At 55.9% G+C, this 56,665-nt stretch carries 57 protein-coding genes and 1 other RNA gene (2 of these 58 only partly in view); 29 read left to right on the forward strand and 29 right to left on the reverse strand.

The features are described 5' to 3' along the window. Positions 1–886, forward strand: partial view of a bifunctional chorismate mutase/prephenate dehydratase gene (pheA, locus tag MC50_RS02100; protein WP_004866518.1) — the 3' portion only. 275 nt of this gene lie to the left of the window's left edge; the window shows 886 of its 1,161 coding nt (coding positions 276–1,161); its start codon lies beyond the left edge, outside the window; the stop codon is at positions 884–886. On the opposite strand, the gene MC50_RS02105 is transcribed toward pheA, so the two are convergent. The 3 genes from MC50_RS02105 to aroF form a co-directional block, all read right to left on the reverse strand. Then, on the reverse strand, positions 883–1,755 hold the full coding sequence (locus MC50_RS02105) for an SMP-30/gluconolactonase/LRE family protein (protein ID WP_047665382.1): 873 nt from the start codon (positions 1,753–1,755) through the stop codon (positions 883–885). The two genes, pheA and MC50_RS02105, sit on opposite strands and share 4 nt — an antisense overlap. Before the next feature lie 66 nt (positions 1,756–1,821). Beyond that, entirely contained in the window at positions 1,822–2,943 is a 1,122-nt protein-coding gene (tyrA, locus tag MC50_RS02110; protein ID WP_032696867.1) for a bifunctional chorismate mutase/prephenate dehydrogenase, read from the reverse strand. 9 nt (positions 2,944–2,952) lie between these two features. After that, entirely contained in the window at positions 2,953–4,023 is a 1,071-nt protein-coding gene (aroF, locus tag MC50_RS02115; protein WP_004866527.1) for a 3-deoxy-7-phosphoheptulonate synthase AroF, read from the reverse strand. A gap of 347 nt (positions 4,024–4,370) precedes the next feature. On the opposite strand from aroF, the gene MC50_RS02120 reads away from it, so the two are divergent. Genes MC50_RS02120 through MC50_RS02130 form a run of 3 tightly spaced genes read left to right on the forward strand, consistent with a single transcriptional unit; the run spans position 4,371 to position 6,590 of the window. After that, positions 4,371–4,880, forward strand: a complete 510-nt coding sequence (locus MC50_RS02120) for a YfiR family protein (protein WP_032686450.1) — start codon at positions 4,371–4,373, stop codon at positions 4,878–4,880. After that, positions 4,873–6,096, forward strand: coding sequence for a diguanylate cyclase DgcN (gene dgcN / locus MC50_RS02125; protein WP_032686449.1), 1,224 nt, complete (start codon positions 4,873–4,875; stop codon positions 6,094–6,096). Before MC50_RS02120 ends, dgcN begins: the two co-directional genes overlap by 8 nt. An 11-nt stretch (positions 6,097–6,107) precedes the next feature. Continuing rightward, on the forward strand, positions 6,108–6,590 hold the full coding sequence (locus tag MC50_RS02130; protein ID WP_032686448.1) for an OmpA family protein: 483 nt from the start codon (positions 6,108–6,110) through the stop codon (positions 6,588–6,590). Between the two features lie 4 nt (positions 6,591–6,594). Here MC50_RS02130 and MC50_RS02135 read toward each other — a convergent pair whose 3' ends face one another. From MC50_RS02135 to ffh, 7 genes are all read right to left on the reverse strand, one after another. Next, positions 6,595–7,959, reverse strand: a complete 1,365-nt coding sequence (locus tag MC50_RS02135) for a PepSY-associated TM helix domain-containing protein (RefSeq protein WP_047663388.1) — start codon at positions 7,957–7,959, stop codon at positions 6,595–6,597. A gap of 53 nt (positions 7,960–8,012) precedes the next feature. Then, complete coding sequence (locus MC50_RS02140) at positions 8,013–8,453, reverse strand: DUF2946 domain-containing protein (RefSeq protein ID WP_047663389.1); 441 nt, start codon at positions 8,451–8,453, stop codon at positions 8,013–8,015. Positions 8,454–8,574: 121 nt separating this feature from the next. Next, entirely contained in the window at positions 8,575–8,922 is a 348-nt protein-coding gene (gene rplS / locus MC50_RS02145; RefSeq protein ID WP_002914145.1) for a 50S ribosomal protein L19, read from the reverse strand. A gap of 39 nt (positions 8,923–8,961) precedes the next feature. Further along, positions 8,962–9,729 (reverse strand): tRNA (guanosine(37)-N1)-methyltransferase TrmD, encoded by a 768-nt coding sequence (gene trmD, locus MC50_RS02150; protein ID WP_004866546.1) that lies wholly within the window; start codon positions 9,727–9,729, stop codon positions 8,962–8,964. Between the two features lie 31 nt (positions 9,730–9,760). Further along, complete coding sequence (rimM, locus tag MC50_RS02155) at positions 9,761–10,309, reverse strand: ribosome maturation factor RimM (RefSeq protein WP_004866548.1); 549 nt, start codon at positions 10,307–10,309, stop codon at positions 9,761–9,763. Between the two features lie 18 nt (positions 10,310–10,327). After that, a complete protein-coding gene (rpsP, locus tag MC50_RS02160) occupies positions 10,328–10,576 on the reverse strand; it encodes a 30S ribosomal protein S16 (RefSeq protein WP_004866550.1) in 249 nt (82 codons plus the stop codon). A gap of 154 nt (positions 10,577–10,730) precedes the next feature. After that, the gene (gene ffh, locus MC50_RS02165; protein ID WP_032686445.1) at positions 10,731–12,098 is read right to left on the reverse strand and encodes a signal recognition particle protein; all 1,368 of its coding nucleotides are present in this window, start codon (positions 12,096–12,098) and stop codon (positions 10,731–10,733) included. Between the two features lie 166 nt (positions 12,099–12,264). Here ffh and MC50_RS02170 point away from each other — a divergent pair, with 166 nt between their 5' ends. Both MC50_RS02170 and MC50_RS02175 read left to right on the forward strand, forming a co-directional pair. Beyond that, complete coding sequence (locus MC50_RS02170) at positions 12,265–13,056, forward strand: cytochrome C assembly family protein (protein WP_004866556.1); 792 nt, start codon at positions 12,265–12,267, stop codon at positions 13,054–13,056. Between the two features lie 118 nt (positions 13,057–13,174). Continuing rightward, positions 13,175–14,461, forward strand: a complete 1,287-nt coding sequence (locus MC50_RS02175; RefSeq protein ID WP_032686444.1) for an HlyC/CorC family transporter — start codon at positions 13,175–13,177, stop codon at positions 14,459–14,461. A 124-nt stretch (positions 14,462–14,585) separates the two neighbouring features. On the opposite strand, the gene grpE is transcribed toward MC50_RS02175, so the two are convergent. Beyond that, positions 14,586–15,176 carry a nucleotide exchange factor GrpE gene (gene grpE, locus MC50_RS02180; RefSeq protein ID WP_004866563.1) on the reverse strand — a complete coding sequence of 197 codons (591 nt, stop codon included), beginning with the start codon at positions 15,174–15,176 and terminating at the stop codon, positions 14,586–14,588. Positions 15,177–15,300: 124 nt separating this feature from the next. On the opposite strand from grpE, the gene nadK reads away from it, so the two are divergent. From nadK to bamE, 3 genes are all read left to right on the forward strand, one after another. Next, complete coding sequence (nadK, locus tag MC50_RS02185) at positions 15,301–16,179, forward strand: NAD(+) kinase (protein WP_004866566.1); 879 nt, start codon at positions 15,301–15,303, stop codon at positions 16,177–16,179. Between the two features lie 86 nt (positions 16,180–16,265). After that, positions 16,266–17,927: a DNA repair protein RecN gene (recN, locus tag MC50_RS02190; RefSeq protein WP_047663390.1), complete on the forward strand. Its 1,662-nt coding sequence runs from the start codon at positions 16,266–16,268 to the stop codon at positions 17,925–17,927. Between the two features lie 147 nt (positions 17,928–18,074). Continuing rightward, a complete protein-coding gene (bamE, locus tag MC50_RS02195) occupies positions 18,075–18,416 on the forward strand; it encodes an outer membrane protein assembly factor BamE (protein WP_004866572.1) in 342 nt (113 codons plus the stop codon). 68 nt (positions 18,417–18,484) lie between these two features. Here bamE and MC50_RS02200 read toward each other — a convergent pair whose 3' ends face one another. Together MC50_RS02200 and MC50_RS02205 are read right to left on the reverse strand one after the other, a co-directional pair. Beyond that, on the reverse strand, positions 18,485–18,775 hold the full coding sequence (locus tag MC50_RS02200) for an RnfH family protein (protein ID WP_032686440.1): 291 nt from the start codon (positions 18,773–18,775) through the stop codon (positions 18,485–18,487). Next, entirely contained in the window at positions 18,765–19,202 is a 438-nt protein-coding gene (locus MC50_RS02205) for a type II toxin-antitoxin system RatA family toxin (RefSeq protein ID WP_004866577.1), read from the reverse strand. Before MC50_RS02205 ends, MC50_RS02200 begins: the two co-directional genes overlap by 11 nt. A gap of 152 nt (positions 19,203–19,354) precedes the next feature. Here MC50_RS02205 and smpB point away from each other — a divergent pair, with 152 nt between their 5' ends. Both smpB and ssrA read left to right on the forward strand, forming a co-directional pair. Further along, complete coding sequence (gene smpB, locus MC50_RS02210) at positions 19,355–19,837, forward strand: SsrA-binding protein SmpB (RefSeq protein ID WP_004866580.1); 483 nt, start codon at positions 19,355–19,357, stop codon at positions 19,835–19,837. Between the two features lie 146 nt (positions 19,838–19,983). Beyond that, positions 19,984–20,348: a transfer-messenger RNA gene (gene ssrA / locus MC50_RS02215) on the forward strand. Between the two features lie 135 nt (positions 20,349–20,483). On the opposite strand, the gene MC50_RS02220 is transcribed toward ssrA, so the two are convergent. Beyond that, on the reverse strand, positions 20,484–20,837 hold the full coding sequence (locus MC50_RS02220; RefSeq protein ID WP_032686424.1) for a helix-turn-helix domain-containing protein: 354 nt from the start codon (positions 20,835–20,837) through the stop codon (positions 20,484–20,486). 333 nt (positions 20,838–21,170) lie between these two features. Between MC50_RS02220 and MC50_RS02225 the strand changes: the two genes are divergently transcribed. Next, entirely contained in the window at positions 21,171–22,346 is a 1,176-nt protein-coding gene (locus tag MC50_RS02225) for an efflux RND transporter periplasmic adaptor subunit (protein WP_032686423.1), read from the forward strand. Between the two features lie 23 nt (positions 22,347–22,369). Then, the gene (gene oqxB, locus MC50_RS02230; protein ID WP_032686422.1) at positions 22,370–25,522 is read left to right on the forward strand and encodes a multidrug efflux RND transporter permease subunit OqxB; all 3,153 of its coding nucleotides are present in this window, start codon (positions 22,370–22,372) and stop codon (positions 25,520–25,522) included. A gap of 529 nt (positions 25,523–26,051) precedes the next feature. Here the strand turns inward: oqxB and MC50_RS02235 are convergent. Next, positions 26,052–26,528, reverse strand: coding sequence for an RrF2 family transcriptional regulator (locus MC50_RS02235; RefSeq protein ID WP_032686421.1), 477 nt, complete (start codon positions 26,526–26,528; stop codon positions 26,052–26,054). A 145-nt stretch (positions 26,529–26,673) separates the two neighbouring features. Here MC50_RS02235 and MC50_RS02240 point away from each other — a divergent pair, with 145 nt between their 5' ends. Together MC50_RS02240 and MC50_RS02245 are read left to right on the forward strand one after the other, a co-directional pair. Continuing rightward, the gene (locus tag MC50_RS02240; RefSeq protein WP_080724342.1) at positions 26,674–27,240 is read left to right on the forward strand and encodes a LysR substrate-binding domain-containing protein; all 567 of its coding nucleotides are present in this window, start codon (positions 26,674–26,676) and stop codon (positions 27,238–27,240) included. Between the two features lie 389 nt (positions 27,241–27,629). Then, the gene (locus MC50_RS02245; protein WP_047663391.1) at positions 27,630–28,532 is read left to right on the forward strand and encodes a sugar phosphate isomerase/epimerase family protein; all 903 of its coding nucleotides are present in this window, start codon (positions 27,630–27,632) and stop codon (positions 28,530–28,532) included. Between the two features lie 72 nt (positions 28,533–28,604). Here MC50_RS02245 and MC50_RS02250 read toward each other — a convergent pair whose 3' ends face one another. From MC50_RS02250 to MC50_RS02275, 6 genes are all read right to left on the reverse strand, one after another. Continuing rightward, positions 28,605–29,540, reverse strand: coding sequence for a 2-hydroxyacid dehydrogenase (locus tag MC50_RS02250; protein ID WP_047663392.1), 936 nt, complete (start codon positions 29,538–29,540; stop codon positions 28,605–28,607). Between the two features lie 61 nt (positions 29,541–29,601). After that, a complete protein-coding gene (locus tag MC50_RS02255; RefSeq protein ID WP_050460725.1) occupies positions 29,602–30,924 on the reverse strand; it encodes an MFS transporter in 1,323 nt (440 codons plus the stop codon). 349 nt (positions 30,925–31,273) lie between these two features. Beyond that, positions 31,274–32,128, reverse strand: a complete 855-nt coding sequence (locus tag MC50_RS02260; protein ID WP_047663393.1) for a sugar phosphate isomerase/epimerase family protein — start codon at positions 32,126–32,128, stop codon at positions 31,274–31,276. A gap of 94 nt (positions 32,129–32,222) precedes the next feature. Continuing rightward, positions 32,223–34,214, reverse strand: coding sequence for a transketolase (gene tkt, locus MC50_RS02265; protein WP_047663394.1), 1,992 nt, complete (start codon positions 34,212–34,214; stop codon positions 32,223–32,225). Then, positions 34,201–35,181 carry a transaldolase gene (tal, locus tag MC50_RS02270; protein WP_032691074.1) on the reverse strand — a complete coding sequence of 327 codons (981 nt, stop codon included), beginning with the start codon at positions 35,179–35,181 and terminating at the stop codon, positions 34,201–34,203. Before tal ends, tkt begins: the two co-directional genes overlap by 14 nt. Positions 35,182–35,201: 20 nt before the next feature. After that, the gene (locus MC50_RS02275; protein ID WP_032691073.1) at positions 35,202–35,681 is read right to left on the reverse strand and encodes an RpiB/LacA/LacB family sugar-phosphate isomerase; all 480 of its coding nucleotides are present in this window, start codon (positions 35,679–35,681) and stop codon (positions 35,202–35,204) included. 332 nt (positions 35,682–36,013) lie between these two features. Here MC50_RS02275 and MC50_RS02280 point away from each other — a divergent pair, with 332 nt between their 5' ends. The 4 genes from MC50_RS02280 (at position 36,014) to MC50_RS02295 (ending at position 40,529) form a co-directional block, all read left to right on the forward strand. Then, the gene (locus tag MC50_RS02280) at positions 36,014–37,774 is read left to right on the forward strand and encodes a dihydroxyacetone kinase family protein (protein ID WP_047663395.1); all 1,761 of its coding nucleotides are present in this window, start codon (positions 36,014–36,016) and stop codon (positions 37,772–37,774) included. After that, positions 37,765–38,544 (forward strand): triose-phosphate isomerase family protein, encoded by a 780-nt coding sequence (locus tag MC50_RS02285; RefSeq protein ID WP_064384380.1) that lies wholly within the window; start codon positions 37,765–37,767, stop codon positions 38,542–38,544. The genes MC50_RS02280 and MC50_RS02285 overlap by 10 nt, the downstream gene beginning before the upstream one ends. A gap of 139 nt (positions 38,545–38,683) precedes the next feature. Beyond that, positions 38,684–39,646 (forward strand): sugar-binding transcriptional regulator, encoded by a 963-nt coding sequence (locus MC50_RS02290; protein ID WP_032691070.1) that lies wholly within the window; start codon positions 38,684–38,686, stop codon positions 39,644–39,646. A gap of 262 nt (positions 39,647–39,908) precedes the next feature. Next, positions 39,909–40,529 carry a hypothetical protein gene (locus MC50_RS02295; protein WP_032696816.1) on the forward strand — a complete coding sequence of 207 codons (621 nt, stop codon included), beginning with the start codon at positions 39,909–39,911 and terminating at the stop codon, positions 40,527–40,529. A 50-nt stretch (positions 40,530–40,579) separates the two neighbouring features. On the opposite strand, the gene MC50_RS02300 is transcribed toward MC50_RS02295, so the two are convergent. Beyond that, positions 40,580–41,491: a LysR family transcriptional regulator gene (locus MC50_RS02300; RefSeq protein WP_032691068.1), complete on the reverse strand. Its 912-nt coding sequence runs from the start codon at positions 41,489–41,491 to the stop codon at positions 40,580–40,582. Positions 41,492–41,603: 112 nt separating this feature from the next. On the opposite strand from MC50_RS02300, the gene speB (MC50_RS02305) reads away from it, so the two are divergent. The 8 genes from speB (MC50_RS02305) (at position 41,604) to MC50_RS02340 (ending at position 49,417) form a co-directional block, all read left to right on the forward strand. Further along, positions 41,604–42,554 carry an agmatinase gene (gene speB, locus MC50_RS02305; RefSeq protein ID WP_032696815.1) on the forward strand — a complete coding sequence of 317 codons (951 nt, stop codon included), beginning with the start codon at positions 41,604–41,606 and terminating at the stop codon, positions 42,552–42,554. Between the two features lie 12 nt (positions 42,555–42,566). Continuing rightward, a complete protein-coding gene (locus MC50_RS02310) occupies positions 42,567–43,427 on the forward strand; it encodes a sugar phosphate isomerase/epimerase family protein (RefSeq protein WP_032691066.1) in 861 nt (286 codons plus the stop codon). After that, positions 43,427–44,503, forward strand: a complete 1,077-nt coding sequence (locus MC50_RS02315; protein WP_015585910.1) for an isopenicillin N synthase family dioxygenase — start codon at positions 43,427–43,429, stop codon at positions 44,501–44,503. Before MC50_RS02310 ends, MC50_RS02315 begins: the two co-directional genes overlap by 1 nt. Before the next feature lie 9 nt (positions 44,504–44,512). Continuing rightward, positions 44,513–45,316, forward strand: a complete 804-nt coding sequence (locus MC50_RS02320; RefSeq protein ID WP_032696814.1) for an ABC transporter substrate-binding protein — start codon at positions 44,513–44,515, stop codon at positions 45,314–45,316. Between the two features lie 33 nt (positions 45,317–45,349). Further along, complete coding sequence (locus MC50_RS02325) at positions 45,350–46,870, forward strand: amino acid ABC transporter permease/ATP-binding protein (RefSeq protein WP_032691064.1); 1,521 nt, start codon at positions 45,350–45,352, stop codon at positions 46,868–46,870. Continuing rightward, positions 46,871–47,599, forward strand: coding sequence for a class II aldolase/adducin family protein (locus MC50_RS02330; RefSeq protein WP_032691063.1), 729 nt, complete (start codon positions 46,871–46,873; stop codon positions 47,597–47,599). A gap of 5 nt (positions 47,600–47,604) precedes the next feature. After that, positions 47,605–48,537 (forward strand): 2-hydroxyacid dehydrogenase, encoded by a 933-nt coding sequence (locus MC50_RS02335; RefSeq protein ID WP_032696812.1) that lies wholly within the window; start codon positions 47,605–47,607, stop codon positions 48,535–48,537. An 85-nt stretch (positions 48,538–48,622) separates the two neighbouring features. Further along, the gene (locus MC50_RS02340) at positions 48,623–49,417 is read left to right on the forward strand and encodes an SDR family NAD(P)-dependent oxidoreductase (RefSeq protein WP_032691061.1); all 795 of its coding nucleotides are present in this window, start codon (positions 48,623–48,625) and stop codon (positions 49,415–49,417) included. 22 nt (positions 49,418–49,439) lie between these two features. Here the strand turns inward: MC50_RS02340 and MC50_RS02345 are convergent, their stop codons facing one another. From MC50_RS02345 to speB (MC50_RS02370), 6 genes are all read right to left on the reverse strand, one after another. Further along, positions 49,440–49,766: a MerR family transcriptional regulator gene (locus MC50_RS02345; protein ID WP_032696811.1), complete on the reverse strand. Its 327-nt coding sequence runs from the start codon at positions 49,764–49,766 to the stop codon at positions 49,440–49,442. A 50-nt stretch (positions 49,767–49,816) separates the two neighbouring features. After that, a complete protein-coding gene (locus MC50_RS02350; RefSeq protein ID WP_047663396.1) occupies positions 49,817–50,272 on the reverse strand; it encodes a PTS sugar transporter subunit IIA in 456 nt (151 codons plus the stop codon). Beyond that, entirely contained in the window at positions 50,269–51,633 is a 1,365-nt protein-coding gene (locus MC50_RS02355) for a PTS galactitol transporter subunit IIC (protein ID WP_032691058.1), read from the reverse strand. The genes MC50_RS02350 and MC50_RS02355 overlap by 4 nt, the downstream gene beginning before the upstream one ends. A gap of 3 nt (positions 51,634–51,636) precedes the next feature. Continuing rightward, positions 51,637–51,918, reverse strand: coding sequence for a PTS sugar transporter subunit IIB (locus MC50_RS02360; protein ID WP_004866676.1), 282 nt, complete (start codon positions 51,916–51,918; stop codon positions 51,637–51,639). Positions 51,919–52,141: 223 nt separating this feature from the next. Further along, positions 52,142–52,960 carry an ABC transporter substrate-binding protein gene (locus MC50_RS02365; RefSeq protein ID WP_047663397.1) on the reverse strand — a complete coding sequence of 273 codons (819 nt, stop codon included), beginning with the start codon at positions 52,958–52,960 and terminating at the stop codon, positions 52,142–52,144. 13 nt (positions 52,961–52,973) lie between these two features. Then, positions 52,974–53,945: an agmatinase gene (gene speB, locus MC50_RS02370; RefSeq protein WP_032698987.1), complete on the reverse strand. Its 972-nt coding sequence runs from the start codon at positions 53,943–53,945 to the stop codon at positions 52,974–52,976. Positions 53,946–54,080: 135 nt separating this feature from the next. On the opposite strand from speB (MC50_RS02370), the gene MC50_RS02375 reads away from it, so the two are divergent. Next, positions 54,081–54,983: a LysR family transcriptional regulator gene (locus tag MC50_RS02375; protein ID WP_032691055.1), complete on the forward strand. Its 903-nt coding sequence runs from the start codon at positions 54,081–54,083 to the stop codon at positions 54,981–54,983. A gap of 47 nt (positions 54,984–55,030) precedes the next feature. On the opposite strand, the gene MC50_RS02380 is transcribed toward MC50_RS02375, so the two are convergent. Then, complete coding sequence (locus MC50_RS02380; protein ID WP_032691050.1) at positions 55,031–55,792, reverse strand: transporter substrate-binding domain-containing protein; 762 nt, start codon at positions 55,790–55,792, stop codon at positions 55,031–55,033. A 316-nt stretch (positions 55,793–56,108) separates the two neighbouring features. On the opposite strand from MC50_RS02380, the gene MC50_RS02385 reads away from it, so the two are divergent. Continuing rightward, positions 56,109–56,665, forward strand: partial view of a MurR/RpiR family transcriptional regulator gene (locus MC50_RS02385; protein WP_004866702.1) — the 5' portion only. It continues 313 nt past the right edge of the window; the window shows 557 of its 870 coding nt (coding positions 1–557); it begins with the start codon at positions 56,109–56,111; its stop codon lies off the right edge, out of view.

A 56,665-nucleotide genomic window follows, 5' to 3' on the forward strand; every position in this document is an offset into this window, starting at 1 on the left:
GCAACAGCATCTGAATAAAATCAATCCGCATTCAGCGCGCGTGGCTTTCCTGGGACCAAAAGGGTCATATTCACATCTGGCCGCCCGCCAGTACGCGGCGCGCCATTTCGAACAGTTCATTGAGAGCGGTTGCGCGAAATTTGCCGATATTTTTAACCAGGTGGAAACCGGCCAGGCCGACTACGCGGTCGTTCCTATCGAAAATACCAGCTCCGGTGGCATCAATGATGTCTACGATCTGCTGCAGCATACCAGCCTGTCGATCGTCGGTGAGCTCACGATCCCAATCGATCACTGCGTTCTGGTCTCAGCTTCAACCGATCCGCAACACATTCAGACCGTATATAGCCACCCGCAGCCGTTCCAGCAGTGCAGCCAGTATCTGAGCCGTTACCCACACTGGAAAATTGAATACACCGAAAGCACCTCTGCGGCGATGGAAAAAGTGGCTCAGGCGAACTCACCGGGCGTAGCCGCGCTGGGTAGCGAAGCCGGTGGCGCACTGTACGGCCTGCAGGTTCTTGAACATTGCCAGGCAAATCAGACACAAAACATCACCCGTTTCCTGGTGTTGGCACGTAAAGCGGTGAATGTTTCCGAACAGGTACCGGCAAAGACCACGCTGCTCATGGCAACCGGCCAGCAGGCCGGTGCGCTGGTTGAAGCGCTGCTGGTGTTGCGCAATCACAACCTGATCATGACCAAGCTGGAATCTCGTCCGATTCACGGTAATCCGTGGGAAGAGATGTTTTATCTGGATATCCAGGCCAACCTGGAATCAATGCCGATGCGTAAGGCACTAAAAGAGCTGGCCGAGATTACTCGTTCCATGAAAGTTCTGGGTTGCTACCCAGGCGAAAACGTCGTGCCGGTCGATCCTATCTAACGCTCTGTAAATACGGGTTTCTTCATCCCTGCCACCGTCACCGGCAGGGTGAAGATAGCGCCGGAGAGCGGATATTTCTGGACTTCGTCGGCAGACATATTTTCGCGCGTGGTCGTAATGTACAACGTGCGCATATCCGCGCCGCCAAAACAGACCATTGTCGGGCAGCGCACCGGTAATCGATGTTCTTCCAGCTGTTCACCGGTCGGTGAAAAACGGGCGACACGCCAGCCATCGAACATTGCGCTCCAGTAGCAACCCTCTTCATCCACGGCCGCCCCGTCCGGGATACCTTCTCCCGGCTGAAAACGACGAAAGACTTCGCGTTTGCCGGGCTCGCCCTGCTCATCCAGCGGAGTGCGGTAGATAACGGCGTTTGGCGTATCCGAGGTGTACATCCAACGCTTGTCCGCGCTAAAGGCCAGACCGTTGGCGCCATGGATATCGCACTGAATCACCCGAGGAGTGAGATCGTGGTTGATGCGCATCAGCAGCGCGCCGTTATAATCTCCCGGCCCCCAGAATGTACCGGCATAAAAGCGCCCGTCGCGATCGGTGCCGCCATCGTTAAAGCGTGCCAGCTGCGGGTTGCTCGGATTATCACAAACTTTGCGCCGCAACAGGCCATGGGCATCGGTAAGCCAGATAGCGCTGCGTAGCGCCACAATAAAGCCCCCTTTCTCGCGCAGGGCAAAGCAGCCCACTTCTTCGGGAAACTGCAGAACCTGATGTTCGCCGCTGCGGATGTCGTAACGGTGAATTTCGCACTGCAGAATATCGGCCCAGTAGAGCGCCTGCTCGGCTTCACTCCAGGTCGGACATTCCGGCAGATGTCCTGCGTAATCAAACAGCGGTTGTGGTTCAGCCATCGTTTTCATCCCTATAAAAAAAGCCAGCGGGTTTCCCCTCTGGCTTTGATTATATATGGTTTTCCGTTACTGCCGGTTATCATTCGCCTGACGCAGCAGCGTCCGACTTTCGCTCTGGAAGCGCTGGGCATAATCGCCAAACCAGTGCTCTACTTTGCGGAAGCTGTCGATAAACGCCTGTTTATCCCCCTGCTCCAGCAGGCCAATCGCTTCACCAAAGCGCTGGTAGTAGCGTTTAATCAGCGCCAGATTGTTTTCCGACGACATAATAATGTCGGCATACAGCTGCGGATCCTGCGCAAACAGGCGGCCAACCATCGCCAGCTCAAGGCGGTAGATCGGCGATGACAACGCCAGCAGCTGTTCCAGGCGAACGTTTTCTTCCGCCAGATGCAGGCCATAGGCAAAGGTAGCAAAGTGACGTAGCGCCTGAATAAAAGCCATATTCTGGTCGTGTTCAACGGCGCTGATACGGTGCAGACGGGCGCCCCAGACCTGAATTTGCTCGAGGAACCACTGATAGGCTTCCGGCTGACGACCATCGCAGTAAACCACCACCTGCTTCGCCAGGCTGCCGCTGTCCGGCCCGAACATCGGGTGCAGACCCAGTACCGGACCACGGTGCGCGGCCAGCATCGCCTGTAAAGGTTCCGCTTTCACCGACGCCAGGTCGACCAGGATACAGTCCGCCGGTAACGGCGGCAGCTGACCAATCGTATCGACCGTGGCATGGATAGGCACGCTGACGATGACCATTCCGGCATCAGCAACAATGTCCGCTGCCCGCGCCCAGTCGTCTTTCTCCAGGATGCGTACCTGGTAGCCTGAAAGCGTCAGCATTTTCTCAAACAGGCGCCCCATCTGCCCACCACCGCCGACAATCACGACCGGGCGCAGATTCGGACACAGCGTTTTGAAGCCTTTATCATTCTCGCTGGAATATGACTCGCGCATGACGCGACGCAGCACGTCCTCGATAAGATCGGGTGGAACGCCTAGCGCCGACGCCTCTTCCCGTCGGGAAGCCAGCATCGCAGCTTCCCGTTCCGGGACGTAAATCGGCAGCCCATACTGGCTTTTGACCTCTCCGACTTCCGCTACCAGCTCCAGGCGCTTAGCCAGTAGCCCCAGCAGCGCCTTATCGACTTCATCAATTTGATCGCGTAACGCGGTCAGTTCAGCAACCATACTATCCTCTTACCCCAGACGAGCCGCCAGATGACCGCGCAGATCTTGATCCAGTTCGCGGAGCAGTGCATCAGTCGTTTCCCAGCTGATGCAGGCATCGGTGACGGATACGCCGTATTTCATATCACAACGCGGCTGCTCAGAAGACTGATTACCTTCGTGGATATTACTTTCGATCATCAGGCCAATGATGGAACGATTACCATCTTTAATCTGTGCGACGACGGATTCCGCAACCGCAGGCTGGCGGCGGTAGTCTTTATTAGAATTCCCATGGCTGCAATCTACCATCAGTGACGGTTTCAGTCCCGCCTGAGCCATCTCTTTTTCGCACTTCTCGACATCTTCCGGGCCGTAGTTTGGGGCTTTACCGCCGCGCAGAATAACGTGGCCGTTCGGATTGCCCTGGGTTTGCAGCAGACAAACCTGGCCGGCCTGGTTAATCCCGACGAAACGGTGCGGCATCGCTGCGGCACGCATCGCGTTAATTGCCGTCGACAGGCTACCGTCGGTACCGTTTTTAAAGCCAACCGGCATTGACAGACCTGACGCCATTTCACGGTGAGTCTGGGATTCGGTCGTACGTGCGCCGATAGCGGACCAGCTAAACAGATCGCCGAGGTACTGCGGACTGTTTGGATCCAGCGCTTCCGTTGCCAGCGGTAACCCCATATTCACCAGCTCTACCAGCAAACGACGCGCAATCTTCAGACCGCCTTCAACATCAAATGAGCCATCCATATGCGGATCGTTAATCAACCCTTTCCAGCCCACGGTAGTACGAGGTTTTTCAAAATAGACGCGCATGACCAGGTAGAGGCTATCGCTGACCTCTTCGGCAAGTGCTTTAAAACGATGAGCGTATTCAATTGCCGCCTCTGGATCGTGGATCGAGCAAGGTCCACACACCACCAGCAGACGCGGATCGCGGCCGGCAATAATGTCAGATATCGTCTGACGGGACTGCGCAATTTGCGCTTCTTGTTCGAGGCTCAGCGGGAATTCAGCTTTCAGCTGATCCGGCGTGATCAGAACCTGTTCGTCGGTAATATGTACGTTATTCAGCGCGTCTTTTTGCATGATTGCGATCCTGTGTAGCTCGTTTGCGATAGTGGGTTCCTCGGTGAGGAGTGACGTAACGATACCACACAAAGTAAAGATTTCAATCCATAATCCGTAAATTTTACTTTACACCAGCAAATTAAATGGCTCTTTATTCCGCCATATGTGTAAAGTTATTGGTACAATATGATATTTCACCCTGCCGACGCTCACCTTTCCCCACCTTCGTTTACGAAAAATCCTGGGCAGAATTATCTCAAAGGAAAGGGGGCGGTTAATGACGCTCCCCACCAACAATGATATCCTGCGCCCGGGCATCAGCGATCTGCAATTCATGCACCCCGACGAACCTGACGGATCCGTTAATGAAAGAGTCTCACCGTCTTTTTTTTATTTTTTTGTTATTTATCGTGGGCCATCCCGCTTTTGCCGCTGACGCGCCTAAAAATGTTCGGGCTATTGTTTCGGGTATTGTCACCTATACCCGCTGGCCAGCATTATCTGGCCCGCCCAGGTTGTGTATCTTTTCTACCTCGCGTTATACCTACAGCCTGGCTCAGGAACAACCTGAGGCTTTGCCGTACAAACCGGTCATTGTGCGTAATACCGAAGAAGCGTTGAATACGGTCTGTGATGGATTTTATTTTGGCAGCGAATCGCCCTCTCAACAGGCGAAGCTCACCGCAGAATACCCATCACGTCCCCTGTTACTCATTGCGGAACAAAATAGCGAGTGTGCAATTGGCAGTGCTTTTTGCCTGATCATAAATGACAAAAGGGTCAGATTCTCCGTGAATCTGGATGTCCTGACACACAGCGGTGTGCGGGTTAATCCAGACGTACTGATGCTTGCCCGGAACAATGCACATGAATAAGGATTTCTCTCAGGCTCCGCGCCCCACCTTTAAACGAGCACTACGCCGTATCAGCGTGATAAGCGTGGTGATCTCTATGACCCTGGTCTGGCTATTGCTGAGTACCGCATCAGTCTTTACGTTAAAACAGTATGCGCAGAAGAATCTGGCGCTGACGGCCGCCACAATGAGCCGTAGTCTTGAAGCCGCGCTGGTTTTCGATGACAGCGCTGCGGCAGAAGAGACGCTGGCCACGCTCGGCAGGCAGGGGCAGTTTTCAGAAGCGCTGGTGCTGGATAACCAGCAAAATCACTTCGCCGTCTGGCGTAATACGGACCTGGTTCGGCAGGAGAAATTCAGCGGGATCATCAGCAAATGGCTGTTTCCTGAACCAACAACCCAGCCAATCTGGCATCTGGGGAAGGTCGTCGGCGAACTTCGGCTGACGGCGCTGGACAGCCTGATAAGCCACTTCCTCGGCATATCTATCATCGTTTTGACTGGCAGTATTCTGCTGGCCTCATTTATCGCCTTATTGCTGACGCATTCTCTGCACCACGGTATCGTCACCGCCTTACAAAGCATTACCGAAGTGGTCCATGACATCCGGGAAAACCGCCACTTCTCCCGCCGGGTCCCTGAAGAGCGCATCGAGGAGTTCCATCTGTTTGCCCAGGACTTTAATAGCCTGTTGGGTGAAATGGAGGACTGGCAGCAGCAGCTGCAGGCTAAAAATGCCCAGCTGTTACGCACGTCGTTACATGATCCCCTCACCGGGCTGGCCAATCGCGCGGCGTTTCGCAACGTCATCAGTACATTAATGAAAGATGAGGCTGCCCGACGCAGTTCGGCATTACTCTTTCTTGATGGCGATAATTTTAAGCTGATTAATGATAACTGGGGTCATGCAACGGGAGACAAGGTCCTCATCGAAGTCGCCAGCCGGCTGATGAATTTTGTCAGCAAGCACCATCAGGCCTGGCGTTTAGGCGGGGACGAATTCGCGATCTTGTTGCGTGACGTTCACTCAGAGGCGGAAGTAAAGACGCTCTGCGCATCGTTATCCAGCCAGTTTCTTGAGCCGTTTAATCTGCATAACGGCCATACTGCGACCCTGTCGCTCAGCATCGGCTATGCGCTGGCCTGGGAACATGCGTCAGCGGAGAATCTGCAGGAGTTCGCCGATCAAAATATGTATCGGATGAAACACCGGCGTATTCCGCAAGTACAAAAATAAAAGGAACCACAATGCTCAGGAAATATTTTGCTCCCGCGCTGATGGCCGCGGTTTTACTCACCGGCTGTCAGGCCCCGCAAGGGAAATTCTCTCAGGAACAGGTTGCCGCCATGAAGTCTTACGGCTTTACGGAAAGTGATGGCGACTGGTCGCTGGGTTTGTCCGACAGCATCCTGTTTGATAAAAACGACTACCATCTGCGCAGCGATAGCCAGGCGCAAATCCAGAAAATGGCCTCTCGTCTGGCTGCTACCGGGATTACGCACGCTCGGTTAGACGGACACACCGATAACTACGGTGAAGACAGCTATAACGAAATGCTGTCGCTTAAACGCGCCGATATCGTCGCGGATGACTGGGCGAAGGGAGCCAATATCCCGCGCAGCAATTTAACGACCCGTGGATTAGGTAAAAAATATCCGATCGCCAGCAACGATACGGCGAAAGGACGTGCTGAAAACCGCCGCGTTACGGTGGTCATCAGCACGCCGTAGGCACTTAGTCGACCGACTTCGCGAGCAAGACGGCCGTTGCCGCCCGCCAGCGTAGATAGTCAATGACCAGTCCTGCCGCGAGGCTGGCGCCCATTAACGGTAGCGCCAGCCCCAGCATCACTGCAATCGCCAGCGTGAGCGCGCGGGCGGGCCATCCCAGGTTGAACCACGCCTGAATCAGGGTATTCGCCGGGTTAAACGCCGCATGAGCCGGCCGCCGGATCCACCACAGACGATATCCCACCACAATCATCACGCACAGCGCGATCCCAAACGCGATCAGCAGCAGCTGATTGGCAAGACCAAACAGAATCCCCATATGGAAATCCACGCCCCAGCGGGTCAGCTTCGCCATTAACGGGAAATCGGCAAAGCGGGTGCGATCAACAACCTGCATGCTCTCCCCGTCAACTGCCACCGCGTCCACCTGCGTTGGCCAGCTTCGGTCAATTTCATTGACCGTCCACGCACGCCCCGCCGCTGCCGGAGGTCGGATTTCCAGCTTGCTGGCATTGAGACCCGCCGCGCGCGCGATTGTCAGCACCCGATCAAACTGTTCGCCTTTCGCCGCCGGCGCCGCATCGGCCATATGCCCCATATGATGTTCGGCATGCGGATCATTCGGCATCGGCATTGCGCTATGCAGCTGCGTATTCACCTGCGGGGTCAGCCAGCCGAATGCCGCGCGCATTTTATCCACATTGCCACCGGCCCACTGCGACCAGGTCAGCCCGGTGGCGGAGAAGAGCAGCATACCTGCCAGTAGCACCCAGCCGAGAGAAACATGCAGACGACGGCTATTCTGCATACGATTATTGATCCGCTTGCGGGGACGAGTCATCGCCCAGAGGACAATGCCACCGAGTGCCGCAACCCACATCCATGATGCAGCCAGCTCGCTATAAAGCCGGCCGCTATCCCCGAGCAGCAATGATTTATGGGCGTAATCGATCCACTGGCGCAACGGTAAAATTCCGCTGGTGCCATAGACCGTCATATCGCCCTTCACTTTCAGCGTTACCGGGTCGATAAAGATCGCCCGGGACTCAGACTCTCCCAACTGCGGATCGGCAAACATCACCCGCGTGGTCTCCCCGGCCTTAATAGCCGGGCGCACCGCCTGTAAACGAAGATTCCCCTGAGTCGTCTCTTCCGCGACCATCAGCTGGGCGCTAAGCGGCTGACGATCGCCGTTCAGCGAACCATGAAGGGCATCCTGATAGAGCCAGTTCTCCAGCTGTGGAGTGGCCACGTACAGCGTCCCGGTAAGGGCCGCCACGAAGATAAACGGCCCGATAAACAGACCAATATAAAAATGGAGACGTCGCAGCAGGTTCAGCCATGCCGCGCGTGAGGTGCAGGTAGTCATACTTTTCCTTTCTGAAAGCAAAAAGAGAACGTAGCGCTGTGCGCATTGTTATTTTAGAAAGCAGAAAAAGCAGACAGACGCGGCGGCGCGCGGGTTTCGGGGTACAGCCAGGGGAAGAAATGCCGGCGCTTGAGCACCAGACAGGGGAAAAGCACGCGCACGCGGCGCAGGATAACGGAGATAAGCAGCGCCAGCGCAAAGAGCAGCCCCGGTACGTGAGCCAGCAGCACGCAGTAGCCACAGGCCTCCGCATGGTCGAGCGGCATCGTGTGCGTCGACTGGGGCGCAGGAGAGACCGCCGGGTGGGACATCGCCTGCTCATGCGGCATATCCGCCATCATCATCGCATGATGCATGCCGGGCATAGCGCTCATCGGATCTTTTTGCAGTGACACCGAGATCAGCGGCGCAACCACAATCAGCAGGATCGAAAACAGCGCCAGCCATGCGGCTCGCCGTATAAACGCTGATTGTAGAGAAAGTTTGCTGACCACCGCCCCTCCGAAATGAGAGCGATATTGTAAATGATTTACATCAGAATGGTTAAATTGAAGATAAAAAAAGGGCCGGCCCAACGGGCCAGCCCTTTTCATCAGGATGTCGCGAAAGCGAATCTTAGTTAAGACGCTCTTTGATACGAGCAGACTTACCGGTACGCTCACGCAGGTAGTACAGTTTAGCTTTACGTACAGCACCACGACGTTTAACAGCAATGCTGTCAACTACCGGAGAGTGAGTCTGGAAGACACGCTCAACGCCTTCGCCGTTGGAAATTTTACGAACAGTGAATGCAGAGTGCAGACCGCGGTTACGAATAGCGATAACCACGCCCTCGAATGCCTGCAGACGTTTTTTGGAACCTTCAACAACCCATACTTTCACTTCCACGGTATCACCCGGACGGAAGGAAGGTACGTCCTGCTTCATCTGTTCTTGTTCAAGTTGCTTAATAATGTTGCTCATAATTTAATCTCTTATCCTGGGTAAACTGATATTGGGGGCTTACGCCATCCCATCATGTTTATGCTGCTGTTTTGCGTGTTCAGTTTTGAACTCCGCCAGCAACTTTGCTTGCTCTTCAGTCAGAGCCAGGTTTTCCAAAAGTTCAGGTCTTCTAAGCCAGGTACGGCCCAGCGACTGTTTCAAACGCCAGCGACGAATCTCAGCATGGTTTCCCGACAGCAAAACTGGCGGTACTTCCATCTCTTCTAACACTTCAGGACGGGTATAGTGTGGACAGTCCAGCAATCCATCGGCAAAGGAATCTTCCGTTGCCGATGCCTCATGACCCAGAACCCCCGGAATAAACCGGGAAACGGAGTCAATCAGCGTCATGGCTGGTAACTCACCACCGCTGAGGACGTAATCACCGATTGACCATTCTTCGTCAATTTCGGTCTGGATTACGCGCTCATCTATGCCTTCATAGCGACCGCACACCAGAATCAGTTTCTGATTCGTTGCCAGTTCGCTGACGCCCGCTTGATCAAGCTTGCGTCCCTGAGGTGACAGATAAATCACCTTTGCGCCTTCACCTGCCGCGGCTTTTGCTGTGTGAATGGCATCCCGTAAGGGTTGCACCATCATTAGCATCCCCGGTCCGCCGCCGTAAGGACGATCGTCCACGGTACGGTGCCGGTCATGAGCAAAGTCACGAGGACTCCAGCTCTGGATGCTCAGCAGGCCATTTTTTACTGCCCGGCCAGTTACCCCGTAATCGGTAATTGCGCGGAACATTTCAGGAAACAGGCTAATTATGCCAATCCACATAGCGCCGTCTTTTACCGTTTATCCGGAGAATTTAAAAACCAGGATCCCAGTCTACTTCGATGGTACGAGTAGCGAGATCGACTTTCTTGATAACCTGCCCATCGAGGAACGGAACCAGCCGCTCCTTGATACCAAATGCATCTTTCAGGTTTGCCTTAATGACGAGAACGTCATTTGACCCGGTTTCCATCATGTCGATGACTTTACCAAGGCCATAGCCTTCTGTGGTTACTACCTGGCAGCCCATCAGGTCTTTCCAGTAATAGTCACCCTCTTCGAGCTTCGGCAGCTGCGAGGAATCCACGACAATTTCGCAATTAGTCAGCAGATTCGCAGCATCACGATCGTCAATGCCTTTCAGCTTAATAACGATGTCCTGATTATGGTGGCGCCAGCTTTCCAGCTCAACGACCTGCCACTGACCCGCCTTCTGGATTAACCAGGGCTGATAGTCAAAAATGCTTTCGGCGTCTTCGGTGGAGGAAAACACTCTGAGCCAACCACGGATACCGTAGGAAGAACCCATCTTGCCCAATACGATCGGATCAACAGGTGCTTGTGCGGTGTGTTGCTTGCTCATCATGACCACCGTGACAGATTAAGCTGCTTTGTTTGCTGCTTTGATCAGCGCTGCAACGCGATCGGAAACGGTAGCGCCCTGGCCAACCCAGTGAGCGATACGATCCAGATCCAGACGCGTTTCTTCTTCGTTCGCAGAAGCGATCGGGTTGAAGAAACCAACGCGCTCGATGAAGCGACCGTTGCGTGCATTACGGCTGTCGGTGACAACAACCTGGTAGAACGGACGCTTTTTAGCGCCGTGACGAGCTAAACGAATAGTTACCATAACATCCTCTTGTGTGAATAGAACACCCGGGCCCCATCGAGGAACGGAGCCCGGGTGTCATATTAAAAGCCCGAAAATTTTACTGATTTCTGGGGAAATTGCAATCAGCATATGCTGCGCATAGGCTAAATAGGGCAAATAAGCTCGCCAGATATCATCGACCGCCCGGGAACCCTGGCGGCATCATCCCTTTCATCCCACGCATCATCTTCATCATGCCGCCTTTCGACTTCATCTTCTTCATCATGCGCTGCATATCGTCAAACTGCTTGAGCAGACGGTTCACGTCCTGCACCTGCATCCCGCAGCCGGCGGCGATACGACGCTTACGTGAACCTTTAATGATTTCCGGCTTAGCGCGCTCTTTCAGGGTCATCGAGTTGATGATCGCTTCCATCCGCACCAGCACTTTGTCGTCCATCTGCGATTTAACGTTATCCGGGATCTGCCCCATACCCGGCAGTTTGCCCATCAGGCTGGCCATGCCGCCCATGTTCTTCATCTGCCGCAGCTGCTCGAGGAAGTCGGTCAGGTCAAAGCCATCGCCCTTCTTCAGCTTGGAGGCCAGTTTCTCAGCCTGCGCGCGGTCAACCTTGCTCTCGATATCTTCGATCAGCGACAGCACGTCGCCCATGCCGAGAATACGGGAAGCAATACGATCCGGGTGGAATGGCTCCAGCGCTTCGGTCTTTTCGCCGACGCCGAGGAACTTAATCGGCTTACCGGTGATGTGACGAATCGACAGCGCGGCACCGCCGCGGGCGTCGCCGTCCACTTTGGTCAACACCACGCCGGTCAGCGGTAGCGCTTCGTTAAACGCCTTGGCGGTATTTGCGGCATCCTGACCGGTCATCGCATCAACGACGAACAGCGTTTCTACCGGATTAAGAGAAGCGTGGACCTGTTTGATTTCGTCCATCATCGCTTCATCAACGTGCAGACGACCGGCGGTATCCACCAGCAGCACGTCGTAGAACTTCAGCTTCGCTTCTTTCAGCGCGGCGTTAACGATATCGATCGGCTTCTGGCCCACATCGGACGGGAAGAAATCAACGTTAACCTGCTCAGCCAGCGTTTCCAGCTGTTTAATCGCCGCCGGGCGATAAACGTCCGCGGAGACCACCAGCACTTTCTTCTTGTGCTTCTCACGCAGGAATTTACCCAGCTTGGCGACGCTGGTAGTTTTACCCGCCCCCTGCAGACCCGCCATCAGCACGACGGCCGGCGGCTGAGCGGCTAAATCCAGCGCCTGGTTCTCTTCGCCCATCGCCGCAACCAGCTCGTTACGTACGATTTTGACAAACTCCTGACCCGGGGTCAGGCTTTTGTTCACTTCATGACCCACCGCGCTCTCTTTGACGCGGCTGATGAAGTCACGAACGACCGGCAGCGCGACGTCCGCCTCCAGCAGCGCCATGCGGACTTCACGCAGGGTGTCTTTAATATTGTCTTCGGTAAGGCGTCCGCGGCCGCTAATGTTGCGCAGCGAACGCGACAAACGATCGGTTAAATTATCAAACATTGTCTCTCGCCTGAGGTGGAAACTGTCGGTCGCAGCAGCGACACGAAAACACGGATTTGGCGCAGTATAACACGACATGAAGCGCGATGTGATGCAACGGTTGGAGCAGACGTCGCGTGACGCTATACTGCTTCTCTTTCTTATTTAGTCAACAGTCGACACCCATATGCCTGTTTTTGCTCTGCTCGCGCTTGTCGCCTATTCCATCAGCCTTGCGCTGATCATCCCTGGCCTGTTGCAAAAAAACAGCAGCTGGCGGCGGATGGCGATTCTTTCCGCAACTATTGCGTTGATTTGTCATGCTTTTGCGCTGGAGTCACGTATTTTCCCCGGCGGCGAGAGCGGACAGAATCTCAGTTTATTAAACGTCGGTTCGCTGGTCAGTCTGATGATCTGTACCGTGATGACTATCGTCGCGTCGCGTAACCGCGGCTGGCTGCTGCTGCCTATCGTCTACGCATTTGCGTTGATAAACCTGGCTTTCGCCACTTTCGTGCCGAACGAATACATCACCCACCTGGAAACCACGCCGGGAATGCTGGTGCACATCGGCCTGTCGCTCTTCTCTTACGCAACGCTGATTATTGCCGCGCTGTATGCGCTCCAGCTGGCATGGATCGATTATCAGCTGAAGAACAAAAAGCTGGCCTTCAGCCATGAAATGCCGCCGCTGATGAGTATCGAGCGTAAAATGTTTCATATTACGCAGGTCGGCGTGGTCCTGCTGACGCTGACGCTGTGCACCGGTTTGTTTTATATGCATAACCTGTTTAGCACGGAAAATATCGATAAGGCCGTGCTGTCGATCGTTGCGTGGTTCGTCTATATCGTTCTGTTATGGGGCCACTATCATGAAGGATGGCGCGGTCGTCGGGTCGTCTGGTTTAACGTCACCGGCGCCGGCCTGCTGACGCTGGCTTACTTTGGCAGCCGCGTGCTTCAACAGTTTATTAGTTAACCCCGAACACCCGCCTGTCCCGGTAGGTGCCATCATTGCAGAAAGCCTGAAGACTGGCGCGATCAGCGCCAGCAGGCTCATAAAATAGCCTACCGGGCCAGGCGTTAAGGAGTCCCCCCTGGAACACATATCTACCACCACGCTGATCGTGACGCTGATTATCATGGTGATTATCTCTGCCTATTTCTCTGGTTCTGAAACCGGGATGATGACCCTGAACCGCTATCGACTGCGGCATATGGCGAAACAAGGCAACCGCCAGGCAAAGCGCGTAGAAAAGCTGCTGCGTAAACCCGACCGCTTAATCAGCCTGGTGCTGATTGGCAATAACCTCGTCAACATCCTCGCCTCCGCGCTGGGGACGATTGTCGGTATGCGTCTGTATGGCGATGCCGGGGTGGCCATTGCCACCGGCGTGCTGACCTTCGTGGTCCTGGTTTTTGCCGAGGTCCTGCCTAAAACCATCGCGGCGCTGTATCCGGAAAAGGTCGCCTACCCGAGCAGCTTCTTACTGGCGCCACTACAGGTGCTGATGATGCCGCTGGTCTGGCTGCTGAACACCATCACCCGCCTCCTGATGCGCATGATGGGCATCAAAACCGATATCATCGTCAGCGGCGCGCTGAGCAAAGATGAGCTGCGCACCATCGTGAACGAGTCGCGCACCCAAATCTCCCGCCGTAACCAGGACATGCTGCTGTCGGTGTTGGATCTCGAAAAGGTCAGCGTCGATGACATCATGGTCCCGCGCAATGAAATTATCGGTATTGATATTAACGACGACTGGAAATCGATCGTTCGCCAGCTGACCCACTCTCCTCACGGACGCATCGTGCTGTATCGCGGCTCGCTGGACGACGCCATCAGCATGCTGCGCGTACGTGAAGCCTATCGCCTGATGACCGAGAAAAAAGAGTTCACTAAAGAGGTGATGCTGCGCGCCGCCGACGAAATTTACTTCGTGCCGGAAGGAACGCCGCTCAGCACGCAGCTGGTGAAGTTCCAGCGCAATAAGAAGAAAGTAGGCCTGGTGGTCGATGAGTACGGTGATATCCAGGGGCTGGTGACGGTAGAAGATATTCTCGAAGAGATTGTCGGTGACTTCACCACCTCAATGTCGCCGACGCTGGCTGAAGAGGTCACGCCGTTAACTGACGGAACCGTCATCATCGATGGCAGCGCCAACGTGCGTGAAATCAATAAAGCGTTTAACTGGCATCTGCCGGAAGATGAGGCCCGAACGGTTAACGGGATTATTCTGGAGGCACTGGAAGAGATCCCGGTTCCCGGCACGCGCGTGCGCATCGAGCAATATGATATCGATATTCTCGACGTCCAGGACAACATGATTAAGCAGGTGAAGGTCAAGCCGGTGAAGCCCCTTCGTGAAAGCGCCGCCGAGTAATCGACAGGCCTGAGGCAGAGACGGTGGACCTGGGTTCGCCGTTTTTTTTGCCCGCCACTCTCCAGGCAACAAAACCGCGGGGCGATAAAAAAACGGCCGCCCTCAGGCGGCCGTTGGAGGCGAATTATTTCGCTTTCGCCACGGTGACCATCGCTGCGCGAATGGTACGACCGTTCAGGGTATAACCCTTTTGCATCACGCCCAGCACGTTGCCAGCCGCCACATCGTCAGACTCAACCATGGCGATGGCCTGGTGCACGTTAGGATCCAGCGGCACATTGGTATCGGCAATCACTTCCACACCGAATTTGCGTACGACATCCAGCATCGACTTCAGCGTCAGCTCGATACCTTCAACCATGGAAGCCATGTCCGGATTGGCTTTATCGGCCACTTCCAGCGCGCGGTCCAGGCTGTCGATTACCGGCAGCAGTTCGTTAACGAACTTCTCCAGAGCAAATTTGTGCGCTTTTTCCACGTCCAGCTCGGTACGACGACGCAGGTTTTCCATTTCCGCTTTTATGCGCAGGACACCATCGCGTTCACGAGTCTGAGCTTCAGCCAGCTGCGCTTCCAGATTCGCAATTTTTTCATCGCGCGGATCCACCTGCTCAGCAGAAACTTCAGGCTCAACCGCCTCAACGTTCTCGTGCTGTTCCGTGATAATTTCTTCCGGGGCTTGCCCGTCAGGCGTTTTCTGTTCTTTACTACTCATGAATTTCTCCGCGTTTTTTTTCGCATTCATCTCGCTAACTTCGCTTATTATGGGGATCCGTTTCCGGGTTTCAAGGGAAGCTGTCAGATTGTCATCATTCATTTAACGCAAGGACATCCAGAACATGAAGAACCATTTCAAGTGTATAGGCATTGTGGGACACCCTCGTCACCCAACCGCGCTGACCACACATGAAATGCTCTGGCGCTGGCTCTCCGGCAAAGGCTACGAGGTTCTGGTCGAACAACAGATTGCCCATGAGCTTCAGCTTAGCAACGTCAAAACGGGCACGCTGGCGGAAATTGGTCAGCAGGCGGATCTGGCGGTAGTGGTGGGCGGCGACGGCAACATGCTCGGCGCAGCGCGAACGCTGGCACGTTATGATATCAACGTCATCGGCATTAACCGCGGCAACCTCGGTTTTCTGACCGATCTTGACCCGGATAACGCCCTACAGCAGCTCGCCGACGTACTGGAAGGCCACTACATTTCGGAAAAACGTTTTTTGCTGGAAGCCCAGGTCTGCCAGCAAGATTGCCAGAAGCGCATCAGTACCGCGATTAATGAAGTGGTCCTGCATCCGGGCAAAGTTGCGCATATGATTGAGTTCGAAGTGTATATCGATGAGGTATTTGCCTTCTCCCAGCGTTCTGACGGCCTGATTATCTCCACGCCGACGGGTTCCACCGCCTATTCATTATCCGCCGGCGGCCCCATCCTGACCCCCTCCCTGGATGCCATTACCCTGGTCCCTATGTTCCCGCATACCCTCTCGGCGCGTCCGCTGGTGATTAACGGTGACAGCACCATTCGCCTGCGTTTTTCCCAGCGCTGCAGCGATCTGGAGATCAGTTGCGACAGCCAGATAGCGCTGCCGATTCAGGATGGCGAGGATGTCCTTATCCACCGCTGCGATTATCATCTGAACCTCATTCATCCAAAAGATTACAGCTATTTCAATACATTGAGCACCAAACTCGGCTGGTCGAAAAAATTGTTCTGATTTTAGCAGCTGCCTCTTTACTGGATAAAAAACCAGTCTATACTGTACTAAAACACAGTAATGGTTTTTCATACAGGAAGGCAGCTATGCTGGCGCAACTCACCATCAGTAACTTTGCTATCGTTCGTGAACTGGAAATCGATTTTCACAGCGGAATGACCGCGATCACCGGGGAAACCGGTGCAGGGAAATCTATTGCCATTGATGCGCTAGGGCTGTGCCTTGGCGGAAGAGCCGAAGCAGACATGGTGCGAAGAGGCGCCAGCCGCGCAGACCTGTGCGCCCGCTTCGCCTTAAAAGATACTCCGGCGGCGCAGCGCTGGCTGGAGGAGAACCAGCTGGAAAGCGGACGTGAGTGTTTACTTCGCCGCGTCATCAGTACCGACGGGCGCTTCCGCGGTTTTATTAACGGTACCGCCGTCCCGCTTTCTCAGCTTCGTGAGCTCGGCCAGCTGCTTATCCAGATTCACGGCCAGCATGCGCACCAGCTGCTGACCCGACCTGAACATCAGAAAACCCTGCTCGATGGCTACACCGGTGAGTATGCGCTTACTCAGCGTATGGCTGAACACTATCGTCAGTGGCATCAAAGCTGCCGCGAGCTGGCTCAGCATCAGCAGCAGAGCCAGGAACGCGCTGCCCGCGCCGATCTGCTGCAATATCAGCTGAAAGAATTAAATGAGTTCAATCCACAGCCGGGCGAGTTCGAACAAATCGATGAAGAGTACAAACGCCTGGCCAACAGCGGCCAGCTGCTGACCACCTGTCAGCACGCGCTGACGGTGCTCGCAGACGGCGAAGAAGCCAACCTGCAAAGCCAGCTCTACACCGCCAGGCAACTGGTGACTGAGCTCGTCGGGATGGACAGCAAACTCTCGGGGGTGCTGGATATGCTTGAAGAGGCGGCGATTCAGCTCAGCGAAGCCAGCGACGAACTGCGTCACTATAGCGACCGTCTGGATCTCGACCCGAATCGTCTGTTCGAGCTGGAGCAGCGCATCTCTCGTCAGATAGCCCTGGCGCGTAAGCATCAGATCACCCCGGAAGAGCTCCCCGCATTTTATCAGGGCCTGCTGGAAGAGCAGCGGCTGCTCGACGACAGCGCGGGCTCGCTGGAATCCCTTAGCCAGACCGTGGTAGAACACCATCAGCTGGCGCTAGAGACTGCTCAGCAGCTGCACGCTCTGCGGCAAAGCAGCGCGGCAGAGCTGGCGCAGTTAATCACCGAGAGTATGCGCTCACTTTCCATGCCTCACGGGGTATTTGCCATCGAGGTTGCCTTTGATGAGCGTCATCTCACCGCCGAAGGGGCCGACCGTATCGAGTTTCGCGTCACGACGAACCCGGGGCAGCCGCTTCAGCCCATTGCTAAAGTCGCCTCCGGTGGCGAACTGTCGCGTATTGCGTTGGCCATTCAGGTCATTACTGCGCGGAAGATGGAAACGCCGGCCCTGATTTTCGATGAGGTAGATGTCGGTATCAGCGGCCCGACGGCGGCAGTCGTAGGCAAACTGCTGCGTCAGCTGGGCGAATCTACCCAGGTCATGTGCGTCACTCACCTGCCGCAGGTTGCCGGCTGTGGCCATCATCATTTCTTCGTCTGCAAAGAGACCGACGGCGAGATGACGGAAACCCATATGCACCCGCTCGACAAACGGGCGCGACTGCAGGAACTGGCCCGTCTGCTGGGCGGTAGCGAAGTCACCCGTAACACGCTGGCAAACGCGAAAGAGTTGCTCGCGGCGTAAACTTTTTGATTTTCGCAGAGTCATAGTGAACAGCAAATTGCCGTAAGACCTGCAGTCGAAGGTTTCCAACTGGGCAAAGGTCTATTATTATCGGCATATTACAGATGAGCCACGTACTGCTCGGGCCCGAAAAGGAATAAAATCACTATGCGCTGTAAAACGCTGACTGCTGCCGCAGCGGTTCTTCTCATGTTGACCGCAGGCTGTTCCACTCTGGAACGAGTGGTTTACCGTCCTGATATCAACCAGGGTAACTATCTGGCACCCAACGATGTAGCAAAAATTCGTGTCGGCATGACGCAACAGCAGGTTGCTTATGCGCTGGGTACCCCAATGATGTCGGATCCGTTTGGTACCAACACCTGGTTCTATGTTTTCCGTCAGCAGCCTGGGCATGAAAAAATCACCCAGCAGACGCTAACGCTGACCTTCAACAGTAGCGGCGTGTTAACCAACATTGATAACAAACCGGCTCTGACCAACGAGTAATGCGGTAAGCACCTTGCTGCAAAAAGACAAAAAGCGCTCACTGAGCGCTTTTTTTATCCCGTTCGCCGCTATTTCCCGGCGTTTTTCTCCGCGCGCTGACGACGCAGCTCTTTCGGATCGGCAATCAGCGGACGGTAGATTTCCACCCGATCGCCATCATGCACCACATCATGCAGCTTAACCGGGCGACTGTATATTCCGACCTTGTTCTTCGCCAGATCGATATCGCCGCGCAGCGCCAGCAGGCCACTGGCAATAATCGCCTGTTCGACCGTGGCGCCCTCTTCAAGCTTTACGCTTTGCAGGTACTGCTTCTCCGGCAGAGCATAGGCAACTTCCACCACGATGTTAGCCGACACGATAAACCTCTTTGGCCCTGGCCGTGAAAGCCTGCACCATATTTAACGCCAGCTCTTTGAAGATGCGACCAAACGCCATCTCAATCAGCATGTTGGTGAATTCAAAATCAAGATGAAACTCAATTTTGCAGGCATCCGAGCTCAGCGGGATAAACTTCCAGCCGCCAATCAGCTTTTTAAACGGGCCATCGACCAGACTCATTAAAATGCTCTGGTTACTGGTAAGGGTATTGCGTGTCGTAAAGGTCTTACTGATGCCTGCTTTGGACACATCAACCGCCGCCATCATCTGCGTCGGCCCAGACTCCAGCACACGGCTCCCGGTGCAGCCCGGCAAAAAATCAGGATAGGACTTCACGTCATTTACGAGTTGATACATCTGTTCCACACTGAAGGGCACCAGCGCAGTACGGCTAATCTGAGGCATAGCAAGTTCCACATTTATACACGTCGCAAATAATATCATTTATCTGCCGCTAAAAAAAACGCTGTGCCGCAACTCGTGCTAAGATAGCGCATTACACCTCGCAGGATGGATTGAGGTACTGTGTTCCCGTTTAGCAATGACTTCAGGACATTATGACCAAGAAAAAAGCCCACAAACCTGGATCAGCCACCATTGCGCTGAATAAACGCGCCCGCCATGAATACTTTATCGAAGATGAATACGAGGCTGGTCTTGCCCTGCAAGGGTGGGAAGTCAAATCTCTGCGCGCCGGCAAAGCCAACATCAGCGACAGCTATGTCATCCTGAAGGATGGCGAAGCCTATCTCTTCGGTGCCAACTTTACGCCGATGGCCGTGGCATCGACCCACTACGTCTGCGACCCGACGCGTACCCGTAAGCTGCTGCTTAATCAGCGCGAGCTGGATGCCCTGTACGGCCGCATCAACCGTGAAGGTTACACCGTCGTCGCCCTGTCGCTGTACTGGAAGAACGCCTGGTGCAAAGTGAAAATCGGCGTCGCCAAAGGTAAGAAGCAGCATGACAAGCGTACCGATCTCAAAGATCGCGAGTGGGCGCTGGATAAAGCCCGCATTATGAAACACGCTGGCCGCTAATACCCTCTTTTTAAGGGCCGGCTCAGCTGGCCCTTATGCGCTATATCGTTGTTGATGCTGCTTTTTCACCCACCCCGCCCCCATAATCGTGCGAACGAGTGCTGGTAACTTCATTCACAAATCTGTTATACTCGCCTTAACACATTGGGGCTGATTCTGGATTCGACGGGATTCGCGAAACCCAAGGTGCATGCCGAGGGGCGGTTGGCCTCGTAAAAAGCCGCAAAAAAATAGTCGCAAACGACGAAAACTACGCTTTAGCAGCTTAATAACCTGCTAAGAGCCCTCTCTCCCTAGCTTCCGCTCTTAAGACGGGGAATAAAGAGAGGTCAAACCCAAAAGAGATCGCGTGGAAGCCCTGCCTGGGGTTGAAGCGTTAAAACTAATCAGGCTAGTTTGTCAGTGGCGTGTCCGTCCGCAGCTGGCCAGCGAATGTAAAGACTGGACTAAGCATGTAGTGCCGAGGATGTAGGAATTTCGGACGCGGGTTCAACTCCCGCCAGCTCCACCAAAATTCTCCATCGGTGATTACCAGAGTCATCCGATGAAGTCCTGAAAGCCCGCACGGCGCAAGCCCTGCGGGCTTTTTTGTGCCCTTAATTCGTCCCGTTAAACCTGAACCTCCTGATGAAATCCCGCCCCACCATCAGCCTGGACGCTGGCACGATGGCGCCGTTCCCATGCTGCGGCGCCAGACCCCCGGCGCCTGGCCATACTGGCGCTTGAAGCTGCGATTGAAGGATTGCTGGGAGTCAAAGCCCAGCGCGATGGCCACGTTCAGAATCGGCTCGTCGCTGCGGGTTAAGCGCTCAAGCGATTTTTGCAGCTTCCGGGCGCGGATGTATTCGCCGATGGGATGACCGGTATGCTCTTTGAAGATCCGCTGAAGATGCCATTTTGAATAACCTGCCCGCCTGGAGACCGTATCAATATCGAGGCGGCTTTCAAGGTTATTATCAATCCAGTCAAGTAAATCATGTATAAAAGCGCCAGTGTTCATGCCGGGTTCCCCTGGGCTGTTAATAAAAGTATCTTTATCTAATACATTTAAAAGTGACCTGCTTTTGCATAAATTGCAAGTTTTATTGTTACATTAAAATCCCTGCCTGAAATGTGCCTTTCCCGCGCAACGGAAACAGCACATAAAGTGCAACAATTATTCTTGCACTTAGTTAAGCGCCTTCCTACAATCGCCGCGATAGTGTATTCGCAACTGTTACAGTTTTGTGGCGATGAACGACACAAATGGCCTTAAGCCTGCCCGGACATAGGAAGTCGCGCCGCGTCCTTCGCTGCGTCTTGCCCGGCGGCAACAATTACCGGAATAAAAATAATGAGCCTGCAAAAAACCTGGGTTAACTTTTATCTGCGCGGACTGGGGAGCGCAGTCATCGCCATGCTACTTGCCAGCTGCGATAACAGCGCTGCGCAAAACGCCGCTCCGCAAGCCCCTGCCGTCAGCGCCGCTGACGTAGTGGTGAAATCCATTAGCCAGTGGGACAGCTTTAACGGCCGAATTGAAGCGGTAGAAAGCGTTCAGCTCCGTCCACGCGTCTCCGGCTACATTGAAAAAGTGAACTACACCGACGGCCAGGAAGTGAAAAAGGGCGAGGTGCTATTCACTATCGATGACAGAACCTATCGCGCCGCCCTCGAGCAGGCGCAGGCAACGCTGGCAAGAGCCAAAACACAGGCCAGCCTGGCGCGCAGCGAGGCCAGTCGTACCGACAAATTAATCAACACCAACGTGGTATCCCGCGAGGAGTGGGAGCAGCGCCGTTCGGCCGCTACCCAGGCGCAGGCCGACATCCAGGCCGCACAGGCAGCCGTTGATGCCGCTCAACTTAACCTTGATTTTACCAAAGTGACCGCCCCTATCGATGGCCGCGCCAGCCGCGCGCTGATCACCAGCGGTAACCTCGTAACCGCTGGTGACAGCGCCAGCGTGCTGACGACAGTGGTCTCGCAGAAGACGGTCTACGTCTATTTTGATGTCGACGAATCAACCTACCTTCACTATCAAAACCTCGCCCGCAGTGGCCAAGGGGCTGCCAGCAATCACCTTGCGCTCCCGGTTGAGATTGGTCTTGTCGGAGAGGACGGCTACCCCCATCAGGGGAAAGTGGATTTCCTCGATAATCAGCTAACCCCGAGCACCGGCACTATCCGGATGCGCGCGCTGCTGGATAACACCCAGCGTCAGTTCATACCGGGCCTGTTTGCCCGCGTGCGCCTGCCGGGCAGCGCTGAATTCCAGGCCACGCTGATCGACGACAAAGCGGTCCTGACCGATCAGGATCGGAAATACGTCTATATCGTTGATAAAGACGGTAAAGCGCAGCGCCGTGATATCAAACCGGGTCGCCTGGCCGCCGGTTTACGCATCGTCCAGCAGGGGCTGAATCCTGGCGATAAAGTCATCGTCGAGGGTTTGCAAAAAGTGTTTATGCCCGGGATGCCGGTTAACGCGAAAACCGTGGCGATGACCACCAGCACCGCCCTCAACTGATCCCTTACCAGAGAATCCGACGCATGGACTTTTCCCGCTTTTTTATCGACAGGCCGATTTTCGCCGCGGTGCTGTCGATTTTGATTTTTATTACCGGGCTCATCGCCATCCCGCTGCTACCGGTCAGCGAATACCCTGACGTCGTACCGCCGAGTGTGCAGGTACGCGCGGAGTATCCGGGCGCCAACCCGAAAGTGATCGCCGAGACCGTGGCGACGCCGCTGGAAGAAGCGATCAACGGCGTCGAAAACATGATGTACATGAAGTCTGTCGCCGGCTCCGACGGCGTACTGGTCACCACCGTCACCTTCCGCCCAGGCACCGATCCGGATCAGGCGCAGGTTCAGGTACAAAACCGGGTATCGCAGGCCGAAGCGCGTCTGCCGGAAGACGTACGCCGTCTGGGGATTACCACCCAGAAACAGTCACCGACGCTCACCCTGGTGGTGCATCTGTTTTCGCCCAACGGTAAATACGATTCGCTATATATGCGTAACTACGCCACCTTAAAAGTGAAGGACGAACTGGCGCGCCTGCCCGGCGTCGGCCAAATCCAGATTTTTGGTGCCGGCGAATACGCCATGCGAATCTGGCTGGATCCGAATAAGGTGGCCGCACGTGGGTTGACCGCCTCCGATGTGGTGACGGCGATGCAGGAGCAAAACGTGCAGGTGTCCGCCGGGCAGCTTGGCGCCGAGCCATTGCCGAAAGAGAGCGACTTCCTGATCTCGATTAACGCCCAGGGTCGTCTGCACACGGAGGAAGAGTTCGGTAATATCATTCTCAAAACGGCCCAGGATGGTTCGCTGGTACGCCTGCGCGACGTTGCACGCATCGAAATGGGGTCGGGCAGCTATGCGCTACGTTCCCAGCTTAACAATAAAGATGCGGTCGGGATCGGTATCTTCCAGTCGCCGGGGGCCAACGCCATTGATTTGTCGAATGCGGTACGCGCCAAAATGGACGAACTGTCCACGCGTTTCCCGGAAGATATGAAGTGGGCCGCCCCTTACGACCCCACCGTTTTTGTGCGCGACTCCATTCGTGCAGTGGTGCAAACCCTGCTCGAAGCGGTGGTGCTGGTGGTACTGGTGGTGATCCTGTTCCTGCAAACCTGGCGCGCATCGATTATTCCATTGATTGCCGTACCGGTCTCGGTGGTGGGGACGTTCGGTATTCTCTATCTGCTTGGCTTCTCGCTTAATACCCTGAGCCTGTTCGGTCTGGTTCTCGCTATTGGGATCGTGGTGGACGACGCGATTGTGGTGGTGGAAAACGTCGAGCGCAATATTGAAGAGGGGCTCGCCCCTCTGCAGGCTGCGCACCAGGCGATGCGTGAAGTTTCCGGGCCGATTATCGCCATCGCCCTGGTGCTGTGCGCGGTGTTCGTGCCGATGGCCTTCCTCTCTGGTGTAACCGGGCAGTTCTATAAACAGTTTGCGGTGACGATCGCGATTTCGACGGTGATCTCGGCCATCAACTCGCTGACTCTCTCCCCAGCGCTGGCGGCCCTGCTACTGAAGCCGCACGGCGCGCCGAGAGACCTCCCAACCCGGCTTATCGATCGCCTGTTCGGCTGGCTGTTCCGCCCGTTTAACCGCTTTTTCCATCGTAGCTCACATGGTTACCAGGGGCTGGTTGGCAAAACGCTCGGACGACGTGGCGCCGTGTTTATTGTTTACCTGCTGCTGCTCGGCGCCGCCGGCGTGATGTTTAAAGCCGTGCCGGGCGGGTTTATTCCCACCCAGGACAAGCTCTACCTGATTGGCGGCGTGAAAATGCCGGAAGGTTCTTCGCTGGCCCGCACCGACGCGGTCATCCGTAAAATGAGCGAAATCGGGATGAACACTGAAGGCGTGGATTATGCGGTGGCGTTTCCAGGGCTTAACGCGCTGCAATTCACCAATACGCCGAACACCGGCACGGTATTTTTTGGCCTGAAGCCATTCGATCAGCGTAAACATTCTGCGGCGGAAATTAACGCCGAGATCAATGCCAAAATCGCGCAAATCCAGGAAGGCTTTGGCTTCTCAATCCTGCCGCCGCCGATTCTCGGCCTCGGCCAGGGTTCCGGTTACTCGCTGTATATTCAGGATCGAGGGGGCTTAGGTTACGGCGCGCTACAAACGGCGGTGAATACTCTGTCCGGGGCAATCATGCAAACGCCGGGAATGCATTTCCCTATTTCAACCTACCAGGCAAACGTACCGCAGCTGGATGTGCAGGTCGATCGCGACAAGGCGAAAGCGCAGGGGGTATCGCTGACCGATCTGTTCGGTACGCTGCAAACCTACCTGGGATCATCTTATGTGAACGACTTTAACCAGTTCGGCCGAACCTGGCGCGTCATGGCGCAGGCCGACGGGCCATTCCGCGACAGCGTGGAGGATATTGCTAATCTGCGCACCCGCAATAACCAGGGTGAAATGGTGCCGATCGGCAGTATGGTTAACATCAGCACCACCTACGGGCCAGATCCGGTGATCCGCTACAACGGTTATCCGGCGGCGGATCTGATCGGCGACGCCGATCCTCGGGTGCTCTCTTCCGCTCAGGCGATGACCAAACTGGCCGCGATGTCCGGCCAGCTGCTGCCAAATGGTATGAACATCGAATGGACGGATCTCAGCTTCCAGCAGGCCACCCAGGGCAACACGGCGCTGATTGTCTTCCCGGTGGCGGTACTTCTGGCGTTCCTGGTGCTGGCGGCGCTGTATGAAAGCTGGACGCTGCCGCTGGCGGTGATCCTCATCGTTCCGATGACTCTGCTCTCCGCCCTGTTCGGCGTCTGGCTCACCGGCGGCGATAATAACGTCTTCGTGCAGGTTGGACTGGTGGTGTTAATGGGGCTGGCTTGTAAAAATGCGATCCTGATCGTTGAGTTTGCTCGCGAGCTGGAAATTCAGGGGAAAGGGATCATGGAAGCAGCGCTGGAAGCCTGTCGCCTGCGTCTGCGTCCGATCGTGATGACCTCCATCGCCTTTATTGCCGGGACGATACCGCTGATCCTCGGCCACGGAGCGGGTGCGGAAGTGCGCGGCGTCACCGGGATTACGGTGTTCTCCGGGATGCTCGGGGTGACGCTGTTTGGTCTGTTCCTGACGCCGGTGTTCTACGTCACGCTGCGTAAGCTGGTCACGCGCGGTAAACCGACGCTGGAAACGCTGCCTGAATAGATGACAACAAAAAACCGCCTTCTGAATGAAGGCGGATACGGATGACAAACCGGTTTTGGACATTGTGCCCACGAGCTGCCGGGTGGCGGCTAACGCCTGACCCGGCCTACAAAACCCGTACTATCAAGCAATGGCACAATCTGCGTAAACCTACAAAACCCGTACTATCAAACGATGGCACAATCTGTGTAGGCCCGCGCAAGCGAAGCGCCGCCGGGCAATGTAATAAGCTCGCTCTTTATCAGCAATCTACGCCTTCTGTGTGAAGGCGTAGATTGCTGATAAACCGGTTTTGAACATTATGCCCACGAGTTGCCGGGTGGCGGCTAACGCCTGACCCGGCCTACAAAACCCGTACTATCAAGCAATGGCACAATCTGCGTAAACCTACAAAACCCGTACTATCAAACGATGGCACAATCTCTGTAGGCCCGCGCAAGCGAAGCGCCGCCGGGCAATGTAATAAGCTCGCTCTTTATCAGCAATCTACGCCTTCGGTGTGAAGGCATTTTTTGCGCGGACGGCAGGATTAATGCGCTTTTTTCAGGATATCCAGTTCTGGTAACAGCTCGCAGCCGCTGGTATCGCCTTTTTTGACCTTTTCCAGCGCGCTTGCCACGGTATGACGGGCCAGCACATCCAGGGAGGCCTGCTCTGCTTCGTCGGCGATAGACTTGAAGTACCAGCAGGCGTTGGCGCTGACCACACAGCGGGCCGGCACATCGGGCCGCGACGCCCACAGCTTTTTATCTTCGATCACCGATACGTAGATATCGCGCAAGGTGATGCTCTCCGCTGGGCGACCAAGATGGATGGAACCGTTGCGTCCCAGCGTGGAGACAATAATACCGTCACGGGTGAGCGGCACCATTAATTTGCGGATAAAGCTCGGATTGGCTTCCAGGCCATAGGCCAGAATCGCACTTGTCGAGCGTTGACCCAACTGCTCCGCCATCGCTACGCTGAGAACCATCTGCAAAGCTGTCGGGAAGCGATAATCTAACATTTTATCTTCCTGGGTTGCGGCGAATCTTATTCTTTTTGGCACCGCAGAGGTGAATAAGCAATGAACAACAATATAACAAATACGGTCATTTTTTTGAAGCAATCTCCGGGGGATCTGCCACGTAAAAAATACTTGCCGCAGAGCGATGCATGAACCGCGGGTAGCCACTCGCGTGCTTCAGATTGGCTCTGCCCGGTCACACGCCCTATCCGTCGTTTACCCCGCTCAACCCCGGTCGACGTGCGGATTATCGCCTAAGCGAAGCGGTTCCCTCTCCTTCGCTGTGCCATTCCCCTCGGCCCCCCCGATACGCAGCGCCTATGTCGCTTCAGCCAATTTTTTCAGACGCTACCCCGTTCCCGGTGAACCGGAGCAGCTACGCCATTTGCCCTGTATCCGTTTGCGCTTTGAGAGCGGGCGTTACTATCACTGGGAATTTGAGCGTGATGGCATACGGAAAACCATTGAGGTACCGGGCAGATTGACAATCAACGCCAGGAGCTGGCTATCCCCGCCGCTCTGGCAGGATCGGGCAGCGCGTTTACTTTTTGAATCGCAGGTCGCGCAGCGGCTGAAAGAAGGGAAATTAATCCGCGACCTTGAAGAGTGGTGCCCGGCCTACCCCGGCCATTTTCTGTATTATCCCGGTCACCGCCAGCTAACGGCCACACTGCGGGCATTTGTCGATTTCATCAAATCAGAGACGCCCTGACCCTGCGTTTGAGCACGGCCTCAGCCTCCTGCGGCCGTCGCTCGTTTCACCCCTCGTCTTAGTAAGCCACGTGCCGCCACGATCAAACTTTTGCGCACTATGATAACTCTTGCACCATAACATTGAACGCGAACGCCTCCGCAGATCACGGTGCAAGATAAATAATAACTACCTTATTTAAAACAATATTCATCTCATACCCCCCAACTTTATCGCAGAGAGCAAAGTGCGATCACGGTCATAATTATGACATAACCCGCGTTCAATGTTTGTTCATGTGTTCAATGATCATTAAAATGTTCACTACCAGCAACATCACATCCCGTACGTACCGCAACCGCACATCAGACGTACTCTTTTCTCTTTTATGAGGAGGCAGCGAGAGCATCATGACGACCGAATTGTATCCTTCCGCACATATTGCCGAGCTATTTTTCCCGCTCGCTGGCGATGAAAGCGCGCTTTTGCACGTCATCCGTGAAATCGCCGATATTGGTTATTACCGCGGTTTTGAAACCGGCATTATTCATCAACCGCAGATAGCCCGGACTATCCGCACGGTGGCAGAACAGAATCAGTTAAGCGTGACCCAGTGGCTCACCTTTGAACTGCTGAAAGACAACCTCAACCTCAGCAGTCTGGATCCCGCACTACGTGAAAGATCGATCCGCCGCGCCTGTGAACTGGTCCACCTGGCAGCCGAATGCGGTACCCGCAAACTGTCGCTGGTCAGCGGCGCCGATCCCGGCGACGCCCGCCGCGAAGAGGCCAAAAAGGGCTTTGGCGAAGCGCTGGTGCGCATTGGCGAAACCGTCAGGCAGTATGACAACATGCTACTGCAGGTTGAACCGCTCGATCGCTTTGCGCACAAGTGTCAGCTTATCGGCCCCACCGGCGAAACCGTAGAATGGATGAAGGCGCTGCGGCCAGACTGTCCAAAGCTGTATCTTGCCTGGGACAGTGCCCATGTCGCGCTAAACGAAGAAAATCTTATCGAATCGCTGACGACGGCGGCACCGCTGATTTCACAGCTTCATCTGGCTAACGCCATTCTCGATCCACAGGCGCAGGGATATGGCGATTACCATATGAAATTCGGCGAGCCGGGCTTCCTGACGACCGCCTCGGCGGCACAGATCATCAGAACCGCACTGCATCTTGCTCTGCCTGAGGAACTCGGCCCGATTTCGCTGGCCATTGAAATGCGCACCACCGACCAGGATGACCTGTGGGATAATGAGCGACAGTGTCGTGAGTTCCTGCAAAGCGCCTGGCGCGAAGCGCTGCGCTAACCCTTACGCAGATAAGCAAGGGGGCCGCAAAGGCCCCCTTTTTCTTTACCCGCAGAATACCAGGACGTTCGCTTAGCGCGGCGGTACCGGCGTCAGCAATGCCTCGCCGGCATAAAATGCCGTAATGTTATCGATCACCAGTTTCGCCATCGCCGCGCGCGTGGCCCGGGTCGCGCTGCCGATATGCGGCGTGATCACGACCTCATCACGGTTGAACAATGCCGACGGGATATGCGGTTCGTTGGCAAAAACATCCAGTCCCGCTCCGCCAAGCGTGCCCTGAGTTATCGCCTCGACCAGCGCCTCCTCATCCACCACGCTGCCTCTGGCGATATTGATTAAGATCCCATTCGCTCCCAGCGCGGCGAGCACCTCGCGATTGATAAGCTTCTGGCTCTCCTTGCCCGCGCTGGCGCAGACCATCAGCACATCACTATTTTTCGCCAGCTCCAGCAGATCGGCGTAATAAGTGACCTCGCTACTGTTTACGGGATTGCGGTCAAAGCAGGCAATGTGCATGGCAAAACCTTGCGCTCGTCGGGCAACCGCCCGGCCAATGCGGCCGAAACCCACAATGCCCAGTCGTCCGCCGCTGACCTTGGTTGACGGGGGGTAAGTACCGGATAGCCAGCCTCCGCGTTCAATAAATTTCTGCGCGCCGTTGATCCTCCTCGATACGTTCAACATCAGGGCAATCCCGAGATCGGCAACATCATCGGTTAAAATATCCGGCGTGTTAGTCACCTGAATATTTCGTGAAAAGGCGGCGTGGATATCCACGCCGTCGTAGCCGACACCAAATACAGCAATTAATTTTAATTCTGGCAACTGCTCAATCAATGAGGATTCAACTTTCGACTCCCCGCTGGCTAATATCACCTGAATGTCCCCGGCAATGGTCTGCAAGTCTTCGGCTGATAATTCGCTGTATTCATACAAGGTATGGTCACGCGCCAGCTCTTCCGCTAACGACGGCGGTACCTTATCCACTCGTAATATCACTGGCATAACAGAATCCTGTATTTAATAATGATTTTGCGTAGCAATACCCTTAATATAACGGGAATATTTATTTCTGGAACGACAATTTCCCGTTACTGAGCGGTAACTTATTAAAGTTAATGCACAGGGTACCCACGGTATAGAACCCGGCACAGACGGCAAAATAGACCAGCACGCTTTCATAACTACCGGTAGCCTGCAGAATAACGCCAACCAGAATGGGCACCAGAATACCCGCGCAGCTGTTTGCCATATTCATTAATCCGCCGATCAGGCCGACGCGATCTTTCGGTGCCAGAATAGCCGGGAAACTCCAGTACAGGCTGCCGAACATCATAAAGAATGCCGCGACGGAGAGCAGCGTAACGGCAAGCTCAGGGTCAGTAACCGTTGCCAGGGCATACAGTACGCACAGCCCGACGATACCGGATACGGAAAGCAGGCTCTTCAGCGCCACATTGTGGCTGACGCCCTTTTTCACCAGGAAATCGGCAAAGAAGCCGCTAAACAGGCATCCCAGCGTTCCCATGATGAAGATGAGGAACGTGGAGTTACCGATAGAGGCCAGCTGTAAACCCTGCGCCTGCGCCAGGTAACTCGGTCCCCAGGTCAGCAGCCCCCAGTACACCATGCCCCAGGAGGCGCGGCCAATCATAATGGCAACCATGGTAAACCAGCTGATGCCCAGACCCTTTGTCGGCGTGGCGTCATCCACCCCGGCGGCGCCGTTGATGTTGCCTGCCGCAATATACGCCACCTCTTTTTGATCCACTTTTGGGTGCTCAGAGGGGCGATCGCGCAGGATTCGCCACGCCACAAAGCCTAACAGCATCGTGAAGAGACCGACGACCACAAAGGTAACGCGCCAGGAGTCCAGCAGCACAATCAGATGTGCGACGATGATACCGCCAATCGCCACGCCCAGCGGGCTACCGGAGTCCATGATCACCGCGCCGCGTCCTCTCTCTGATTGGGTCAGCCAGGTCGAGCTCAGTTTCGCGCCGCTGGGGGAAACCGGTGCCTCCATCGCCCCTAGACCAATACGGGAAAGGATCAGGCTAATCCCGCCGGTCGCCAGGCCGATAATGGCCTGGAAAAAGCCCCAGCCAAATAGCGCGCCGGTGATCACTTTACGCGGACCGTAGCGATCCAGTAACCACCCCCCCGGTACCTGTAGCAGGGCATAAGACCAAAAGAAACTGCTAAGAATCAAACCTTGCATCGTGGGTGAAAGATCGAATTCTTCTTTTATATAGGGCATCCCGATAGATAATGTAATACGATCCATCAGGTTAACAGCCAATAAGAAGAACATAGTTGCAAAGATAACCCAGCGGTAATTCGTCGGCTTCTTTGCATTGGATGACGGAGTGAGTGTAGAGTCAGACATAATTAACCTTCGGTTTTAAAAATCGTTAAAAAAATAAAACACAATTAATCTATGAACCTTGGGTACTCTATGAACATTAGTTACGGATTTTGATTTAACTGAACAAAAGAACAGCACCTGAACTTATGATGAATGAATAACAACATAATTACTAAAAGCCGTGTGCGATGCTAATCACACAATATAGAAATATGTATCAGATATTTATTCTTCTCTCTGTTACCAGAGATATAGTCTCAAGTTCATTCTTAATGCATGAAAAAATAACCTGCAATTTGCAAAGAAAATAAAATGCGCCAGAAACTTATTGTCTTTACGCCCCATAAGTTAAGCGCCGGCGCTCTTTTATTTACCGTTCCTGCAAAGGATACCCAAGCCATTTTTCCAGCATCTCACGCGACTGAATCAGCACCTCAAGACTACGTGCAGGATCGACCGGTGAATCGCCGCGTACGGGATAGCTGTCGCGCTGGCGGTGCATGCGCAAAGGAATTTCCAGGCTACAGGGGATAGCGCGGGCCTCCAGTTCTTTCAGCATCGGCACATAATTCAGCTGCCCGTCCCCCATCGCCGTGAAATGGACTTCACCATCGCGTACCTGCAGATCCTTCAGATGGCAGTGCTGAGCCCCCTGCAGCATGGCGATAGCCTGCTCAATGGGGTCGACGTCGGGGCACAGCGAAACGATATTGCCCGCATCGACGTTGAAGGCCACCGCCGGGCTGTCGACGGCTTCCAGCAGTCCAAAACCATCGTCGGCCAGACGAAAGACGTCATAATTAGGATCGCCGCCGTTTTCCAGGCATATCACACAGCCATGATCGCTGGCCACCGGCGCAAGTTCACGCAGGTTGGCGATAATACGCGCCCGGTCACCGCTTCTGCCAACGCAAATGTTGATCCATTTAGCGCCAATCATACTGGCGAAACGGATACGCCGGGTGAACTGGGCAACGGCATCCACGGCGCCCATATTCATGGTTGCTCCCAACGAATGGGTGCGTAGCTGGTGCTTCTCCAGCAGCTCGCGAATATGCCGGGCATTCTCCTCGCCAAAAAGCTCCGGGGGCATATCGCCAACGTAGCCCTGGTTATACGCCAGCTCGACATAGCGAAACCCGGCTTTTTTTATCGTGCTAAATGCGACATCAGTCTCCAGACCGTCGAACATCGCGGTATTCACGCCAATCACAAGCTTGTTCATACTGATTCCCTCCTTACCTAAGTCACGGGGCTACCGGCAACCCTTTGCCGCGGGTAGCACAATCTGTTGCCATCTGCGGTCGCAAGCGTGCTGCCTACAGCAGCGCTTTTGCCTTCGCAACCACGTTGTCGACGGTGAAGCCGAACTCTTCGAACAGCTGCTCTGCCAGCGCAGACTCACCGAAGGTGGTCATGCCAACGATAGCGCCATTCAGGCCCACGTATTTGAACCAGTAGTCGGCGATGCCGGCTTCGACGGCCACGCGAGCAGAGACCGCTTTCGGCAGCACCGATTCACGGTACGCCGCGTCCTGCTTGTCGAACGCGTCGGTGGACGGCATAGAGACCACGCGCGCCTTCACCCCTTCGGCCGTCAGTTTATCCCACGCGGCCACCGCCAGTTCGACTTCAGAACCGGTGGCGATGAAGATAAGCTCCGGCTGACCGGCGCAGTCTTTCAGCACGTAGCCACCGCGGGCGATGTTCGCCAGCTGCTCTGCCGTACGATCCTGCTGTGCCAGGTTCTGACGGGAGAGGATCAGCGCGGTCGGGCCGTCATGACGCTCAACGCCGTATTTCCACGCCACCGCCGATTCCACCTGGTCACACGGACGCCATGTGGACATGTTCGGGGTTACGCGCAGGGACGCCACCTGCTCTACCGGCTGGTGCGTCGGGCCATCTTCGCCCAGACCGATGGAGTCGTGGGTGTAGACCATCACCTGACGCTGTTTCATCAGCGCCGCCATACGCACCGCGTTACGCGCATATTCCACGAACATCAGGAAGGTGGAGGTGTACGGCAGGAAACCACCGTGCAGAGAGATCCCGTTGGCGATCGCGGTCATACCGAATTCACGCACGCCGTAATGGATATAGTTACCGGCGGTGTCTTCATTAATCGCTTTAGAACCAGACCACAGGGTCAGGTTGGATGGCGCCAGGTCAGCGGAGCCGCCGAGGAATTCCGGCAGCCACGGGCCAAACGCTTCAATCGCATTCTGCGACGCTTTACGGCTGGCGATTTTCGCCGGGTTAGCCTGCAGCTTCGCAATAAACTCATTGGCTTTAGCGTCGAAGTCAGCCGGCATTTCGCCCTTCATACGACGGGTAAACTCAGCGGCTTCCTGCGGGAAGGCTTTGGCATACGCGGCGAACTTCTCGTTCCAGGCCGCTTCTTTCGCCTGACCGGCTTCTTTGGCATCCCACTGCGCATAGATATCAGACGGGATGTCGAAGGCCGGGTGTTTCCAGCCCAGGGCTTCGCGGGTCAGGGCAATTTCGGCATCGCCCAGCGGCGCGCCGTGGGAATCGTGGGTACCGGCTTTGTTCGGCGAACCGAAACCGATGATGGTTTTGCACATCAGCAGGGACGGCTTGTCGGTGACCGCACGCGCTTCTTCTACCGCGCGTTTGATCGCCTCAGCGTCGTGACCGTCAACGCCGCGCACTACGTGCCAGCCATAGGCTTCGAAACGTTTAGCGGTGTCGTCGGTGAACCAGCCTTCCACATGACCGTCGATGGAAATACCGTTGTCATCATAGAACGCCACCAGTTTGCCCAGCTTCAGGGTACCGGCCAGGGAGCACACTTCGTGCGAGATCCCTTCCATCATGCAGCCGTCGCCCATGAAGGCGTAGGTGAAGTGGTCAACGATATCGTGGCCCGGACGGTTGAACTGCGCAGCCAGCGTTTTTTCCGCAATAGCCATGCCCACGGCGTTAGCAATCCCCTGGCCCAGCGGACCGGTGGTGGTTTCCACGCCAGCGGTGTAGCCCACTTCCGGGTGGCCCGGAGTCTTAGAGTGCAGCTGACGGAAGTTTTTCAGCTCTTCGATCGGCAGATCATAACCGGTGAGGTGCAGCAGGCTGTAAATCAGCATGGACCCGTGGCCGTTGGACAGCACAAAGCGGTCGCGGTCGGCCCAGGCCGGGTTCTGCGGGTTATGGTTCATGAAATCACGCCACAGGACTTCGGCAATGTCAGCCATACCCATCGGGGCACCCGGGTGGCCGGATTTGGCTTTCTGTACAGCATCCATGCTCAGCGCACGAAGCGCATTGGCCAGCGTCTTACGCGATGACATTTACGGCCTCCTGTTTTTCCAGCAGCTCGCTCAACATCGATTCCAGCTTCTCCTGGTCCTGAGCAAATAAACGGATCCCTTCAGCCAGCTTATCGACGGCCATCGGGTCCTGATTGTGCAGCCAGTAAAACTCGGCTTCGCTCAGGGGCGACGGTGGTATTTCGCCGGCAACGGGAGGCACCAGCGCCACGGCAAGCTCCCCCTCCATCCGGCTAAGCGCTTCCAGCAGCGCAGGGGCAATGGTCAGACGGTCGCAGCCGGCCAGGGCGATAACCTGCTCCGGTTTACGAAAGCTCGCCCCCATGATGACCGTTGGGTAACGATGTTTTTTGTAGTACTCATAGATGTTGCGTACCGAGATAACGCCCGGATCGTTCTCTGGGCTCTCATCTTCCAGCAACTGACGGTCGCGATACCAGTCGTAAATACGCCCGACAAACGGTGAAATCAGCCATACGCCCGCTTCGGCACAGGCGCGCGCCTGGGCAAATGAAAAGAGCAGCGTCAGGTTACAGTGGATACCTTCCCGCTCCAGCTCCTCCGCCGCTTTAATCCCCTGCCAGGTCGCGGCCAGCTTGATCAGCACGCGAGAGCGCTCGATGCCTTCATCCTCATACAGACGAATCAGTTTACGCGCTTTTGCGACGCACAGCCCGCGATCGAAGGAGAGGCGCGCGTCAACCTCAGTAGAGACTTTGCCCGGTACCTGGCGCAGCAGTTCCAGGCCAATGTTGACCGCCAGTTTGTCGCTGGCGTTGATCAGGCGCGTCTGCGCCGTCCCACCCTGTTCACAGGCCCAGGCGATGGCCTGCGTAATCAACGGGCGATAAAGCGGTTGCGCGGCAGCTTTCAGGATCAGCGACGGATTGGTCGTCGCATCCTGCGGATGGTATTCGCGGATCGCGGTAATATCGCCGCTGTCCGCGACGACGGTGGTCACTTCTTTCAGCTTTTCCAGAATAGTCATTGTGATGACTCCTTTATTCATCATTCATCTGACCGGGCGGCGCCATCCGGGTGAACAAGCGTTTCGTAATAATCGATACGTTTCACCTTCGGTCCGGATCGTCCGGCTTCAAATTCAGCGGCCAGCCAGGCATCGACCAGCATTAACGCCAGTTCGCTCCCCACCACCCGTGCGCCCAGGGTCATAATTTGCGCGTTATTGCTTTTACGGGCGCGCTCGGCCGAGTAAATGTCATGACACTGCGCCGCGCGAACGCCGGGAACTTTATTGGCGACAATCGCCATCCCGATACCGGTACCGCAGAATAAAAGCCCGCGCTCAAACTCCCCTTCACGGATAGCCGAAGCCAGGTTGAAGGCGATATCCGGATACATCTGCTCATTCCCCACCACGTCGTGGCTAAAGTCGACGACCTCAATCTCTTTCTGTTGCAGATGTTCCTTTACCAGATTTTTAAGTCCGGTGGCGGCGTCATCCGCCCCGATTGCGACTTTCAACATATTTTTTACCTCATGGATTACGGTGGTTGCATCGAACTTATGCTCATTAGCCGCTCATGTGATGGTTTCAGGCTGGGATTCCTGGCTGCTTAACTGAACTAAAGTTCACTGCATGTTCGTATGTAATAATGTTTAGCAAGAAAACTCGCGCTTAAAAAGGGGGGATTGCGCAAAAATTAGCTTTATTCGTCAAATCACGACCATGATCACATATCCACCCACTGAACATTTGATTGAAGCAAACGATCTGCTAGCGTTCATTTGTGATGGTTATACAAAGGCCAGGAAATGGCGGCTGGGGTAATAAATGCAAATCATCTGGAGAAGAAAAAATGACCTGGATTTTTAACCGACCGTCAGACTTCGCAAAAGAAATGGTGGCGGGTTTTGTCAGCGCACATGCCTCACTGGTGCGGCAGGTTCCCGGCGGCGTAGTGCGCAACACCCAAAGTAAAGCGGGCAGCGTGGCTATCGTGGTCGGCGGCGGGTCAGGGCATTACCCCGCCTTTGCCGGACTGGTCGGCCAGGGGTTGGCCCATGGCGCGGCAATGGGCAATCTTTTTGCCTCCCCTTCCGCCCAGCAAATCTGCTCCGTGGCGCGCGCCGCCAATAACGGCGGCGGCGTCCTGCTGATGTTCGGCAACTATGCCGGCGATGTGCTCCATTTCGGCCTGGCCTGCGAGCGGCTGCGAGCGGAAGGTATTCCCTGCGAAACCATCGCCATCACCGATGATATTTCCAGCGCACCGCTGGCGGAAAAAGAGAAGCGCCGCGGCGTAGCCGGCGACCTGGTGGTCTTTAAAGCGGCAGCGGCGGCAGCGGAGCGCGGCGATTCGCTGGCCGAGGTGCTGGCGATTTCCCGCCGCGCCAACGAACAAACGCGCTCGCTGGGCCTGGCCTTCAGCGGCTGTACCTTCCCCGGCGCGGAACATCCTTTGTTCACCATTCCGGAAGGGAAAATGGGCTTCGGCATGGGTATCCATGGCGAGCCGGGGATCAGCGAACTTGATATGGTCCCCTCCGCCGAACTGGCGCGTATGCTGACCACCACCCTGCTGGAAGAGCGCCCGCAGACCATTACGCAAACGGAAGGCGCGCGTCTGGGGGTGATTATTAACGGACTGGGTTCAGTCAAATATGAAGAGCTGTTCGTATTCTGGCATGACGTACAACAACTCCTGCAGGCCGCCGACGTCGTGATTGCCGACGTGCAGATCGGCGAGTTTGTGACCAGCTTCAATATGGCCGGAATGTCGATGACTTTCGTCTGGTTTGATGAGGAGCTGGAAAGGCTGTGGCTGGCGCCCGCCACCACCCCAGCCTTTAACCGCGGCTCCGTGCTCCCGCATCAACCGCTCGATCCGCAGCGGCTGGAGCAGAGCGGCACGGTAAAAATCCCGCAGGGTAGCCCGGCGTCGAGAGAAGTCGCCGTCAACGTCATGCGGATGATCGACGCGGTCGCGCAGACGGTTATCGATAATGCCGAAGAGTTTGGCCGGATTGACGCCATCGCGGGCGATGGCGACCACGGCATCGGTATGGAACGCGGCGTGGTCGCCGCACGCAAGGCGGCGAAAAAGACCCTCGAACAGGGTGCCGGCGCGGGCACCGTGCTGCAATTCGCCGCTGATGCCTGGGCTGACGAGGCCGGCGGAACGTCCGGCGCGATTTGGGGCGTGATCCTCAATACGCTGGGGATTACCATCGGCAACGATGAAAAACCGGATGCCGCCCGGGTTGCGCTGGCCATTGCCCAGGCTAACGCCGGGGTGATGCATTTCGGCAAAGCGAAACCTGGAGACAAAACGCTGGTCGATGTGCTGCTCCCCTTCAGCCAGGCGCTGAGCGCTGCGGCTGACGAAGGATTATCTCTCGCCGACGCGTGGCGCAAGGGCGAACAGGTCGCCAGGCAGAGCGCGCAGGATACCGCGCAGCTGGTGCCTAAGATTGGCCGCGCGCGTCCGCTGGCGGAGCGTAGCCTCGGCACGCCGGATGCCGGCGCGATATCGCTGGCGATGATCATCGCCGCCGTGGGCGCCTGCCTCGCCGATAACACTGAAATCACACCTTCTCAGGAGAACGTATGTCCCTGAATCTGGTCATCGGCACCAGCCATAAAACCTATTTTGGCTATCGGCAAACGCAGGCGTGGTGCCAGCAGGTTGCGGAAATATTGCGCCAGCAGCCCGAAGCGCTGAGCGCGCGGCTGCAGCTGTTCACCTTCCCCGCCATGCCGGCGGTGTCGGCGACGCTGCAGTGCTTTGAAGGTACCGCGATGGCAACGGGGGCGCAGAATATCTGCGCTGCCCCCCCCGGCGCATGGACCGGCGAGAGCAGCGCGCCCATGCTGCAGGAAATGGGCTGCCGCTACGTCGAACTGGGCCATGCCGAACGGCGTCGTCACTTTGGTGAAACCACGGAAATCATCAATCAGAAGATCGATATGGCCCTTGCAAGTCATCTCACCCCGGTCATTTGTATCGGTGAAAACCAGCAGATGAGCGCCGCCGATGCTGCCGATTACGCCATCGGTCAGGCGCGGGAGCTACTGGCGCATCGCGTCAGGGAGATCCTGCCGCCGATGATTTTCGCCTGGGAACCGCAGTGGGCCATTGGTGCCGCGGAACCCGCCAGCGATGACTATATTCGCCACGTCTGCAAAGAGCTACGCGCGTATTTGCAGCATGAATACGGCCCTCAATTACAGGTTATCTACGGCGGCAGCGCGGGTCCCGGCCTGCTAAGCCGTCTGTGGCCGGACGTTGACGGGATTTTTCTGGGCCGTTTCGCCCACCAGCCTCAGGCCTTCGCATCCATTCTGGCCGAGGCGCAGAAGATCGTCGCCGGTCACCCGCAAGCCTGATTAACACTTCTGCAACGCGCGACGGGAGAGCGCATCAGCCCGTCGCGCTTGCTCCGCTTGAGGTCAAAATATTTCTGATATACTTTCAGCAAATGTTCACCCCCTAAACATTAATCTATCGCGTGGAGAAAGCAGCCGAATGGAAAAATCGAGTGCGTCCCAGGAATATGAGTTACTCACCGAGATTGCCGTAGCTTATTACTGTGATGAAGTGACGCAGGAGGAGATTGCCAACAAATTTGGCTTTTCCCGTATCAAGGTCGGACGTCTGCTAAAACGAGCCAAGGAAGAAGGGATTGTCGAGATCAACGTCCGCTATCACCCCATCTTCAGCACGCAGCTCGAGAAACAGCTCAAGGAACGCTTCCCCATCAGTCGCGCGTTGATCGCGCTCGACCATAATGACGAAGAGGAGCAGCGGCGCCAGGTTGCCACGCTGGTATCAAGCCATCTCAACAACATATTGAAAGATAATATCGTGGTGGCCGTCGGCCAGGGGCGCAATGTGGCCGCGGTCGCGGAGTTCTCCGGCACCATCCAGGCACGCGACTGCCGCTTTCTTTGCGGCATCGGCGGCACTCACCGCCCGGGCGATATCATCAACGCCGATCATATCAGCCGTCTGCTGGCGAAAAAATTTGGCGGCAGCAGCGAATCGCTGTATGCCCCGGCCTACGTCGAAAACATGCAGTTAAAAGAGCTGCTGCTGCAGAACGGCACCATCAAGGAGACCCTCGATCGCGCACGTAAAGCGGATATTGCGCTGGTAGGCATCGGCGATATGAATGAAGAGAGTTACATGGTGAAGCTGGGCTGGTTTACGCCGCAGGAGATTAACGACGCCAGTATTAACCAGGGAGTCATTGGCGATATCGCCGGCTACGACTTTTTCAACTCCCGCGGCGAACACGTTAACACGGTGATGGACAACCGCGTGATTGGGCTGAGCGTTGAAGAACTCAGGCAGATCCCTTGCGTCATCGCCATTGCGTCGGAAAATACCAAAGCCATGGCGATTATGGGCGCCCTGCGCACCGGGGCAATCGATATTATCGCCACCAGCGCACGTAATATTCGTACCATTTTAAGCATGAGCCAGTGATGGGGTGGTCTGAACGTTAAGCCCGATTCGTTCCCTGCCCTGTTCGCGCCGCAAACGCAGCCAGACGTTTTGTCATCCGGCCCCGTCGCAATGACGCTCCTTGAGTGACAGGCGCCGGATGTGGATGGTGGCGCCGTTATCTGACGCAGAACAGGCGGAATGGCTCAATATGTTAAAAATTCTCTGTAAAGAAGCACGAAGTGAACAGGAAGCACGCACGCTGACATTTACCATATTTTTTTCAAAAGAATAAGTGGTGCTAATGTCTGTACTCAGAAGTTTTCTCTTTTTCCTCGGCGCAGGAGCCGCCTCTGCCGTCGCGGTACTCTGTCTATGGATTGACGTACGGGTATTCGATAACAACATACCGGAAATCTCGCTCACCGAAATCGTGCAGGAGTCGGTGCTGGCAATTATCGTGCTGATTCACTTCGCTTTAGCCGGCAGGTATGCGCTGTTACGCTACTGCAATATTCTCGTCGGCGGTTTTTTCCTCGCCATGTTGATTCGCGAACTGGACGCGGTCTTTGATTTAATTTCCCACGGCAGCTGGGTGTGGTTTGCCCTGTTCTCAACGCTGTGTACGCTAATTTATCCGCTGCGCCATTATCGCCACACCCTGAGCCAGCTGGCGCAGTACACCCGCACGCCCTACTACGGCATGATGCTCAGTGGCCTGCTGGCGGTGCTGGTCTTCTCGCGTCTGTTCGGCATGCACGGCCTGTGGTATTCGATCCTTGAAGCGGGTTACGCCCGGGTGGTGAAAAACGCCGTTGAAGAGGGGAGCGAATCCTTTGGCTATATGCTCTGCCTGACGGCGTCGATCGGCTACTACTGCTATTTTCGTTATCTCGCCCGCACCTCAACGGCAGCCGGCGCCTGACCGGTCGCGCAGTCAGGGCATCGCTATGATGCGCCAGACTGCCACCGCCCTCAATAATTCCACTTCGGCCTGGCCACCGTATTCTTCTTCAGCAAATTGCGAAACTCTTTCAGATACGGCTCATTGCTGCGCCCGCGTTTGCAGATCGCCGAGAACGGCGACTGGAAGCCAAATTCGTTAGGCAGCAGCACCCTCAGCCGGTTCTCCTTGATCCACGGCCAGGCATAATGCTCAGGGAGATAGCCGATATATTTTCCTGAGAGAATCAGCAGCAGCTGCGCATCGACGGTTTCCACGGTGGCACTGCCTTTACTGAAACCGCGCCGCCGCAGGTCGCTGGTATTCCAGTAGCTGCGGGTCACCAGCGGACACTGGCTGATGTGGTCTTTATCAAGCTGACGGCTGAAAAACATCGGATGAAGATCGCTGCAGTAGAGCCAGTGCTGCTCGCGATAGAGCGGCTCGCTGATAATGTTATGCACCTGGGAGTTGTAGCTGCCGATCGCCAAATCGATATGGTTGTTCAGCACGCCGTTAAGCTGCTCCGCCGGGGTGCGGATAATCAGCTTGATATGCACATGGGGAAACTTATCGCTGAAGCTACGCAGGACCACCGGCAGCGACAGCGCGGTTTCGGTTTCAATCGAGTCCAGCGTTGAGATGCAAATCGTGCCGCTGTGCTCGCCTTTCAGCAGCGCCGACTGGCGCTCCAGCTCGTTCAGCTCGCTCAGCACCCGAATCGCCTGCTGTAAAAACTGCTGCCCTTTCTCCGTCAGGGCAAAACCGCCGCGCCCGCGCTGGCACAAGCTGAACCCCAGTTGCCCTTCCAGCTGAGACATCGCGTTACTGATCGCCGACACGGAAATCCCCAGCTCCTGCTGGGCCCTGCTATAGCTTTCCAGGCGCGCCACCGCCTCAAAAACCTGCAGCTGTCGAATATTGAGATTGCCGTCGTTGAGCATGTTTAGTTCACCAATAAATGAACTAAGTATTTACGGCAGACGATGTAAAGTCCAGCCCATCTTTCGCACTATCTCCCTGTCGAGTATTTGTGTGTCAGATTCAGGAGCTGAAATGGATAACGTCTTTCATCAACCGCAGGGTGGCAACGAGATGCCACGTTTTGGCGGCCGCGCAACGATGATGCGCCTGCCGTTTATCGAAGATTTACAGGGACTTGATGCGGCATTCGTCGGTATCCCGTTAGACATCGGTACCTCTCAGCGCTCCGGTACCCGCTACGGGCCGCGCTATATCCGCACCGAATCGGTGATGATTCGCCCCTATAACATGGCAACCGGCGCAGCGCCTTTTGAATCGCTGTCGGTGGCCGACATTGGCGACGTACCGATCAATACCTACAGCCTGCTCAAATCGGTGCAGATCATCGAGGATTACTACACCGGTTTAAATAGTTTCCCCCTCATCCCGCTGACTCTCGGGGGAGACCACACCATCACCCTGCCGATTCTGCGCGCCCTGAGCAAAAAACATGGCCCGGTTGGCCTGATTCATGTCGATGCGCATACCGACACCAACGACGAGATGTTCGGCGAGAAAATCGCCCACGGCACCACTTTCCGCCGCGCCGTTGAAGAGGGTCTGCTGGACCTCAAACGGGTGGTGCAGATTGGCCAGCGTGCCCAGGGTTACGCCGCCGGCGACTTCCAGTGGGGCGTCGACCAGGGCTTCCGTCTGGTACAGGCGGAACAGTGCTGGCACAAATCCCTCGCCCCGCTGATGGCTGAAGTCCGCCAGCAGATGGGCGATGGCCCGGTCTATCTCAGCTTCGATATCGACAGCCTCGATCCCATCTGGGCGCCCGGTACCGGCACGCCGGAAGTCGGCGGCCTGACATCGATTCAGGCGCTGGAAATCGTTCGCGGCTGCCGCGGTCTGAACCTGATTGGCTGCGATCTGGTCGAGGTCTCTCCACCCTACGACGTGAGCGGCAACACCTCCCAGCTGGCGGCAAACCTGCTGTACGAAATGCTCTGCGTCCTGCCCGGCGTGAAATACCCATAGAGGATTCGGCTCATGCAACTCACGGTTTTTCGTACGCTCTGGGGTGTCACCACCCCATGGCAGCAAACGGTCAACGAGCTGAAAAGCGTCGGCTGCGCTGGCATCGAAGCACGCGTACCGCTGACCCCGGAAGAGCAGCAGACGCTGGCCCGACGCCTGCAGGAATCGGCGCTGGAGTATATCGCTATCGTCTTCAGCGGCGGCGGCGTGATTCCGGCGCAGGCCGACACGCCGCAGCAGCATCTTGAACGTCTGAAAGGTCGTTTCGCTGACGCCAAAGCGCTGAACCCGCGCTTCGTTAATCTGCTAGCCGGCAACGACCGCTGGCCGCTGGCGCAGCAGGTGGATTTTCTCGGCCAGGCCCACGAGCTGGCGGCAGCGTATGAGCTGACCTGCAGCTTTGAAACCCATCGAGCCACCTCGCTGTATAGCCCGTGGCTGACTCTCGAGATTATCCAGCAACTGCCTCAGCTGCGGTTTACCGCCGATATCAGCCACTGGATTGTGGTGAGTGAACGGCTGCTGGATGACCCCTGCGATGATTTCAGCGCCTTTATCGACCGCGTGCACCACATTCAGGCCCGCGCCGGTTATGACCAGGGGCCGCAGGTGCCCCATCCGGCCGCGCCGGAATATCGGGCTGCGCTGCAGTTTCAGCAGCGCTTCTGGCAACAAATCTGGCGCTCGCAGCGCCGGCGTGGGTATCAGCACACCACGCTGACGCCCGAGTTTGGCCCCGACGGCTATCTGCATCACCTGCCGTTCACCAACGTCCCGGTGGCCGATCTGTGGTCGCTGAATGCATGGATGGCGAAACATGAACAGCAGCATTTCGCCGAGTTTTTATCGCTAACCGAAAAGGATCTGTCGTAATGAGCGTCGCAAAAAGTTCTTTCACTGAGTTACCGACCATCGATATCAGCGATCTGGCCAGCGACAGTCTGGCAAAGCGCCAGGCCGTCGCCGACACCATCGGCAAAGCGGCGCGGGAAGTCGGCTTTTTCTACATCACCGGTCACGGTATCGCCCCTGAGCTGATCGCCGGCATCCGCGCGGCGGCAAAAGCGCTCTTCGCCCTGCCGATGGAGCAAAAGATGCAGTACTACATCGGCCACTCCCGCAGCCATAAAGGCTATGTCCCGGAAGGCGAAGAGATTTACGGCTCCGGCAAACCGGACCATAAAGAGGCGTTCGATATTGGCTTCCAGGCGGCGGACGACCATCCGTTTGTGCTGGCCGGCACGCCGCTGATTGGCGCCAACGAGTGGCCGGAACTCGCGGAATTTCAATCCCGGGTGCTGGCCTACTATGACGCGGTTTTCGCCCTTGGCCATCGCCTGTTTGACGCCTTTGCCCTCGCCCTTGGTCTGCCGGAAGGATATTTCAAGGCGATGGTGACCTGCCCGCCGTCGAAGCTGCGCCTGATTCACTACCCCTTTGATGCCAGCGCCGAGGATGTTCCCGGTATTGGTGCACACACCGATTACGAGTGCTTCACCCTGCTGCTCGCCGACCAGCCGGGTCTGGAAGTGTTGAACGAAGAAAGCGTTTGGATCGATGCGCCGCCGGCGAAGAGCGCCGCCGGAGAAGAGGCTTTCGTGATCAATATCGGCGACATGCTGGAAGTATTAAGCGCTGGCACATTTGTTGCTACAGCTCACCGTGTTCGCAAGGTGCCGCAGGAACGCTACTCCTTCCCGCTGTTTTTCGCCTGCGATTACCACACGCTGATCCGGCCGCTGCCCAATTTTTTAGCCGCCGGAGAAGCCAGCGACTACCAGGAATTAAGCATTGGCGAGCATATGTGGAGCCAGGCGCTGCAAACCTATCGCTACCTGCGTGAGAAAGTCACCCGCGGCGAACTGCAGCTTCCGGAGCGCGCCCGCGGCACCAACACCTTTGGTCACCTGAAGAAACAAGCACAGCAAAAAACCGTTAATAACCCGTGAGGATACATGATGAAAAAAACGCTTAAGTCGCTCTCGCGCCGTGTGGCTTTGGGCATCGCCGTCGCCGCTTGCTTTTCTCCGCTGACCCAGGCCGCAGAACTGCTGACCGATGGTGTCTTTAAAGTCGGTATGGAGGTCACCTATCCGCCTTTTGAATCCTATGACAGCAACAATAATATCGTTGGCCTCGATCCGGAGTTTGCCGCGCTGATTGCCGAACAACTAAAAGCGAAGCCGCAGCTGATCGACACCAAATTCACCAGCCTGATTTTAGGCATCGGCAAGAAATACGACGCGGTGATCTCCGGCATGTACGTCACGCCGGAGCGCCTGAAACAGGCCGATGCGATCCCTTACGCCCTGTCCGGCGCGTCGATCATTGCCCTGAAGAGCAGCGCAATTCAGCCCAAAACGGAAGACGAGCTCTGCGGCGTCAAGGTGGGCCTGCAGCAGGGCACCACCTGGGTCACCAGCCTGAAGAATCACTCCGACGAGTATTGCCTGAAGAACGGTAAACCGGCCATCAGCATCCAGGAGTTCCCGACCGCGCCGGAAGCTTCGCAGGCCCTGCTGTCGAAAAACATTAACGCGCAGTTAGAAATCGCTCCGGCGGCGCAAATCATTGTCGATAAAAGTCGTGGGCGGCTGGCTATCAGCTCCACGCGGCTGGTCTACCCGCTGCCTCTGGGGATTTACGTTGCGAAGGGAAATAGCGAACTGGTGACCGCTATTAAATCAACATTAACCACCTTAAAAGCCAACGGAAAATATGACGCCATTATCAAGAAATACAATTTAGAGCGCATCGATTAAATACAATAAAGCACACGAGCAACAGGAGTCGGTATGGAGTTCGATTGGGGATACTTTTTCTCATTATTTAGCGTTGGGGCATTCTGGCAGGCGTGTATCACCGTCATCGTCGTCAGCTCATTGTCCTGGTTTATTGGCCTGGTATTAGGATTTTTATTAGCCTGCGCGAAGCTCTCCGGCCCGCGCTGGCTAAAGGTTCCCGTCGAACTCTATATTTGGTTTTTCCGCAGCGTGCCGTTAATGGTGCTGCTGGTCTTTGTCTATAACCTGCCGCAGCTCTTCCCGGTCACCCAGCCGCTGCTCGGTATTCCGTTTATTGCCGGATTAGTATCGATGACCGTTACCGAAGCAGCCTATATGGCGGAAATCCATCGCGGCGGATTAATGTCGGTGGCGAAAGGACAAAGCGAAGCCGGTCACGCATTAAGTTTCAGCTTTATTGGTATTCAGCGCTTAATTATTATTCCGCAGGCGTTTCGTATTTCGTTACCCACCCTGATTAATGAATACATCACGATTATTAAGCTCAGCTCAATATTATCGGTTATTTCACTTCCGGAGCTGCTGCTCACCGGCCAGCGCCTGTATGCGCAAAACTTCCTCGTCATGGAGACGCTGCTGGCAGTCGCGGTCTACTACGTCATGGTGGTGACGGTCTTCACCTGGCTGTTCCGGGCGCTGGAAAATGTACTGGATATTCAGCAAAAGCGCCCGCAGACCTTCAATGACGCCGAGTGTGAAGCCCTGCGTCAGTCGCTGAAGGCGCCGCAGCATACGGCGAAGGCCGAACCCACCAGCGGCAATCCGCCGGCGCTCGATCTGCGCGCGATCGAGAAATCCTGGGGCCAGCATCAGGTCCTGAAAGGTATCGATCTGAAAGTCGAAAACGGGCAGGTCATCAGCATCATCGGGCCGTCGGGGTCCGGCAAAACCACCCTTATCCGCACCATTAACGCGCTGGAAAGCATCGATGCCGGGGAGATTGTGCTCTATGGCGAAGATTACCTTAAGGGGGCGGCTATCGTGGATAAACCGCAGATGCGCGCCGGCGTGCGGCGTATCGGCATGGTTTTCCAGAGTTTCAACCTGTTCCCTCACCGCACGGTGCTCGATAACGTCATGCTCGCCCCGCTGTATCACAAGCTGGTTGAACAGCGGGTGGCCAGAGAGCAGGCCCTCTATCTGCTGGATCGCGTCGGCCTGCTGGCCCATGCCGAAAAATATCCCTGGCAGCTCTCCGGCGGCCAGCAGCAGCGCGTCGCCATCGCCAGGGCGCTGGCTTTAAAACCGGACATCATGCTGTTTGACGAACCCACCTCAGCGCTGGACCCAGAACTGGTGGGGGAAGTGCTGAAGGTGATTCAGTCTCTTGCCCGTGAAGGGATGACGATGCTGATCGTCACCCATGAGATGGACTTCGCTTTATCCATCTCTGACCGGGTGGTGATGATGGAAAACGGCGTCGTGGCAAGCGATGTGCCTCCACAGCGCATCCGCAACGGCGCGGAAGATCCGACGCTGAGCCGCATACGTGAATTTATGGGAGTGCAATAAATGACGACTGAACGTGAACTACGCCAGGACCTGGCTGCCGCCTACCGTCTGGCGGCGCTGTTTGGCTGGGAAGATACGCTGTATACCCACTTTTCCGTCCGCCTGCCGGGCGACGGCGAACCGCGGTTTCTGATAAACCCGTTTGGCATGATGTTCGATGAGGTGACGGCCAGTAATCTCATCGTCGTCGATATGCAGGGAAAGGTCGTGGAAGGCCACGCTCCGGCCAACTCAGCCGGTTTTACCATCCACAGCGCGGTGCATATGGCGCGGGAAGATGCGCATTGCGTCATCCATACCCATACGCTGCCGGGCATGGCGGTCGCCGCCTGCCAGCAGGGATTGTTACAGCTTAACCAGATCAGCACCGAATTTTACCAGCGCGTCGGCTACCACCCGTATGAGGGCGTCGCCTTTGACCTCGACGAGCGCGAGCGAATCCAGCGTTCGCTCGGGAACAATATCGCCATGATTTTACAAAGCCACGGGCTGCTGTCGGTCGGGCGTACCGTTGCCGATGCGTTTTACATCATGTACTACCTCAACCGCGCCTGCGAAATTCAAATGGCCAGCGCACAGCTCGCTCCGCTCAGCGCCATCCATACCATTCCTGCACACCTGAGCCAACACGCCTGCGAACAGCTGATGGGCGTGGAACATGAACGCCAGCTGGTCTGGCAGGCGTGGTTGCGCCGCCTGAACCGTCTCGACACTTCTTACAAAGACTAACGCCTATGCCAAACCTGACTATCGTTGTCGATTGCAATGACCAGAACTATGCCCGCGAGATTTGCGAGGCGCTGCAGCTGTTCCCGGAAGTGACCGCGGTCTTACCCGAACATCCGGCGGCACGCACCGCGGAATATGCCAGCTGCTGGTTTCCCGATGCCAGCCTGCTGACGCGTTCGCCGGCGTTAAAATTAATCCAGGCCGCGTCGGCCGGGGTGGACCATCTTCCCGATAGCCTGTTCGCCAGCCCTGTTCCGCTCTGCCGGGTGGTGGATGAGGATTTCCGTCATGGGATGTTCGAGTACGCCCTGTGGGGCGTGCTGTGGTTTCAGCGCAATTTCGATCGCGCGCTGGCGCACCAGCGTCAGCGCGTCTGGAAGATTTACCCGCAGCGGGCCGCCGCCGATTTTCGCATTGGCGTGATGGGGCTTGGCGAAATCGGCGGCTACATCGCCACCCGCCTCGCCGGGCTGGGGTATCACGTTTCCGGCTGGGCGCGCAGTGAGAAGCAGCTCCCCGGCGTCCGGTGTTATCACGGCGACGCGCAGGCCGGTGAATTTTTTGCTGAGCTGGATGCGCTGATCAACGTGCTGCCGCTCACCGAACAGACCCGCGGTATTCTCGCCCGGCCGCTGCTCGACAGGCTTCCCGCAGGCGCGGTACTCATCAACTGCGGACGCGGCGAACATATGGTGAATCACGATATTCTGCAGGCGCTGGATAGCGGCCGGCTGGCGGGCGCGGTACTGGATGTCTTCCCCGTTGAGCCCCTGCCGCAGGATGACCCGCTGTGGCTGCATCCGCAGGTGGTCATCACCCCACATATGGCCTCGATCGCGCCGGCGGAGGTGGTTGCTCGCCAGCTGCTGGAGAACATTCACCGCCAGCAACGCGCGCTACCGCTGAACAATCTGGTGGATAAACAGCGGGGCTATTGACCCTTTGCGCAGGCGATCCCCCGACCTGCGCCCTCATCAGCTGCTACGCTTAATGGTCTGTCTGACAACACATAAGGCCGGAGTTATGAAGATTGATCTTTCGGGGAAAGTTGCGCTGGTGACCGCATCCACGGCCGGGATTGGCTTTGCTATCGCCAAAGGGCTGGCGGCCAGCGGCGCGGAGGTGGTGGTGAACGGGCGCAGCGAGCGTAGCGTCAACGAGGCCATCGCCCGCCTGCAAAATGAGGTGCCCGGCGCCAGGCCGCGCGCCGCCGTTGCCGACCTGAGCAGTGGCGAAGGGGTCGCTCAGCTCCTGCAAGCGGTAACCGGCGTCGATATTCTGGTTAATAACGCCGGGATTTATGGCCCGCTGGACTTCTACGACACTGACGATGCCATCTGGGAAAACTACTGGCAGACCAACGTTATGTCCGGCGTCCGGCTGTCGCGTGCGCTGCTGCCGGCGATGGTGCAAAAAGGCTGGGGGCGGGTGGTGTTCATCTCCTCGGAGTCGGCGCGCAACATTCCGCCGGACATGATCCACTACGGGGTGACCAAAACCGCTCAGCTGTCGCTGGCGCGTGGGCTGGCGAAATTCGTGGCCGGAAGCGGCGTGACGGTAAACAGCGTGTTGCCCGGCCCGACGATTTCCGATGGCTTTGCCGAAATGATGAAAGACGAGGTGGCGAAAACCGGTAAACCGCTGGACCAGCTCGCCAAAGAGTTTGTGATGACCCATCGCCCCAGCTCGGTTATCCAGCGGGCGGCATCGGTTGATGAAGTGGCCAATATGGTAGTGTACGTCTGCTCAACTCAGGCCTCCGCCACCTCCGGCGCGGCGCTGCGCGTCGATGGCGGCGTGGTAGATGATATTGTCTGACCGCTTAGCGCCCGCCCGCTGACTAGCGGCCGGGCTTTTTGGCCGGATCGTTAACCGACGTCATTTCGAACTGACTTTCAGGATCCATGGCGTTGACCGCCTTTTGCAGTTCCGCGAGGGCAAACTTGAGGGAAGCCACCTCCTCCCGTAGCGCCTGCATCTCCTGCTCTTGCGTGGTGCTGCGGCTGGATTTTGGAAAGGCTTCAAACACATCCTCTTCAAGGAACATACGAACCTGGCGGTTATCAACATTCACCAGCTGATACTTCAGCCGGCCGCTGTTGATCGCGTTATAGATAGTCTTGCGACTGACCATCGCTAGCTCTATGACGTCGCTGATGCGTAACATCTTGCCCCTCTCCGCTTCCGGCCTCACCGTCTGGCGCCCATCATTTTATCTTACTGCGTGACGACGGCATCGGTGAACACTTTTGCAATCTCCTCTGGCGTCATTTTAACGATATCGTTAACGCGATCGCGATCGGCTAATAATGCGAATAAGGATTGAATAATTGCCACTTTTTCGCAAGTTTTATCAATGGCCATCATCACCACGATCTCCGGCACCACCACCTCTTCCGGCTCATCGGTACGGTGAAACGCTACGCCGGCCCGATTGATACCGATAGCAAACCCGGTGTGGTTAACATGCTCAAACTCGGTATGCGGAATGGCAACGCTGTGGGTCTCCATAAAGATCCCCGTCGGGTAGACCTCCTCACGAGCGAGCACGCCGTCGGTGAAACTCGGTTTTACCAGGCCATCCGCCAGCAGACTTTGGGCAAGGCGGGTCAGTAAGGCCGTCCGACTCACGGCCTCGTTAAACGTCACGACTCGCTGAGCGCTAAACATCATTTTCCTGCCTCCGTCGCCGTCTCTGTCGGCCGTTCATTTTCCTGTGCCAGTTTGCGGCGGTTCCACAACACCAGCGCGAGGGTACAGAGGGTCAGAATCCCGACGCCAATCTCTTTGAGGTGGAAACTCTGGATAATCGCCCATGGCAACATCGCCCCGGCATAATCCACGCTACTGATACTGGTGGTGCCCTGCGGCAGCGAGAAGCCGGTACTGACTGCGGTACTGGTGACAATCGGCGCCAGGTTGGTACCAATCAGCAGCGCCAGGCTCAAGGTTAACAGCCCGGTCAGCAGCGTGCGGAACATATCGCCGCGGCATACCGCCGTCACCAGAACAAAGGCGAAGGGTAAACCGGTTAATGACGCAAAAGGCAGGAACTGGTTGCCGGGAATGATTGCCGCGAGGACCAGCATCACCGGAATCATCAGCATCGAAACGGACAGCGTCACCGGATGGCCGACGCTGACGGCAGAGTCCAGACCAATGGCGATTTTACCAAACGATCCGGCCCGCGACTGAGCAATTTCCTGAATACGTTCGCTGATCGGATAGACCCCTTCCATCAGCATCTTCGCCATCCGTGGAATAATGGTCATCACCGCCGCCATGGTAATCGCCGTTTGCAAAATAGCCTTTACTTCAATTCCGGCAATAATGCCGAGCAGCGCGCCGATAATGGCCCCGAGAGAAGCCGGGTCGCCGAGAATAGATAATCTCCGCTGAATCACTTCGGTATCAATTTTAATATCACGCACCACCGGAATACGGTCGACAATAGCATTCACCAGCCATGCCGCCGGAACAAATGAGGCGGAAAAACCATGTGGCACCGAAATAGACGGGAGATTTAAATATTTTTCGACATCGCCGCTGGTGCGGTCGGCAATCACCATCGTAATAATGCAGTTAATCCCGGCGGCAAATATCCCCAGCCACAGGCTATCGGTAATAATCGTCACCAGCGAGCCGGTAAACGCGTGATGCCACAGGTTCCAGATATCAACGTTCAACACCCGGGTGGTTTTGGTGTACAGCATCAGCACGTTAATCGCCACGCACACCGGAATCACCAGCGCTCCGACGCGCGTTCCCATCGCCACCGCCGCCGCTGCGGGCCAGCCCACATCCAGCACGTTCAGATTCAGACCGAAACGCTCTACCAGCGCGTGGCTGACGGGCGTAAGAGAATCGATCATCAGATTCACGGTAATGCTTAAGCCGATAAACCCGATCCCCACCATTAAGCCCGCTTTCAGGGCTTTACTGAGGGACAGTCGTAATAATAAACCGAGGAGCATAAATATCAGCGGCATCATTACCGACGCGCCTAACCCCACTATGTAATCAACAATAAACATGGCTTAACCCTCGGCGAGAATTAATTCTTTCACGCTGCTGAACACTTTATCGGTACCCATGCCGGTTAATAGCGGCAGAGCGTTGATGACCGGAACGGACAGCGCAACGGGCGACGTCGAGACGATAAAATCGACATCGTCACGGGTTTTAGCTTCCGCGACGGTACCTTGTGAAATACGAACCTTATCGAGGATATTTTCTTTTTTCAGGAAGTCCTGCAGTTTATTTAAAGCTACGGTGCTGGTGGCTACGCCAGCGCCGCAGCAAATCATCATGTGTTTCATATGAATTCCTCTCTGTTTTGGTGAGGGGAATTAAAACATGCGGACGGGAGAGGAATTGTGATCAGTGTGTAATTTTACACACTGAATACACAAATGATGGCAAAAACACACTAATCAATTGATAACTATGAGAATTAAGTTTCATTCGAGAGATAATCAGCCATAAAACGTGACGTACATCTCATTAAATGGCTCGTTTATCGCAACATTTCCGCTTTTCATCTCAGAGCTGCGGCGCGTTATCGGTAATACCGTAGACGGCATATTTCTGCAGCAAAGCATGATATTCCCCGTTGTCACGCAGCGTTTTCAATGCCGAAGTCAGCTGTTGCGCCAGCGCCGTATTCCCTCTGCGAACGTAAATCCCCAGCGTTTGCGGATAAATCGTCTGCGGGGAACTCACCTTCAGGCGGCCTTTGCTACGCTGGGTAAACAGGCTGACCACGCCAGCGATATCTACCTGCGCCTGAATATTTCCGGAGAGCAGCGCCTGCAGCGTCTCCGGCGAGGTCGGGAACTCTTTTATCTCGATAGCCCCTTTGCCCTGCTGCTGGCATTCGCCCGCCGACAGCGCCTGCAGCTTTTTCACCCATGAGGTGCCCTGCTGTAGTCCGACGGTGAGCCCACAGAGATCGTGTTCCGTTTGCGGCGCAACGGGACTGTCGCTGCGCACCATAATATAGGCCCCGGTGTTGGCGTACGGGATAGCATCCGCCTGACGGGTACGTTCCTCAGTGATATAGAGCGCCGAGATCACCGCATCCTGACGACCGCCGCTCAGGCCAAGGATCAGGCTGCTGAATTTCGTATCCACCAGCTGGAGCGTTAAGCCTGTTTTCTGGCTAAGCAGCGCCGCCAGTTCGGCATCGAAACCCACGATGGCGTCATCCTGCCAGGATTCAAATGGCGGGTAGGCCACCTCCATGGCTATTTTTATTTTTCCCGGCGAGAGAGTGGTATCGGCCGCCTGGGCCGCCGATGCCAGCCCCAACGCCAGTCCCAGCGAGGTCGCAAGATAACGTAATGAGAGAGATTTTTTCATCAGTTGGCTCCGGTTAAGCTGAAATGCGCCGATGATGAGCATCGGCAAGCTGGCAAAGCAGTTCGAACATCAGGGTCGCGCCGGTCAGGCTGGTGAGATTGCCCTGGTCAAACGGCGGCGACACCTCCACCAGGTCGGCACCAATCAGGTTCAACCCGGCAAGCTGGCGGAGACAATGCTGCGCCTGCAAGGTGGTCATACCGCCAATTTCCGGCGTTCCGGTGCCGGGGGCATAGACCGGATCCAGCACGTCGATATCAAAGCTGATGTAGGTGGACTGGTCGCCGACAATCTCCCGCGCCCGCTGCATCACCCGTTCGATGCCCTGCTCATTGACCTGCTCCATACGGATAATCGTGATGCCGTTTTCCTCCGCCCAGCGGTGTTCATCCGCGGAGAATAGCGCGCCGCGAATACCGATTTGCACCGTGCGTTTCGGGTCGAGAACCCCCTCTTCCACCGCGCGGCGAAACGGGGTGCCGTGGGTAAAGCGCTCACCGCCAAAATAGCTGTCGTTGGTGTCCGAATGGGCATCAAAATGGATCATGCCCAGCGGCTTATTCCTTCCCAGCGCCCGCAGAATCGGCAAGGTGGTGAGATGATCGCCCCCCGCGGTTAACGGCATCACCTGCTGCTGATTAAGGGCGTGATACCAGGCCTCAATGCGCGCCAGGCTATCCTGCAGATCCACGGGATTAATCCGCACATCGCCCAGATCGCCCACCCGCGCATAATCGTAGGGAGAGCGGCGGGTCACCGGATGGATCCGCCGCACCAGGCTGGAGGCATTGCGCAGTTCGCGCGGCCCGTGGCGCGTGCCGGCACGGTTAGTGGTTCCGCCATCCCACGGCACCCCCACCACGCTGATATCCAGTTCGCTGGTCTGCGGGGCAAAAGGAAGACGGAAAAAGGTCGGTAATCCGCTAAAGCGCGGAATTTCACCATCCTGCGGCTGCGGGAACTCATGTTCAGTTGCGGATGTCATTGCAGTTTCTCCATGGCTTATCGGGGCGATAAAGAGATACTGCGGAAGGTAGTACAGAGAAAAAATAGTCAAAGCCAAAAAATTAGTTTAGAAAAATAAAAACAAAACCCGGGACTTACAGTGGAGTATTCCCCTATGTCAGTGGGCAAATTTCCCAATCTGCGCCTGTTACACGTTTTTATCACCGTCGCCAAATATCAGGGCTACGCCAACGCACAGCAGGAGCTTAACCTGACGGTTTCGGCCATCAGCAACTACATGAGTGAGCTCGAAGAGAAGCTGGGAATCATTCTGTGCCGCCGTGGCAGAGGCGGATTTTCGCTGACGGAAAAAGGGGAGACCGTCCTTCAGCAAAGCATCGATTTGCTGAATTCGCTGGAGGATTTCGAACGCAATACGGCCTCCCTGCGGGGTGAACAAACCGGAATCTTTAATCTTGGCGTCATCGATTCCACGATTACCGATCCGATGCTGCCCATGAGCGATATTATTGCGACCTTCAGCGAACGCTTCCCGCGGGTACAGATAAACCTGCAGGTCAGAAGTCCGAATGCGCTTTTACAGGGCGTATTGAATAACGAACTGGATCTCGCCGTCGGGACCTTCTCACTTCAGGCCAACAGCGTGATTTCTCATCCGCTCTATCGCGAGCAAAACTGGCTCTACTGCGGTGATAAGCACCCGCTCTTTACCGTTAAGCATCTGACGGAAGCGCTGATTTCGCCGATGCGGATGGTCACCCGCAGCTACTGGAGCAGCAGTGATTTGGGGCGTAAAGGCTTTAAGCAGAGCGAAGCCAGCGCCGAAAGTATGGAGGCCCAGCTGATGCTCATCTTGTCCGGCAAATATATCGGCTATCTGCCGGAGCACTATGCGCTGCCGTGGGTACAAGCGCAAAAGCTGCGCGCCCTGCTGCCGACAGAATATGGCTACCAGGCTCCCTTCTCACTGATTTTTCGTCGCGGACGCAGCAAAGAGACCTTAATTCGCGCGATGCGGGATACCATCCGCACTCGTGCAAAGGGGCGAAAAGGCTAAAGGCTTGAGGGCGGAAAAATCAGGCGCTTACTCCCGGCTGTTGTCTCCTATTCGTGAATCTTCCATTTTTGTTTGAGGATATTTTTATCCTGACTGTCCAGCCAGTGGTTCACCTTCTCCAGCAGCGGCTGATTATCTTTGTTCATCATATAGACTTTAAAACTGGCGGTGCCCGGGAAGGGTTTATCCGTCGCGACGCAGAAGACACCGGGCTCTTTGTTCTCGTAATAGACGCCTTCAATCAGGTCGGTGACCATCATATCGGCGGTTTTCTGGCGTAACGCCTCAAGATTATCGACGTTATTTTTGACCCTGATAATCTGCGCATGTTTGAGATGAGCATCGACGTAGCTCTGGTTGGTGCCGCCCGGGTTAACAATCACTTTCACATTGGGGCGGTCAATCTTTTCCAGGCTGCCGAGTGCCGGGGCGGCCATACAGTTCGCCAGGGCGATTTTGCCGTTGGCCACCACCGGATGGCTGAGGGCGAAATCTTTAGCCCGCTCAGGGGTTTCAGTGACACCGCCCATCGCAATGTCAAACTTATCGGCCTTCAGATCGCCGGAAAGCGTCGGCCAGCTGGTCAGCACAAAGGTGACCTTAAGCCCCAGCTTCTGCCCCAGATCCTTTGCCATATCCACGTCGTAACCGCGCAGTTCGCCCGCTTCGTTGTGGAACGCCAGCGGAGCATAGTCGCCCGGAACGCCCACTTTCAACTCACCGCTTTGTTGAATCGCCTGCAGATCCCGCGCCTGGCTACCGCAGGCAATACTCGCGAGTACGAAGGTCAGACAGACCTTTAAGTTCATACCATCATCCTTATCAATACGTGGGTTTTGTGAAGGTTTTGCACGATTCCAGCGCGCTTTATTTTCTGCTCATTTGTTGCACAGATTACAACATTGTTAATCGTATGTTTTATTTTTGTGATGCACAACCAGGAAACGTTGCACTTTCTTTGTGCATATTCTGGCGAAAATATACGCTCTTTGTTCGCCTGCCTCGCGCATTTTCCCAGTGATACCGCAAAAAACGGTTTTCCGGAACAGATGGCATGCATCGTGCTTTGTTAGTTGAGTAACACAATGCGGGTTCATGAGAGAGAAATCTCATTGAGAGGCGGGTATGAACGATAACTCCAGGCTGTTTCGCACCATCGAGTCGATATTTAGCCAGCTGACGCCAAGTGAAAAACGCATCGGCAGCTGGCTGCTGAGCCATCGGGAACATATTCCCTATGAAACGGCCGATAGCATTGCGCTGGCGACCGGCACCAGCGGGATCACCGTCGGCCGCTGCCTGCGCAAACTCGGCTATCGCAACCTCGACGACGTCAAAAACGGTCTGAAAGATCATACCCCGGCGCCCTATAAACACTGGGGCGTCATCGACCGCCTCGACTCCTGGGCGCAGCAGCAGACGCAGCCCGATCGCGCCAGCCTGTCGCTACAGATGGAGCTGGATGCGATCCGCTATGTTTATCAGCTGGCGCAGGAAGAGACCTTCGCCCGGGTTAGCACGCGGATCGCCCAGGCCGATACGGTGATTGTGCTCGGGATCCAGTCAACGCGAGGCATCGCCAACAGCTTTTTTAGCCATCTCGAATACCTGCGCCCGCGCGTGACCTATGCCGACGGCAGCTCCGGTAGCTGGCTGGAGTCGCTGAACTCCGAATACGCACA

This window comes from Klebsiella planticola (assembly GCF_000783935.2).
Classification (GTDB): domain Bacteria; phylum Pseudomonadota; class Gammaproteobacteria; order Enterobacterales; family Enterobacteriaceae; genus Klebsiella; species Klebsiella planticola.

Coding starts and splice junctions, on each gene's coding strand:
- MC50_RS02105 (WP_047665382.1), bottom strand. CDS start 1,755: ATGGCTGAACCACAACCGCTGTTTGATTACGCAGGACATCTGCCGGAA.
- tyrA (WP_032696867.1), bottom strand. CDS start 2,943: ATGGTTGCTGAACTGACCGCGTTACGCGATCAAATTGATGAAGTCGAT.
- aroF (WP_004866527.1), bottom strand. CDS start 4,023: ATGCAAAAAGACGCGCTGAATAACGTACATATTACCGACGAACAGGTT.
- MC50_RS02120 (WP_032686450.1), top strand. CDS start 4,371: ATGAAAGAGTCTCACCGTCTTTTTTTTATTTTTTTGTTATTTATCGTG.
- dgcN (WP_032686449.1), top strand. CDS start 4,873: ATGAATAAGGATTTCTCTCAGGCTCCGCGCCCCACCTTTAAACGAGCA.
- MC50_RS02130 (WP_032686448.1), top strand. CDS start 6,108: ATGCTCAGGAAATATTTTGCTCCCGCGCTGATGGCCGCGGTTTTACTC.
- MC50_RS02135 (WP_047663388.1), bottom strand. CDS start 7,959: ATGACTACCTGCACCTCACGCGCGGCATGGCTGAACCTGCTGCGACGT.
- rplS (WP_002914145.1), bottom strand. CDS start 8,922: ATGAGCAACATTATTAAGCAACTTGAACAAGAACAGATGAAGCAGGAC.
- trmD (WP_004866546.1), bottom strand. CDS start 9,729: ATGTGGATTGGCATAATTAGCCTGTTTCCTGAAATGTTCCGCGCAATT.
- rimM (WP_004866548.1), bottom strand. CDS start 10,309: ATGAGCAAGCAACACACCGCACAAGCACCTGTTGATCCGATCGTATTG.
- rpsP (WP_004866550.1), bottom strand. CDS start 10,576: ATGGTAACTATTCGTTTAGCTCGTCACGGCGCTAAAAAGCGTCCGTTC.
- ffh (WP_032686445.1), bottom strand. CDS start 12,098: ATGTTTGATAATTTAACCGATCGTTTGTCGCGTTCGCTGCGCAACATT.
- MC50_RS02170 (WP_004866556.1), top strand. CDS start 12,265: ATGCCTGTTTTTGCTCTGCTCGCGCTTGTCGCCTATTCCATCAGCCTT.
- grpE (WP_004866563.1), bottom strand. CDS start 15,176: ATGAGTAGTAAAGAACAGAAAACGCCTGACGGGCAAGCCCCGGAAGAA.
- nadK (WP_004866566.1), top strand. CDS start 15,301: ATGAAGAACCATTTCAAGTGTATAGGCATTGTGGGACACCCTCGTCAC.
- recN (WP_047663390.1), top strand. CDS start 16,266: ATGCTGGCGCAACTCACCATCAGTAACTTTGCTATCGTTCGTGAACTG.
- bamE (WP_004866572.1), top strand. CDS start 18,075: ATGCGCTGTAAAACGCTGACTGCTGCCGCAGCGGTTCTTCTCATGTTG.
- MC50_RS02205 (WP_004866577.1), bottom strand. CDS start 19,202: ATGCCTCAGATTAGCCGTACTGCGCTGGTGCCCTTCAGTGTGGAACAG.
- smpB (WP_004866580.1), top strand. CDS start 19,355: ATGACCAAGAAAAAAGCCCACAAACCTGGATCAGCCACCATTGCGCTG.
- MC50_RS02220 (WP_032686424.1), bottom strand. CDS start 20,837: ATGAACACTGGCGCTTTTATACATGATTTACTTGACTGGATTGATAAT.
- MC50_RS02225 (WP_032686423.1), top strand. CDS start 21,171: ATGAGCCTGCAAAAAACCTGGGTTAACTTTTATCTGCGCGGACTGGGG.
- oqxB (WP_032686422.1), top strand. CDS start 22,370: ATGGACTTTTCCCGCTTTTTTATCGACAGGCCGATTTTCGCCGCGGTG.
- MC50_RS02235 (WP_032686421.1), bottom strand. CDS start 26,528: ATGTTAGATTATCGCTTCCCGACAGCTTTGCAGATGGTTCTCAGCGTA.
- MC50_RS02240 (WP_080724342.1), top strand. CDS start 26,674: ATGCATGAACCGCGGGTAGCCACTCGCGTGCTTCAGATTGGCTCTGCC.
- MC50_RS02245 (WP_047663391.1), top strand. CDS start 27,630: ATGACGACCGAATTGTATCCTTCCGCACATATTGCCGAGCTATTTTTC.
- MC50_RS02250 (WP_047663392.1), bottom strand. CDS start 29,540: ATGCCAGTGATATTACGAGTGGATAAGGTACCGCCGTCGTTAGCGGAA.
- MC50_RS02255 (WP_050460725.1), bottom strand. CDS start 30,924: ATGTCTGACTCTACACTCACTCCGTCATCCAATGCAAAGAAGCCGACG.
- MC50_RS02260 (WP_047663393.1), bottom strand. CDS start 32,128: ATGAACAAGCTTGTGATTGGCGTGAATACCGCGATGTTCGACGGTCTG.
- tkt (WP_047663394.1), bottom strand. CDS start 34,214: ATGTCATCGCGTAAGACGCTGGCCAATGCGCTTCGTGCGCTGAGCATG.
- tal (WP_032691074.1), bottom strand. CDS start 35,181: ATGACTATTCTGGAAAAGCTGAAAGAAGTGACCACCGTCGTCGCGGAC.
- MC50_RS02275 (WP_032691073.1), bottom strand. CDS start 35,681: ATGTTGAAAGTCGCAATCGGGGCGGATGACGCCGCCACCGGACTTAAA.
- MC50_RS02280 (WP_047663395.1), top strand. CDS start 36,014: ATGACCTGGATTTTTAACCGACCGTCAGACTTCGCAAAAGAAATGGTG.
- MC50_RS02285 (WP_064384380.1), top strand. CDS start 37,765: ATGTCCCTGAATCTGGTCATCGGCACCAGCCATAAAACCTATTTTGGC.
- MC50_RS02290 (WP_032691070.1), top strand. CDS start 38,684: ATGGAAAAATCGAGTGCGTCCCAGGAATATGAGTTACTCACCGAGATT.
- MC50_RS02295 (WP_032696816.1), top strand. CDS start 39,909: ATGTCTGTACTCAGAAGTTTTCTCTTTTTCCTCGGCGCAGGAGCCGCC.
- MC50_RS02300 (WP_032691068.1), bottom strand. CDS start 41,491: ATGCTCAACGACGGCAATCTCAATATTCGACAGCTGCAGGTTTTTGAG.
- speB (WP_032696815.1), top strand. CDS start 41,604: ATGGATAACGTCTTTCATCAACCGCAGGGTGGCAACGAGATGCCACGT.
- MC50_RS02310 (WP_032691066.1), top strand. CDS start 42,567: ATGCAACTCACGGTTTTTCGTACGCTCTGGGGTGTCACCACCCCATGG.
- MC50_RS02315 (WP_015585910.1), top strand. CDS start 43,427: ATGAGCGTCGCAAAAAGTTCTTTCACTGAGTTACCGACCATCGATATC.
- MC50_RS02320 (WP_032696814.1), top strand. CDS start 44,513: ATGAAAAAAACGCTTAAGTCGCTCTCGCGCCGTGTGGCTTTGGGCATC.
- MC50_RS02325 (WP_032691064.1), top strand. CDS start 45,350: ATGGAGTTCGATTGGGGATACTTTTTCTCATTATTTAGCGTTGGGGCA.
- MC50_RS02330 (WP_032691063.1), top strand. CDS start 46,871: ATGACGACTGAACGTGAACTACGCCAGGACCTGGCTGCCGCCTACCGT.
- MC50_RS02335 (WP_032696812.1), top strand. CDS start 47,605: ATGCCAAACCTGACTATCGTTGTCGATTGCAATGACCAGAACTATGCC.
- MC50_RS02340 (WP_032691061.1), top strand. CDS start 48,623: ATGAAGATTGATCTTTCGGGGAAAGTTGCGCTGGTGACCGCATCCACG.
- MC50_RS02345 (WP_032696811.1), bottom strand. CDS start 49,766: ATGTTACGCATCAGCGACGTCATAGAGCTAGCGATGGTCAGTCGCAAG.
- MC50_RS02350 (WP_047663396.1), bottom strand. CDS start 50,272: ATGATGTTTAGCGCTCAGCGAGTCGTGACGTTTAACGAGGCCGTGAGT.
- MC50_RS02355 (WP_032691058.1), bottom strand. CDS start 51,633: ATGTTTATTGTTGATTACATAGTGGGGTTAGGCGCGTCGGTAATGATG.
- MC50_RS02360 (WP_004866676.1), bottom strand. CDS start 51,918: ATGAAACACATGATGATTTGCTGCGGCGCTGGCGTAGCCACCAGCACC.
- MC50_RS02365 (WP_047663397.1), bottom strand. CDS start 52,960: ATGAAAAAATCTCTCTCATTACGTTATCTTGCGACCTCGCTGGGACTG.
- speB (WP_032698987.1), bottom strand. CDS start 53,945: ATGACATCCGCAACTGAACATGAGTTCCCGCAGCCGCAGGATGGTGAA.
- MC50_RS02375 (WP_032691055.1), top strand. CDS start 54,081: ATGTCAGTGGGCAAATTTCCCAATCTGCGCCTGTTACACGTTTTTATC.
- MC50_RS02380 (WP_032691050.1), bottom strand. CDS start 55,792: ATGAACTTAAAGGTCTGTCTGACCTTCGTACTCGCGAGTATTGCCTGC.